This window comes from Streptomyces sp. NPDC046349 (assembly GCF_055587885.1).
Genome location: NZ_JBVJFK010000002.1, coordinates 169,678 through 225,538, shown reverse-complemented (window position 1 = coordinate 225,538; position 55,861 = coordinate 169,678). Strand labels below are relative to the sequence as shown.

Below are 55,861 nucleotides of genomic sequence, written 5' to 3'. Positions count from 1 at the left end.
CCGACAACCGCGTCAACCGCATCTACGGCGGCACCAGCGAGATCATGAAGTCGATCATCGCCAAGTCGATGGGCCTGTAAGTCCCCTTGAACGAGGCACTGACGGATCTCCTCGATCTGCTCGACCTGGAGCAGATCGAGGAGAACATCTTCCGCGGCACCAGCCGCACGTCCCTGGTACCGCGCGTGTTCGGCGGCCAGGTGGCCGCCCAGGCCCTGGTCGCGGCCGGGCGCACGGTGCCGGCGGACCGTCTGCCGCACTCGCTGCACTCGTACTTCCTGCGCACCGGGGACTCCGGCGCGCCGATCGTCTACTCCGTGGACCGGATCCGCGACGGGCGCTCCTTCACCACCCGGCGCGTGGTCGCCGTCCAGCACGGGCAGCCGATCTTCCACCTCTCCGCGTCCTTCCAGACGTACGAGGAGGGGCTGGAGCACCAGGTCCCGATGCCGGCCGCAGCGGACCCCGAGTCCCTGCCGACGGCCGCCGAGGCGCTGCCGCCGTACCGCGGGATCTTCCGCGACCCGGGCACCGTCGAGCGGCTGTTGGAGGCACGCGGCGCGGTGGACCTGCGGTACGCGACCACCCCGCCCTGGGGCACGGTCGGCGAGCCGTTGGAGCCGCGCTCGCAGGTCTGGTTCCGCACGCAGGGCAAGCTCGCGGACGACCCGCTGCTGCACACCTGCCTGGCGACCTACGTCTCCGACATGACCCTGCTCGACGCGGTCCTGCTCGCGCACGGACGCGGCGGCTGGGCAGTGGGCGACGTGGTCGGCGCCTCGCTGGACCACGCGATGTGGTTCCACCGGCCGTTCCGCGCGGACGAATGGCTGCTGTACGACCAGGAGTCCCCCTCGGCCCACGGCGGCCGGGGCCTCGGCCAGGCCCGCATCTACACCCAGGACGGCCGCCTGGCGATCACGGTCATCCAGGAGGGCGTGGTCCGCGTCCCGCGCGCCTGACGGTGCGGGGCGGACCGCTCAGTCCCACCAGAACGACCAGTGGCCGCTGCCGGTGACGGCCTCTTCGGTGTAGGCCCGGACGCTGCCGGAGCCCTGCCAGATGTTGTCGGGCGAGAAGGCGAAGTGCTCCGCCGCGACGGGCAGGGCCCGGGCGGTCGTGGGCGGCGGGTACGCGACCGACAGGTGGAGCTCGTCGAATCCGAGGGCGACGAGCCGGGCGCCGAAGCGGTCCTCCCAGGACCGGAGCACCGCACTGATCAGGGCGGTGTCGTTCTCGTAGTTGGCCGGCCCGCCCCAGCCCAGCGCGGTGGGCACGTCGGCCCCCCGGCGGGAGGGGACCAGCGCGAGCCGGGGGCCCGGCAGCCATCCGCGCTCGATGAGCTCGTCCGCCAGCGCGCAGGACGCGAAGTCCGGATCCGGCACGTCCGGGCCGACCGATGGGCCGGCCGTCGCGAGCCCGGGCCAGTCCCTGCCGAAGGGAGCGATGATCTCCTCGCCCTCCTCCCCCTCCTCGGGGTCGGGAACCACCCTGCTCCAGAACTCGCGCAGCACGGGCTCGACGTGGTGGTCGTCGGGGTCGGACATCCGCTCCGGCGCGAACTCCCTCTCCCGCCACCAGCGTTCCAGCCCGGGGCGGTCCTGCAGCAGCACCGCCTGCAGACCGGCGGCCGCGAGGTGCGGGCCGCGGTGCGCGGCGAGCGCGCCCATGCCCACCGCCTCGTCGGACACCCACACCAGCGGCTCGGGGACCTTCCCCCACCGGCGCCGCCCGGACCTGCGGACGACCCCGCCCGGCGGCAAGTCCAGTCCCAGGGAACGCCCTTGGGGATCATCAGCGAGTATGGACAGCGGATCGCGCCGCTTCGGAGGCTTCGCCATGCGGCGACCGTAACCGCGACCGCTGACAGCGGGTGGGGCCGTCCCGTGCGGGAGCCCGTGCCGACACCGAGTCCCGGTGAGGATGGAATGCACCCGTCGCGAGCGCCCCGGAGCGGCACGCTCGTCGAGTCGTGGCTGGAGTGGACGGTCCGCGACAACGGCGTCCGGACGTTCATGGTCCGCACAGGCACGGACCCCGCACCTGGAATGCGACGAATGCCTGTCCGGGCTCACGGTCATCTCCGGTGCAGCCCTGGACGGCCGCTTCCGGACCGACCAGACGACGGGGGAAGCCCGCCCGGCAAGCCCATCGGAGGTCCTGGCCGCCGGTCCGGCCTGGAGCGTCAGCGGCGGGGGGCACGGACCGGCAGCGGACGCCGTCGGGAGCGGGCGGCAGGACCCCGGCCCGGCGGATGCCGGCCAGGGCTCGCGGCCGTCTGCACGGCTGCGCCGTCAGCTCAGGCCAGCCGCGTGCAGCAGGTACGCCACCAGCGGGTCGTAGTAGCGCGGGTCGCGGACGTGGTCGTCCAGGGGGACCGCCACCTGGAGGGTGCCCTCGGCCTCGCCGAGGAAGAGCGCCGGGTCGTTGCAGTCGGCGTAGCCCACGGCGTCCAGGCCGCGCTGGGCCGCGCAGCCCGCCCAGCCGTGGTCGGCGACGACCAGGTCGGGCTGGGGGCGGCCCGAAGCCGTCAGGCCGTCCAGGATCGCGGCCATCGGCGCCGGCGAATGGGTGTGCCACAGCGTCGCGCCCCGCTCCAGGACCGCGACGTCCGCGAACTGCCACACCGAGCCCTCGTCCGCCACCAGGCCCTGCGGGATCACCACGATCTCGCAGCCCGCGGCGCGCAGGGCCGCCGCTGTGGCCCGGTGGACGTCCAGCAGGCCGCCCGGGTGGCCGGTGGCCAGCAGCACGCTCTGCCGGTCGGCCGCCGCCTTGCGCAGGCGCGCGGCCAGCCGGTCCAGGCCCGCCACCGTCAGCTCGGGGTCGATGGTGTCCTGGCCGTGGCGGAACTCCGGGTCGTCCACGACGCCGCAGCGCTCCGCCATCACCGCGAGGACGTCCTGCTCGTCGCTCCAGCGGTCGCCCAGTTCCAGGCCGAGCCAGTAGTGCCGGTCGCCGTTGGCGAGCTTGCGGTAGTGGGAGAGGTTGTTCTCGCGCGGCGTCGCGACCTGCCCCGCGATCCGCGTACGGACCAGATGGTCGATGAGTTCGGCGCGGTTCGGCGTTTCAATAGATCGGTCGGACGTCTCTATCGGCTTCGGCATGGGGGCCATTCTGCCGCCGCCGGGGCGGAGGCGGCGCGTCCATTCCGGTCGGCGGACGCCCCGGGTCATGCCGACAGCGCCCCGAAGGCGCCGTGCGCGAGCCTGCGCAGCAGCGACTCGACGGCCTCCCGGCCGAGGGCCGCCAGGTGCGGGGTGGAGTTGAGCAGGCCGAAGACCGCGTGCACGGCGACCCGTACCTCCGCCTCGTTCACCTCGGGGTGCAGCTCCCGTACGACCTCCACCCACAGCTCCACGTACTGGCGCTGCAGCTGCCGCACGAGCTTGCGGTCGGCCTCGCGCAGCCGGTCGAGCTCGCGGTCGTGCACGGTGATCAGCGCCCGGTCGTCGAGTGCGAAGTCGATGTGGCCGTCGATGAGGGAGGACAGGACGCGGCCCGGGTCGCCCGCCGCCTCCGCCACCCGGTGGCGGCCTCCGGTCAGCAGCCGCTCGCTGATGCCGACGAGCAGCTCGGCGAGCATGGCGTCCTTGCCCGCGAAGTGCCGGTACAGGCCGGGGCCGCTGATGCCCACGGCGGCCCCTATCTCGTCCACGCCGACGCCGTGGAACCCGCGCGCTGCGAAGAGGCGGGCGGCCTCGCTGAGGATCTGCTCGCGTCGGGTCGGGGCGGCCGCTCTGGTGCTCATGGGAAACCATTCTAGACAGGGCCGTTAGCGGTCGTTAACCTGAGCGGTAGATGCGTTAACGCTTATTAACAACGTGTACCGAGCAAGTGGAACGAGCAAGGGAGCTCGACCGATGCAGCAGGCACCAGTGCTGACGAGCGCCGCGGACCCGGCGTCCGAGGCCTGGCGGACCAACGAGGCCGCCCACCGCGAGCTGACCGAGGGCCTGCGCGCCCGGCTCGACACGGCCCGGCTCGGCGGCGGCGAGAAGGCCCGCGCCCGCCACACCGCCCGCGGAAAGCTCCTCCCGCGCGACCGCGTGGACACCCTCCTCGACCCGGGCTCCCCCTTCCTGGAGCTGGCGCCGCTGGCCGCCGAGGGCATGTACGGGGGCGCCGCCCCCGCCGCCGGGGTCATCGCGGGCATCGGCCGGGTCAGCGGCCGCGAGTGCGTGATCGTCGCGAACGACGCCACCGTCAAGGGCGGCACGTACTACCCGATGACCGTCAAGAAGCACCTGCGCGCCCAGGAAGTGGCTCTGGAGAATCGTCTCCCCTGCCTCTACCTGGTCGACTCGGGCGGCGCCTTCCTGCCGATGCAGGACGAGGTCTTCCCCGACCGGGAGCACTTCGGCCGCATCTTCTACAACCAGGCCCGCATGTCGGGCGCCGGCATCCCGCAGATCGCCGCCGTCCTCGGCTCCTGCACCGCGGGCGGGGCGTACGTACCGGCCATGAGCGACGAGGCCGTCATCGTCCGCAACCAGGGCACGATCTTCCTCGGCGGCCCGCCGCTGGTGAAGGCCGCGACCGGCGAGGTCGTCACGGCCGAGGAGCTCGGTGGCGGCGAGGTCCACTCCCGCGTCTCCGGCGTGACCGACCACCTCGCGGAGGACGACGCGCACGCGCTGCGGATCGTACGGAACATCGTGGCGACCCTGCCCGAGCGCGGGGCCCTGCCCTGGGCGGTCGAGGCCCCCGAGGAGCCGAAGGTGGATCCGGCCGGGCTGTACGGCGCGGTCCCCGTCGACTCGCGCACCCCCTACGACGCCCGCGAGATCATCGCGCGGATCACGGACGGCTCCCGCTTCCAGGAGTTCAAGTCCGAGTTCGGCCAGACGCTGGTCACCGGCTTCGCCCGGATCCACGGGCACCCGGTCGGGATCATCGCGAACAACGGCATCCTGTTCGCCGAATCCGCGCAGAAGGGCGCCCACTTCATCGAGCTGTGCGACCAGCGCGGCATCCCGCTCCTCTTCCTCCAGAACATCTCGGGCTTCATGGTCGGCCGCGACTACGAGGCGGGCGGCATCGCCAAGCACGGCGCCAAGATGGTCACGGCCGTGGCCTGCGCCCGGGTCCCGAAGCTGACCGTGGTCGTCGGCGGCTCGTACGGGGCCGGCAACTACTCGATGTGCGGGCGGGCGTACTCGCCGCGCTTCCTGTGGATGTGGCCCAACGCCAAGATCTCCGTCATGGGCGGCGAGCAGGCGGCCTCGGTCCTCGCGACGGTCAAGCGCGACCAGATCGAGGGCGCCGGCCAGGAGTGGCCGGCCGAGGACGAGGAGGCCTTCAAGGCCCCGGTCCGCGCCCAGTACGAGGAGCAGGGCAACGCCTACTACGCCACGGCGCGGCTGTGGGACGACGGGGTCATCGACCCCATGGAGACCCGGCAGGTGCTGGGGCTGGCCCTGACCGCGTGCGCGAACGCCCCGCTGGGCGACTCGGGCTTCGGCATCTTCCGTATGTGACGTGTGACGTGAGGACCTCACTGATGTTCAGCACTGTTCTGGTCGCCAACCGCGGCGAGATCGCGGTCCGGGTCATCCGCACCCTGCGGGAGCTCGGCATCCGCTCCGTGGCCGTCTTCAGCGACGCCGACGCGGACGCCCGGCACGTACGGGAGGCCGACACGGCCGTCCGGATCGGCCCGGCGGCGGCCGCCGAGAGCTACCTCTCGGTGGAGAAGCTCCTGGATGCCGCGAAGCGGACGGGCGCCGAGGCCGTCCACCCCGGCTACGGCTTCCTCGCCGAGAACGCGGCCTTCGCGCAGGCCTGCACGGACGCCGGCCTGGCCTTCATCGGGCCGCCCGCCTCCGCGATCTCCCTCATGGGCGACAAGATCCGCGCCAAGGAGACGGTGAAGGCGGCGGGCGTGCCCGTGGTCCCGGGCTCCTCGGGCAGCGGCCTGACCGACGCCGAACTCGTCGCGGCTGCCTCGGAGATCGGCATGCCGGTCCTGCTGAAGCCCTCGGCGGGCGGCGGCGGCAAGGGCATGCGCCTGGTCCGGGACGAGGCGGTGCTGGCCGAGGAGATCGCGGCCGCCCGCCGCGAGGCGCGCTCCTCCTTCGGAGACGACACCCTGCTGGTCGAGCGGTGGGTGGACCGGCCCCGGCACATCGAGATCCAGGTCCTGGCGGACTCCCACGGCAACGTGGTGCACCTGGGCGAGCGCGAGTGCTCGCTCCAGCGCCGGCACCAGAAGGTCATCGAGGAGGCCCCCTCGGTCCTGCTCGACGAGAAGACCCGCGCCGCGATGGGCGCGGCGGCGGTCGACGCGGCCCGCTCCTGCGGGTACGTCGGCGCGGGCACGGTGGAGTTCATCGTCCCGGGCGGCGACCCGGCCTCCTATTACTTCATGGAGATGAACACCCGTCTCCAGGTCGAGCATCCGGTGACGGAGCTGATCACCGGCCTGGACCTGGTGGAGCTCCAGCTGCAGGTCGCCGCCGGCGGGGCGCTGCCCGTCACCCAGGACGACATCCGGCTGACCGGGCACGCCATCGAGGCCCGCGTCTGCGCGGAGGACCCGGCGCGCGGCTTCCTGCCGTCCGGCGGTACGGTCCTGGCGCTGTCGGAGCCGTCGGGCGGTGCGGTCCGCACGGACTCCGGCCTGACGGCGGGCGTGCCGGTGGGCTCGACGTACGACCCGATGCTGTCGAAGGTCATCGTCCACGGCCCCGACCGCGCCACCGCACTGCGCCTGCTGCGCGGGGCCCTGGCCGACACGGTGATCCTGGGCGTCCAGACGAACGCCGGCTTCCTGCGGCGCCTGCTCGCCCACCCCGATGTGGTGTCGGGCGACCTGGACACCGGGCTGGTCGAGCGCGACCTCTCCGGTCTCCTCCCCGACGGCGTCCCGCTGGAGGTGTACGCCACCGCAGCCCTGCTGGCGCAGGGCCCCCAGGCTCTGCCCGGACCCGCGACTCAAACGCCGGCGAGGCCGGGTGGGTGGGTCGATCCGTTCGGCGCCGCCAACGGCTGGCGCCTGGGCGGCACCCCCGCCTGGACATTCCACCACTTCCGCCTCCCGGGCCAGGAGCCGGTGGAGGTCCGCACCCGCCCCCTGGGCGGGGACACCGAGGTCCTCGTTTCCGACCCCGCCGGGGCAGATTCAGCCTCGCCGGCGATTGAGGCGCGGGGTCCGGGGCAGGGCCCCGGCACACCGGCCCGCGGCCGGATCGTCACGTGCACCCAGGACACCGTCACCGTCGAACTCGACGGCGTCACGCACCGCTTCAGCCACGCCACCTCCCCGGAGGGGACCTGGCTCGGCCGTGACGGCGACTCCTGGCACGTGCAGCACCACGACCCGGTCGTCGCGAACCTCAGCGGCGCCGGCCGCTCCGGCGCCGACACCCTCGCGGCCCCCATGCCCGGCACCGTCACCGTCGTCAAGGTGGCCGTCGGCGACAAGGTGACGGCCGGTCAGAGCCTGCTGGTCGTCGAGGCGATGAAGATGGAGCACGTCATCTCCGCCCCGCACGCCGGCACGGTCACCGAGCTGGACGTCTCGCCCGGCACCACCGTGGCCATGGACCAGGTCCTGGCCGTCGTCACCGCGGACGAGGAGGAGGGCGCGTGATCGGGCTGCCCATGAGTGTCCCGGCCCCCGGCCTGCCGGCCCGGGTCCGCATCCACGAGGTCGGCGCCCGCGACGGCCTGCAGAACGAGAGGACGGCCGTCCCCACGGAGGTCAAGGCGGAGTTCGTGCGCCGCCTCGCCGCCTCGGGCCTGACCACCATCGAGGCCACCAGCTTCGTGCACCCCAAGTGGGTGCCCCAGCTGGCCGACGCCGAGCAGCTCTTCCCGCTGCTCGCCGACGTGGACGCCGACCTGCCCGTCCTCGTGCCGAACGAGCGCGGCCTGGACCGCGCGCTCGCGCTCGGGGCCACCCGTATCGCGGTGTTCGGCTCGGCCACGGAGACGTTCGCCTCCCGCAACCTCAACCGCACCGTCGCCGAGTCCCTCGCGATGTTCGAGCCGGTCGTGGCCCGCGCCAGGGAGGGCGGGGCGCACGTGCGCGGCTATCTGTCCATGTGCTTCGGCGACCCCTGGGAGGGCGCCGTCCCGGTCCACCAGGTCGTCTCCGTGGCCAAGGCCCTGCTCGACCTCGGCTGCGACGAACTGAGCCTCGGCGACACGATCGGCGTCGCCACCCCGGGCCATGTCCAGGCCCTGCTCTCCGCGCTGAACGAGGCCGGTGTCCCCACCGGCCGCATCGGCGTGCACTTCCACGACACCTACGGCCAGGCCCTGTCCAACACCCTCGCCGCGCTCCAGCACGGCGTGACCACCGTCGACGCCTCCGCGGGCGGCCTCGGCGGATGCCCGTACGCGAAGAGCGCCACGGGCAACCTCGCGACCGAGGACCTGGTGTGGATGCTCGACGGTCTCGGCATCGAGACCGGGGTCGATCTGGCCGCCCTCACCGCCACGAGCGTGTGGATGGCCGAACAGCTGGGGCGACCCAGCCCCTCCCGTACCGTCCGCGCCCTCTCCCACAAGGAGTAGTCACACCATGTCCCTCGACCACCGGCTCACCCCTGAGCACGAGGAACTCCGCCGCACCGTCGAGGCGTTCGCCCACGACGTCGTCGCCCCGAAGATCGGCGACCTGTACGAGCGGCACGAGTTCCCCTACGAGATCGTCGCCGAGATGGGACGCATGGGCCTGTTCGGCCTGCCCTTCCCGGAGGAGTACGGCGGCATGGGCGGGGACTACCTCGCTCTGGGCATCGCCCTGGAGGAGCTGGCCCGCGTCGACTCCTCGGTCGCCATCACCCTGGAGGCCGGTGTCTCCCTCGGCGCCATGCCCCTCTACCTCTTCGGCACCGAGGAGCAGAAGCGCCAGTGGCTGCCGAAGCTGTGCTCCGGCGAGGTGCTGGGCGCCTTCGGTCTGACGGAGCCCGGCGCGGGCTCGGACGCCGGCGGCACCCGCACGACCGCCGTCAAGGACGGCGACGAGTGGGTCATCAACGGCTCGAAGTGCTTCATCACCAACTCCGGTACGGACATCACCGGCCTGGTCACCGTCACAGCCGTGACGGGCCGCAGGGCGGACGGCCGCCCGGAGATCTCCTCGATCATCGTCCCGTCCGGCACCCCGGGCTTCACGGTGGCCGCCCCCTACTCCAAGGTGGGCTGGAACTCCTCCGACACCCGTGAGCTGTCCTTCGACGACGTCCGGGTCCCGCTCGCGAACCTGGTGGGCGAGGAGGGCCGCGGCTACGCCCAGTTCCTGCGGATCCTCGACGAGGGCCGGATCGCCATCTCCGCGCTCGCGACGGGCCTCGCGCAGGGCTGTGTGGACGAGTCGGTGAAGTACGCCAGGGAGCGCCACGCCTTCGGCAAGGCGATCGGCGACAACCAGGCCATCCAGTTCAAGTTGGCCGACATGGAGATGCGCGCGCACATGGCCCGTATCGGCTGGCGCGACGCGGCCTCCCGGCTGGTGGCCGGCGAGCCGTTCAAGAAGGAGGCGGCGATCGCGAAGCTGTACTCCTCGACGGTGGCCGTGGACAACGCCCGTGACGCGACGCAGATCCACGGCGGGTACGGATTCATGAACGAGTACCCGGTGGCGCGAATGTGGCGGGACTCCAAGATCCTGGAGATCGGCGAGGGCACCAGTGAGGTCCAGCGCATGCTGATCGCCCGCGAGCTGGGCTTCGCCGGCTAGCACCAACGCCCGTGCGAGTGCGGGTGAGGGGAGGGGGCCCGAAAAAAACTTAGGGCCCCCTTACCGTTTTCGGCCAAGGTTAGGCTAACCTTCCCCACGAACGGCACGCTGGTGGCCGCCCCGGTACGCACGAAAACGGACATCGATTATGCCCAAGTCCCGCAACATCTCCTTCACCCGTCGCGGCTTCATCGCCGCGGGCGGCGCCCTCGGTCTCGTCGCCACGCTCGCCGCGTGCGGCGGCACCGACACGGCGAAGGGTGACGGTGACAAGGGCAGCACCGCCGCCGCGTCCTCCGGTCCCTGGACCTTCAAGGACGACCTCGGCAAGGACGTCAGCACCAAGTCCACGCCGAAGAACATCGTGGCCTTCACCGGCACCGCCGCCGCGCTGTACGACTACGGCGTCTCGGTCAAGGGCGTCTTCGGCCCGACGAAGACCGCCGACGGCAAGCCCGACGTCCAGGCCGGCTCGATGGACATCTCCAAGGTCGAGATCCTCGGCAACGTCTACGACGAGTTCAACGTCGAGAAGTACGCCGCCCTCCAGCCCGACCTGCTCGTCACCAACACCTGGGACGGCTCGTACTGGTACGTGCCCGAGGCCTCCAAGGACAAGATCCTGAAGCTGGCCCCGGCCGCCGCGATCGGCGTCGGCGGCAACGTCTCGATGGACAAGGCCCTGGAGCGCACGGCGGACCTCGCCAAGGCGCTGGGTGCCGACATGAACGCCAAGGCCGCCGTCGACGGCAAGGCCCGCTTCGAGGCCGCGGCCGCCAAGGTCCGCGAGGCCACCAAGGCCAACCCGGGCATCAAGGTCCTGGTCGGCTCCGGCTCCGCCGACCTGTTCTACGCCTCCACCCCGGACACCTCTGCGGACCTGAAGTACTTCAAGTCCCTGGGCGTCGAGTTCATCACCCCGGAGAAGCTCGACGAGGGCGGCTTCTTCGAGAGCCTGAGCTGGGAGAACGCCGGCAAGTACAAGGCCGACCTCGTGCTCCTCGACAACCGCACCGGCACCCTGCAGCCGGAGGAGCTGAAGGCCAAGGCCACCTGGGCCGAGATGCCCGCCGTGAAGGCCGGCCAGGTCGCCCCGCGCACCACCGAGCCGATCTTCTCGTACGACAAGTGCGCGCAGATCCTCGAGGACCTCGCGAAGGCCGTCCAGAACGCCAAGAAGGTCGCCTGACCCACGCGCGGCGCCCGGTGACCCCGGGCGCCCCGCCTCCAGGGCGTGTCCACGCGGGCACGCCCTGGGCATGTCTCAGGCCGTACCGAATTCCAGGGGGACATCCGCATGACCGTCACCGCGTCCGACGCCCCGGCCGTGGCGCACTTCCGCTTCTTCACGCTCGAAGTGCTCCGCACGCGCCGCCTCGGCCACTCGTTCCTGCGGGTCACGTTCGGCGGCGAGTCCCTGGCGGACTTCCGTTCGGGCGGCTTCGACCAGAGCCTGTCGCTCTTCCTTCCCCCGTCCGACCAGGAGCACACCGTGCTCCCGTCCACGGACGAGGACACCTGGTTCGCCGCCTGGCGCGGCATGCCGGACGAGGAGCGGCCGGTGATGCGCTCCTACACCGTGCGCGAGCAGCGCCGCGACGAGGAGGGCGCCGTCGAGGTCGACATCGACTTCGTCCTGCACGGGGACGCCTCCCCCGCTTCCCGCTGGGCCGGGCGGGCGGCCGCCGGGCGCCGGATCCTGGCGATCGGCCCGGCCGTCGCCGAGAACAAGTCCGTGCGCTTCCAGGCCCCGGACGACGCGGACGCCGTCTGGATGTACGCGGACGAGACCGCCCTGCCGGCCGCGGCCGGGATCCTGGACCGGCTGCCGCCGGGCACCCGGGTCCGGGCCTGGTTCGAGGTCCCGCACGAGGACGACCGGCTCGAACTCGACACGCCCGCCGACGTGGACATCACGTGGATCGTGCGCGAGGGCGACGGCCGGGAGCGGACCGGACGGGTGCTGGACGCGCTCCGCTCGGCGCAGCCGTCGGACGCCGAAGCCCCGTACGTGTGGCTGGCCGGCGAGGCCGGCACCGTTCGCGCGGTGCGCCGCCACTTCGTGCAGGAACGATCCGTCGACCGCCGCTCGGTGCGCTTCACCGGCTACTGGCGGCTCGGCGCGAGCGAGGAGCAGCTCCTCGCGGAGGCGTACGCGGGCAAGGCCCCCAGCGAGGACCCGGCCTCCGAGCTGTAGGGGTGTCTCCCGGTCAGCTCCGCCTGGCTCCACGGCAGTTCGAGATGGGCCCTGGTCGAAACCGGGGCCCATCCTCATTTGGCCATTCCGTTTAGGTTAGGCTAACCTAAACACCACCCACCCCACCCTCCCCTTCTCCCCCCTGCCCGGAGGAAAGTTGATGCGCCAGCATCTGCTGAACGAGACGACCGCGGATATCTACCGCCGTTCTGTCACCGAGGGCGTCGACCGCGTCGCCGCCAAGCTCGCCACCACCGAACGGCCCCACACGGGCATATCCGTCGACGAACTCGCTCCGGTCATCGACGGGATCGACCTCGACACCCCGCTCGGCGACTCCTCCGCAGCGCTCGCCGAGCTGGAGGACGTCTACCTCCGCGACGCCGTCTACTTCCACCACCCGCGCTACCTGGGCCACCTCAACTGCCCGGTCGTCATCCCCGCGGTGGTCGGCGAGGCCGTCATGGCCGCCGTCAACTCCTCCCTCGACACCTGGGACCAGTCCATCGGCGGCACGCTCATCGAGCGCCGCCTCATCGACTGGACCACGCGCCGCATCGGCCTCGGGGAGAAGGCGGACGGCATCTTCACCTCCGGTGGCAGCCAGTCCAACTTCCACGCCCTGCTGCTGGCCCGCGACGAGGCCTGCCGCACCGTCATGAAGCGCGCCATGGACGCCGGGATCGGCCTGACCAAGGCCGAACTCCTGCCGAAGCTGCGCATCTTCACCTCCGAGGCCAGCCACTTCAGCGTGCAGAAGTCGGCCGCCATGCTCGGCCTGGGCTACGAGGCCGTCATCTCCGTCCCCGTGGACCGCAACCGGCGGATGGACACCTCCGTGCTCGCGCTGGAACTGGAGAACTGCGCCGCCGAGGGCCTCTTCCCCATGGCCGTCGTCGCCACCGCCGGCACCACGGACTTCGGGTCCATCGACCCGCTCCCCGAGATCGCCCGCCTGACCGCCGAGCACTCCGCGTGGATGCACGTGGACGCCGCCTACGGCTGCGGGCTGCTGGTCTCCCCCACCCGCCGGCACCTCCTCGAGGGCATCGAGCACGCCGACTCGGTCACGGTCGACTACCACAAGTCGTTCTTCCAGCCGGTGAGCTCCAGCGCGATGCTGGTCCGCGACCGCGACACCCTCAAGCACGCCACCTACCACGCGGACTACCTCAACCCGCGGCGCATGGCAGAGGAGCGGATCCCGAACCAGGTCGACAAGTCCATCCAGACCACGCGCCGCTTCGACGCCCTCAAGCTCTGGATGACGCTGCGCATCATGGGCGCGGACGGCGTCGGCTCCCTCTTCGACGAGGTCATCGACCTGGCCGCCGCCGGCTACGGCATCATCGCGGCGGACCCGCGCTTCGAGGTCGTCGTCGAGCCGCAGATCTCCACCCTCGTCTTCCGCTTCCTGCCCGGCGACGACGTTCCGGCGGAACTCCTCGACGAGGCCCAGCTCCACGCCCGCAAGGCGCTCTTCGCCTCCGGCGAGGCCGTCGTCGCCGGCACCAAGGTGGACGGGAAGCAGTACCTGAAGTTCACCCTCCTCAACCCGCAGACCACGACGGCCGACATCGCTGCCGTCCTCGACCTCCTCGCCGCACACGCCGAGCAGTTCCTGGGAGAATCCCTTGCCGTCCACCACTGAGCCCCACGACTTCATCGGCATCGGCCTCGGTCCCTTCAACCTGGGTCTGGCCTGCCTGACCGCGCCGATCGCCGAGCTGAGCGGCCTGTTCATCGAGTCGAAGCCGCACTTCGAGTGGCACGCGGGGATGTTCCTGGACGGCGCGCACCTGCAGACGCCCTTCATGTCGGACCTGGTCACCCTGGCCGACCCGACGTCGCCGTTCTCGTTCCTGAACTACCTGAAGGACCAGGACCGGCTGTACTCCTTCTACATCCGGGAGAACTTCTACCCGCTGCGCGCCGAGTACAACGACTACTGCCGCTGGGCCGCCGACCGCCTCGACAACGTCCTGTACTCGACGTCCGTCACCGAGGTCGCCTACGACGAGGCCGCCGGCCTCTACGAGGTCCGCACCGACAAGGGCGAGACCCACCGCGCCCGCCGCCTGGTCCTGGGCACCGGCACCACGCCGTACGTCCCGGAGGCCTGCGCCGGCCTCGGCGGCGACTTCCTGCACAACGCCGCCTACATGCCGAACAAGGCGGAGCTGCAGAAGAAGAAGTCCATCACGCTGGTCGGCTCCGGCCAGAGCGCCGCGGAGATCTACTACGACCTCCTCGCCGAGATCGACGTGTACGGCTACCAGCTCAACTGGGTCACGCGCTCCCCGCGCTTCTTCCCGCTGGAGTACACCAAGCTGACGCTGGAGATGACCTCCCCCGAGTACGTGGACTACTTCCACGCCCTCCCGGAGGACACCCGCTACCGGCTGGAGACCCAGCAGAAGAACCTCTTCAAGGGCATCGACGGCGACCTGATCAACGCCATCTTCGACCTGCTCTACCAGAAGAAGATCACCATGCCGGGCGCGGTGCCCACGACCCTGCTGACGAACACCTCGCTGAACGGCGCGGCGTACGACACCACCACGGGCACCTACACCCTGGGGCTGCGCCAGGAGGAGCAGGAGCGGGACTTCTCCCTCCGCACCGAGGGCCTGGTCCTGGCCACCGGCTACAAGTACCGGACGCCCGACTTCCTGAACCCGGTGCGCGACCGCCTCAACTTCGACGGCCGCGGGCGCCTGGACGCCGCCCGCAACTACAGCGTCGACACCGCGGGACGCGAGGTGTACCTCCAGAACGGCACCACCCACAACCACTCCCTGACCTCCCCCGACCTGGGCATGGCCGCGTACCGCAACGCGTACATCGTCGGTGAGCTGCTCGGCCGCGAGTACTACAAGGTCGAGAAGTCCATCGCGTTCCAGCAGTTCGCCGCCCCGGAAGGCACCCACGCATGAGCACCACCGACACCCTCTACTCCCGGACCGACTCCGTCCTCGGGGACTTCGCGATCCGCCCGCTGGACCCCTTCGCGGACGCGGAGCTGCTCCACGGCTGGGTCACGCACCCCAAGGCCTCGTTCTGGATGATGCAGGACGCCTCGCTGCCCGACGTCGAGCGCGAGTACATGCGCATCACGGCGCACGAGCACCACCAGGCCTACATCGGCCTGCACGAGGGCCGCCCGGCCTTCCTGATGGAGACCTACGACCCGAGCGAGCTGGAACTGGTCGGCCTGTACGACGCCCAGCCGGGCGACGTCGGCATGCACTTCCTCGTCGCGCCCAGCGACCGGCCGCTGCACGGCTTCACCCGCGCGGTCATCACGACCGTCATGGCCGCGATCTTCGCCGACCCGGCCACTGTGCGCGTCGTCGTCGAGCCGGACGTCGCCAACACCGCCGTGCACGCCCTGAACGCGGTCGTCGGCTTCGTGCCGGAGCGCCAGGTCACCAAGCCGGAGAAGGAAGCGCTGCTGAGCTTCTGCACCCGCGCGCAGTTCGAGGCCGCCACCGGCATCGTCCAGGGGGTGTCGATATGAGCCTCACCGACGCCGTCTCCCACCTCTCCCCCGAGCTGTGGGCCCGCGCCAACCGCGCCCTGGTCCGCAAGGCCCTCGCCGAGTTCGCGCACGAGCGCCTGCTGACCCCCGTGTCCCTCGGCGGCGACCGCTACTCGGTCGTCTCCGACGACGGCGCGGTGGAGTACCGCTTCGAAGCCACCCGCCAGGTCCTGGACCACTGGTCGGTGGACGAGGCCGCCATCACCCGGCTGCGGGACGGGCAGTCGCTGCCGCTGGACGCCCTCGACTTCCACATCGAGTTCCAGCAGACCCTGGGGCTGAGCGCGGAGGTCCTGCCGGTCTACCTGGAGGAGATCTCCTCCACCCTGGCGGGCTCGGCCTTCAAGTACACCAAGCCGCAGATCCCCGCCGGCGTGCTGGCCAAGTCCTCCTTCCAGGACATCGAGACCGGCATGACCGAGGGCCACCCCTGCTTCGTCGCCAACAACGGCCGGCTCGGCTTCGGCGTGCACGAGTACCACGCGTACGCCCCCGAGGCCGCGAACCCGGTGCACCTGATCTGGGCCGCCGCGCACAAGGACGTCGCCACCTTCACGGCGGGCGCCGGCCTGGAGCACGACAGCTTCATGCGCGCCGAGCTGGGCGACGCCGCGGTCGACCTGTTCGCGGCGAAACTGCGCACCCTGGACCTGGACCCGGCGGACTACCTGCTCTTCCCGGTCCACCCCTGGCAGTGGTGGAACAAGACCACGATCACCTTCGCCGCCGAGATCGCCAACCGCCGGCTGGTCCTGCTCGGCGAGGGCGAGGACGCCTACCTCCCGCAGCAGTCGATCCGTACGTTCTTCAACACCACCACCCCGACCAAGCACTACGTCAAGACGGCCATCTCCGTCCTGAACATGGGCTTCATGCGGGGCCTGTCGGCCGCCTACATGGAGGCCACCCCCGCCATCAACGACTGGCTGCACCAGCTGATCGAGTCCGACGAGGTCCTGAAGTCCGTCGACTTCTCGATCATCCGCGAGCGCGCGGCGATCGGCTACCGGCACCTGCAGTACGAGCGCGCCACCGACCGCTACTCGCCGTACCGCAAGATGCTGGCCGCCCTGTGGCGCGAGTCCCCGGTGAACTCCCTCCGGGACGGCGAGCGCCTGGCCACCATGGCCTCGCTCCTCCACGTGGACGCCGAGGGCAAGTCGTTCGTCGGCGCCCTGATCGAGGAGTCCGGCCTCACCCCGGCCGAGTGGCTGAAGCCCTACCTGCGCGCCTACCTGCTGCCGCTGGTGCACTGCTTCTACCAGTACGACCTCGCGTACATGCCGCACGGCGAGAACACCATCCTGGTCATCAAGGACGGCGTCGTTCAGCGTGCGATCTTCAAGGACATCGCCGAGGAGATCGTCATCATGGACGCGGACGCGGTGCTGCCGCCCGCGGTCGAGCGGATCCGGGCGGACGTCCCGGAGGACATGAAGCTGCTGTCGATCTTCACCGACGTCTTCGACTGCTTCTTCCGCTTCCTGTCCTCCATCCTCGTCACGGAGGGCATCTGCACCGAGGAGACCTTCTGGCAGGCCGTGGCCGACTGCGCCCACGACTACCAGGAGTCGATGCCGGCCCTCACGGAGAAGTTCGAGCGCTACGACTTCTTCGCGGAGGAGTTCCAGCTGTCCTGCCTCAACCGCCTCCAGCTGCGCAACAACAAGCAGATGGTCGACCTCTCCGACCCGTCCGCGGCGCTCCAGCTGGTCGGCAACCTCAAGAACCCCGTCGCGGCCTTCGCCCGGCGGTGAGACACGGGGCGGGGGAGGTGCCGATACGGTCCCTCGGCGCCTCCCCCGCACCGACCGTGTGACGGCGTGACCGCGAAGTCAGAAGGCCCTCTTCGCGGTCACGCCTTCGCCGTGTCCCGGCGACGGCATCGCGTTCACCGCGCCCACGGAACATCCGGGGCCCGGAAGAAGCCGATGTCCTGGGCGTCCAGGCGGGGTTCCTGTGCAGCGAGGCGGCGGCTGTACGCGGTCCAGTCGAGGGCGGCGGCCGGTGACCAGCCCAGCTCCGCCAGGCCCAGCACCCTCGGGAACGCCATCAGCTCCCATTCGGCCCGCGTGGCGACGTTCTCCGTCCACAGCGGGGCCTCCACCCCGAGCACCGCGGACTCCGGCACCCCGGCCAGGTAGGCCCCCGGGTTCCAGGAGTACGACCGCGCCACCGGGACATGGCCCGCCCAGGACAGCCCCGGCTTCGTCTCCGCCGCGTACTTCATGTCCAGGTACACCCGGTCCGCCGGCGAAAGGATCAGCGGGTGCCCGGCCTTCGCCGCCGACGCCACGGCCGACCGGTCCGCGGCCGAGGTCTTGTCGTGGCCCCAGTACTGCAGGACCGCGCCCGCCGCCGGCCGCGCCGACGCCAGCTGGTGCCAGGCCACCACCGTCTTGCCGTGGCGGCCCACCACCTCCTGCGCCCGGTCCATGAAGGCCGCGTAGTCCGCCGCCGGCGTCGCGTGCGCCTCGTCGCCTCCGATGTGCAGGTAGCGGCCGGGCGTCAGCTCCGCCAGTTCGCCGAGCACCTCGTCGACGAACTCGTACGTCCGCTCCTTCGCCACGCACAGCGAGCTGAAGCCGACCTTGATCCCGGTGTACCGGGGCGGCGCCTTCCCGTCGCAGTTCAGCTCGGCGTAGGAGGCGAGCGCCGCGTGGGTGTGCCCCGGCATGTCGATCTCGGGGACCACGTCCACGTACCGCTCGCCCGCGTAGGCCACCAGCTCGCGGTACTCCTCCTTCGTCCAGTGGCCGCCCGGCCCGCCGCCGACCTCGCCGGCACCCCCGTACTGCGCCAGCCGAGGCCAGGAGTCGATCGCCAGGCGCCACCCCTGGTCGTCGGTGAGGTGCACGTGGAGGGTGTTGATCTTGTACTGGGCGAGCTGGTCCACGTACCGCTTCACCTGTTCCACGGTGAAGAAGTGCCGCGCGATGTCGACCATGGCCCCCCGGTAGGCGAAGCGCGGCCGGTCGGTGACCGTGCCGCCCGGTACCGTCCCGGGCCCGGCCACGGGCACCAGCTGGCGCAGGGTCTGGCCCGCGCGGAAGAGTCCGGCCGGGGTCCGCGCGACGAGGTCGACCCCGCGCGGGCCGGACGTCAGCCGGTAGCCCTCCTCCCCGACCACCTCGGCCTCCGCGGCGATCCTGAGCCGGATCCCGTCCCCCCGGGCCCCCTCGACCACCGGCAGCGGCAGGCCGCTCGGGCCGCGCAGCTGCTCCGCGAGGAGCTCGCCGACCCGGCGGACCTCCTCTCCCGCGCCAGGCCCCGTACGTACGACCGTGCCGGGCCCGAAGGCGTAGCCGGGGCCCGAGGCCCGCGCGGAGACGGGCGCCGGCAGGAGCCGTTCGAAGGGGGCGAGGGCCGCGGGCGGGTCGTCACCGGCGCTCGCGTCGTCGCCGTGGGCGGCCGTGCAGGAGACGGCACCGAGGACGAGGAGGGTGCCGAGCGCGCGTCGCAGGACTCTCATGTGCCCAGGTATAGGCCAACTGGCCTGCCGTGCACGATGGGAGAATCGCCGAATGGCGGAAATCATCCAGAAGGACGGAACCTGGACGTTCGACGGCGACTCGGTGCGCATCGTGCCGGGGCGCGACAAGGGGGTGGGGCTGCTGCGGCAGACCCTGGGCGAGGTGGTCGTGCCGTTGCGCGCGCTCGCGGGGATCAGTTACGAGCCGGGCCGCAAGGCGGGGAGGCTGCGGCTGCGGCTGCGCGAGGGGGCCGACCCTCTGACGCAGGTGACGGGCGGACGGCTGCCGGAGGCCTCGGACCCCTACCGGCTGAGCGTGGAGCCGGACCGCACAGGGGTCGCGGAGTACTTCGTGGACGCGGTGCGCAACGCTCTGCTGCTGGAGCAGGTGGATCCGGGTCCTTCGCAGACGTACCTGCTGCCCGGCCCCGCCGTGCCGTTGGCGGTGGGCGCGGGCGACGGGACCGTCACCTTCGACGGCGACCGGGTCGCGCTGGAGTGGAACTGGACGACCGAGGAGGCCAAGCGGTCCGGCGGGCCGCGCGAATTCCGGGTCGCCGATCTGCGGACCGTGGAGTGGGCCCCGGCGAAGGGGTTGGAGAACGGCTGGCTCCGCTTCAGCCTGACCGGTGCCGCGCAGCCTGCCGCGCCCAAGTACGACCCGTACACGGTGGAGCTGTTCGGCTTCAAGAAGGACCCGCTGATGGCGCTGGTCGCCGCGGCGGTGGCGCTGCGGCTGCCCCACCCGGCCGCGCCGCCGCAGGATCGGGCCGTCGAGGACGCCCCGCCGAAGGAGCTCCCCGCGCCGGCCGCCGACGACGCGGAGGACCACGACGCCCTGCTGCGGCGATTGCGGGAGCTGGGAGAGCTGCACCAGACGGGAGTCCTCACCGCCGACGAGTTCGCCGCGGCAAAGCAGTCCGTTTTGCGCAGATTCTGACCGGATGCATCCATTCCGCTGGTCCAGACCAGGAGGATCCTGCCCGGAATCGGGCAGGATCTTTGCGTTGAGCGGCTCGAGACGTCAGTATCTACGGGTGCTCGACCGCCGCCCGTCCTATGACGATCTCGTCGAACACCTGGTGCGCAGCACCTCGCTGCAGCGGGGCGAAGCGGCCCGGGTGGTCCTCGACGTGCTCGCCTACTTCGACGAGACGACGGAGGACTTCGTGCGCCGCCGCCACCGCGAACTGCAGGCCGGCGGAGCCGTGAACGCGGAGATCTTCGAGCGGATCGCGGCCGAGCTGCCGCATCGCGCCGTGGCGCCTGCGGAGCTCTCGCTCCGGCAGCTGCGCCGCATCGTCTACGGCTGACCGGCCGCCGCCGGAGCGGCCGCGGGCGGGTGACGGGCACACGAACCGAACTTCAGGAGGGGCAGGACCGTATGTGCGGAATCGTCGGTTACATCGGAAAGCGTGACGTGGCACCGCTGCTGCTGGAGGGCCTGGCACGGCTGGAGTACCGCGGATACGACTCCGCGGGCATCGTCGTGAACAGCCCGAAGGCCGGCGCGCTCAAGATGGTCAAGGCCAAGGGCCGCGTCCGCGACCTGGAGGCCCGGGTCCCGAAGCGTTTCGCCGGCACGACCGGCATCGCCCACACCCGCTGGGCCACGCACGGCGCCCCGAGCGACCTCAACTCGCACCCGCACCTGGACCCGGAGAACAAGGTCGCCGTCGTCCACAACGGCATCGTCGACAACGCCGCCGAGCTCCGCGCCAAGCTGGAGGCCGAGGGCGTCGTCTTCGCCTCCGAGACCGACACCGAGGTCATCACCCACCTGATCGCCCGCTCCCAGGCCGACAGCCTGGAGGAGAAGGTCCGCGAGGCCCTCAAGGCGATCGAGGGCACGTACGGCATCGCCGTGATGCACGCCGACTTCACCGACCGCATCGTCGTCGCCCGCAACGGCTCGCCGGTCATCCTCGGCATCGGCGAGAAGGAGATGCTCGTCGCCTCCGACGTCGCCGCGCTGATCGCCCACACCCGCCAGGTCGTCACCCTGAACGACGGCGAGATGGCCACCCTCAAGGCCGACGACTTCCGCACGTACACCACGAGCGGCACGACGACGAACGCCACCCCGGAGACCGTGGAGTGGGAGGCCGCCTCCTACGACATGGGCGGTCACGACACCTACATGCACAAGGAGATCTCCGAGCAGCCCGACGCGGTCGACCGCGTGCTGCGCGGCCGGATCGACGACCGCTTCAACACGGTCCACCTGGGCGGCCTGAACCTGGACCCGCGCGAGGCGCGCGGCATCCGCCGGGTCAAGATCCTGGGCTGCGGCACCTCGTACCACGCGGGCCTGATCGGCGCCGGCCTCATCGAGGGCATGGCCCGCATCCCCGCGGACGCCGAGCCGGCGTCCGAGTTCCGCTACCGCAACCCCGTCGTGGACCCCGACACCCTCTACATCGCGGTCTCCCAGTCGGGTGAGACCTACGACGTGCTCGCGGCGGTGCAGGAGCTCAAGCGCAAGGGCGCCCGCGTCCTGGGCGTCGTCAACGTGGTCGGCTCCGCGATCGCCCGCGAGGCCGACGGCGGCGTCTACGTGCACGCCGGCCCCGAGGTCTGCGTCGTCTCCACCAAGTGCTTCACCAACACGGTCGTGGCCTTCGCGCTGCTCGCCGTGCACCTGGGCCGCATCCGGGACCTGTCGGTCACCGACGGCAAGCGGATCATCGAGGGCCTGCGCAAGCTGCCCGCGCAGATCCAGGAGATCCTCGACGGCGAAGAGGACATCAAGAAGCTCGCGGCCGAGTTCGCCGAGGCCAAGTCGATGATGTTCATCGGCCGGGTCCGCGGCTACCCGGTGGCACTGGAGGCCTCCCTCAAGCTGAAGGAGATCTCCTACATCCACGCCGAGGCCTACCCGGCCTCCGAGCTCAAGCACGGCCCGCTCGCCCTGATCGAGCCCTCGCTGCCGACGGTCGCGATCGTCCCGGACGACGACCTGCTGGAGAAGAACCGCGCGGCGCTGGAGGAGATCAAGGCCCGCAGCGGCCGGATCCTCGCGGTCGCCCACCGCGAGCAGGAGAAGGCGGACCACACCATCGTGGTCCCGAAGAACGAGGACGAGCTGGACCCGATCCTCATGGGCATCCCGCTCCAGCTGCTGGCGTACCACACGGCCCTGGCCATGGGCCGGGACATCGACAAGCCGCGCAACCTGGCGAAGTCGGTCACCGTCGAGTAGCAGCCCCGGGCTGTCACCGACGGACATGCGAGAGCCCCCGTGCGCCGAAGCTGCGCACGGGGGCTCTCGTACGTCGCGCTCAGCCCGCGGCCACCGCACCGCTGCGCCCGGCCCTGCCGAACGCCATCGGCCAGTGCGCCAGGGCCGCGGTGGCCCCGTACCAGGCCAGCAGTCCGCAGACGGCGGCGACCCAGCCGCCCGCCTTGGCCAGGGCGCCGTTGTCCACGAACGAGGCCACGGCGAGCAGGAGGAGGGAGAGGGTCAGCAGGGCGTAGACGCCCTGACTGAACAGACCGCTCGCGGCGGCGACCGTGAGGGTCAGCGCGAGCATCGCGAAGAGGACAAGAAACGTTCCGGCGGCCTCTTCGGAGGCCGAACCGCCCGCGCCCTTGGCCCACGTGAACCAGAAGATGCCGAGCCCCGCGAACGCGGTGCCGTTGAATCCGTTGCCGCCGCGGTACTCCAGGAGACCCAGGAGGAAGAGTGCGGCGCCGCCGACGTACATCGCGAGCGACACGGAGCCGGCAGCGGACACGCCGTCGATCACGCCGGTGTGGCCGATACCGAATGCGAGAAGGGTGAGACCCAGGGCGATGTTCCCGAGGGTCGAAGTCGAGGCCGTGCTTCCCGCAGAGACACCATTGTCCACGGCGGGCTCCCTTCGATCTGCAGTTGTTTGCTGCGTCCCAGCAGCATTTATCTACCCTTTACACGAGGGCACAACCGCACAATCGGCTTAACACCCGGTCACGGAATGACAACAACCGGTCGCTGCGCGCGCTTGGCGAGCCGACCGGCCACCGAGCCGAAGATCCGGCCCACGATCCCGTGCGTGGAGCCCACCACGATGGCGTCGGCCGAATACTCCCGGCCGACCTCCTCCAGCTCGTGGCAGATGTCACCGCCGCGCTCGACCAGGATCCACGGCACTTCGGCAAGGTAGTCGGCGCAGGCCAGCTCCAGACCCAGCACCTCGGTGCGATGGTCCGGCACGTCCACGAAGACCGGCGGCTCGCAGCCGGCCCACACGGTGGTGGGCAGCCGGTTGGCGACATGGACGATGATCAGCCCCGATCCGGAGCGGCGGGCCATACCGATCGCGTACGCGAGCGCGCGCTCACTGGACGTCGATCCGTCGAATCCCACAACGACGCCGTGCCGGAAGGCCGGGTCGCAGGACGAGCGTGTCTGTTCCACCGCGCGCGGCTCGGCGGCCGACGCGGGGTCGGCAAGCCGTTTGCGCTTGCGGTCCGCGGGTTCGGAGAATTCGTGACCGGCCATGGGTGTCTCGGCGAAGAGGTCCTTGGAGGAAGCAACAGGGGCGATATCGGCGACGCATTGTGACGGAGCTCTGTCCGGGAAGCATCTTCCCGAGCCCATACCCACCAGGGTACGGCGACACTCCTGTCCTGCACAGGGCTTGCCGCACTTGGAGAGCGCCCCTGGGAGGATGCCGGAGTGAACGCCCCTTGGCAATGTCCGCTGTCCCCTACAGCCAGTGACGAGTCGGGGAGTTGCCACCCGTGCGCGCAGTGACCGAGCCCCGCCGGGCGGCGTTGGACATGCGTCCGACAGTTCAGGAAGAGCCCGCAGGGAGTACGCCGTGCCCGGCCATCCGGTTCACCCCGTCCAGCCAGCTCAGCCGACCCGGTCCGTCCACTCCCCCGAGCCGAGCCGGCATTTCAACGCCCCTCCCCGTCAGCCTCTCCACCCGTCCGTTCAGCCCTCCGGGCGCCCCCACGACGACCCCGCGGGTGACGTCGTGCGCTGGGCCGCCTTCAGCTGCCTGCTCGTCCCGGTGGTCCTCGTCGTCTACGGAACCTCCCTCGGCGGGGCGGCAGTCGCCACGCTCGGCCTGTTCGTCGTCACGGCCGCCTGCCTGGTCCTGCTGCGGCAGTCGGAGCGGACCGCGGCCCGGGTCGGGGCGGAGGAGCGGATCCCGTCGGCGCACCGCCGCCGGCACTCGCGCGGCGGCCCCGCGGGCCGCCGGGGCTGTGGCGCCTCCGAGTCCACGCCCCCGCACGACTGACTCATTCGCACACCCACACCCGCCCATTTTCAGCCAACTTCCCGGCAGGTTGCCCCCCTTGCCGGAATGTCCCCCCGACCCGCCCACCACCAGCGACGACATTCGCCGGGGGGCGTTTTGGCCCTACTGGTACTAGCCACAGCCGCGATGCACGCTTCCCACCCGGGTAGCGGAGTGGAACCCTTCCTGATCGAATGCTTTTCGCCAAGTTGAGAAGTCGACATAGCGCTGCGTGCTGAACTTGTCACGCCGACACCACGGGACGCAGTAGATTCGATCATGTATTTACGGCGGGGGATCCACGTGCAAGGCCGAGGGGAAACGTGCAGGTGCGACCAGACCAAGGAGTCGCGACACCCAAGGGGGGCTTAGCGCCATGAGCCAGGATTCCACCGCCGTCGTCGCAGACGCCGGCAGGAAGCTCGCGGGGCGTCGCCGCAGGGAGATTGTCGCGGTGCTGCTCTTCAGCGGCGGACCGATCTTCGAGAGCTCCATTCCACTATCCGTGTTCGGCATTGACCGGCAGGACGCGGGAGTTCCACGCTACCGACTGCTCGTGTGCGCCGGTGAGGACGGTCCGCTCAGGACCACCGGCGGACTCGAACTGACCGCGCCGTACGGGTTGGAGGCGATCGCCCGGGCAGGCACGGTCGTCGTTCCCGCCTGGCGCTCCATCACTTCACCGCCGCCTCCGGAGGCGCTCGACGCACTGCGTCTGGCGCACGAGGAAGGGGCCCGGATCGTCGGACTGTGCACCGGGGCCTTCGTGCTCGCGGCCGCCGGTCTGCTGGACGGCCGGCCCGCGACGACGCACTGGATGTACGCGCCGACGCTGGCCAAGCGCTACCCGTCCGTCCACGTCGATCCGCGCGAACTGTTCGTCGACGACGGCGATGTGCTCACGTCCGCGGGCACGGCGGCCGGAATCGACCTCTGCCTGCACATCGTGCGCACCGACCACGGCAGCGAGGCGGCCGGGGCCCTGGCCCGCAGGCTCGTCGTGCCGCCGCGCCGCACGGGCGGCCAGGAGCGCTACCTCGACCGGTCGCTGCCGGAGGAGATCGGCGCCGACCCGCTGGCCGAGGTCGTCGCCTGGGCGCTGGAACACCTCCACGAGCAGTTCGACGTGGAGACGCTGGCCGCCCGCGCCTACATGAGCCGGCGCACCTTCGACCGGCGGTTCCGCTCGCTCACCGGCAGCGCTCCGCTCCAGTGGCTGATCACGCAGCGGGTGCTGCAGGCCCAGCGGCTGCTGGAGACCTCCGACTACTCGGTCGACGAGGTCGCCGGACGCTGCGGGTTCCGTTCGCCGGTCGCCCTGCGCGGTCACTTCCGGCGGCAGCTGGGGTCCTCCCCGGCGGCGTACCGCTCCGCCTACCGGGCACGCCGGCCGCAGGCCGACGTCGCGCAGGTGGCGGAGATCCCGACGGGACCGGTGCCGCACCAGCGCACTCCGCAGCCCCACCGGGCGGCGGCGGCCCTGGCCGCCGCGGGCCCCACGGTCACGGAGCTGTACGCGCCGAACCGGGTCCTGCGGGAACACGCGTAACCCCCACAACGGGTACGACAGCGAAGGTCCTCCATCGGTCACCGCCGACGGAGGACCTTCGGCATATGCGGTCCGCTCCGCAGGGGACCGCATAAGGTGGGACACATGAACGATCGCATGGTGTGGATCGACTGCGAGATGACCGGGCTCTCGTTGACGGACGACGCACTTATCGAGGTGGCCGCGCTGGTCACCGACTCGGAGCTCAACGTGCTCGGCGAGGGCGTGGACATCGTGATCCGCCCGCCGGACCGCGCCCTGGAGACCATGCCCGACGTGGTCCGCGAGATGCACACCGCCTCCGGACTGCTCGACGAGCTGGCCGGCGGGACCACCCTCGCGGACGCCGAGGCGCAGGTCCTGGCGTACGTGCGGGAGCACGTGAAGGAGCCGCGCAAGGCGCCGCTCTGCGGGAACTCGGTCGGCACCGACCGCGGCTTCCTGCTGCGCGACATGGCCGCGCTGGAGAGCTACCTGCACTACCGGATCGTGGACGTGTCCTCGGTCAAGGAGCTGGCGCGCCGCTGGTACCCGCGGGCGTACTTCAACAGCCCCCCGAAGAACGGCAACCACCGGGCGCTGGCGGACATCAAGGACTCCATCACCGAGCTGCGCTACTACCGCGAGGCGGTGTTCGTGCCGCAGCCCGGGCCCGACTCGGACACGGCCCGCAGCATCGCGGCCAAGCACGCCGCGCCGGGCGCGTAGCACCCCTGCCCGATCCCTCCGGAGAGGGGCGCGGGAAAACGGTGGAGCGAGCACCCTCCCGGACCCTGTACCCTTTTCTTCGGCCGGTCGGTTTCCGACCGGACATGGTGGGTGTAGCTCAGTTGGTAGAGCACCTGGTTGTGGTCCAGGTGGCCGCGGGTTCAAGTCCCGTCACTCACCCTGCGGGAAGGCCCCGGTACGCGGAAGCGGACCGGGGCCTTCTGCATGTCCCCGTACGTCCTCCCTCTGATCCGGAGCTCCGAAGCGATCAGGACGACTCCCGGACCACCAGTCTGTTCGGCAGGACGACCGCCGGCCCGTCCTCTGCCCCGGCGCTCCCCCGCCGTCCCGAGACCCGCTCCAGCAGCATCATCGCCATGGTCCGGCCCATCTCCTCGATGGGCTGCCGGACGCTGGTCAGCGGCGGGTCCATGTGCCGGGCGACCACCGAGTCGTCGAAGCCGACCAGTGCCACGTCGTGCGGGATCGTGCGGCCGGCCCCACGCAGCTCCCGCCGGGCGCCCGCCGCCATGACGTCGGAGGAGGCGAAGACGGCGTCGAGCGAGGGGCTGCGCTCGAGCAGCTCGCGCATGGCCCGTCGACCGCCCTCCTCGGTGAAGTCGGCGACCGCGACCAGCCGCTCGTCGACGGGGCGTCCGGCGGCGGCGAGGGCCTGCCGGTAGCCGTCGAGCCGGCAGTGGGCTCCGTACACGTCCAGCGGGCCGGTGATCGTCGCGATCGTACGGCGGCCCCGGTCGAGCAGGTGGCGCACCGCTTCTGCGGCGCCTGCCAGGTTGTCGGAGTCCACGCAGGGCAGCGTCTCGGCCGCGGAGCGCCGACCGCTGATCACCGTCGGGATGCCGAGTTCGGCCAGCAGCTCCGGGAGCGGGTCGCCCGCGTGGACGGAGACCAGCAGCACGCCGTCGACGCGGTGCCCGGACAGGTACTGCGCGAGGCGGCGGCGCTCGCGGTCGCTGCCGGCCAGGGTGAGGACGAGCTGGATGTCGGTCTCGGCGAGGGCGGCGCCGACCCCCCGGACCACTTCGGAGAAGTACGGCTCGGCGAAGAACCTGGCCTCGGGCTCGGGGATCACGAGGGCGATGGCGTCGTTGCGGTTGGCCGCGAGGGCGCGGGCCGCGCGGTTCGGCACGTACCCCAGCTCGGTCACGGCCGCCTCGACGGCGGCCTTGGTCTGCTCGCTGACCTTGGACGACCCGTTGATCACCCGGGACACGGTGCCGCGCCCGACACCGGCGCGTACCGCGACCTCTTCCAGGGTCGGCCGTCCCCCGCTGCGCCCGTTCCCGTTCATGGCTTCCTCCCGGTTGTGAATCTACCCCTTGACTACTGTGGGAGCGCTCCCACACTGTGTCACACGACACCCCCACGCTGTCGCCCCACCCTTCAGGGAGGAACCCATGCGAGCCCAATCCCCGGTTCGAGCACGAGCCCGAAGAACCCTCGCCACGGCGGTCGCCACGATGGGCGCCGCCGCGCTGCTGCTCGGGGGGTGCGCACAGGACCCCGAGTCGGAGCCGAAGTCGGGCCCCTCCGCCGGCGGGAAGGGGCAGACCACCCTGACCGTGGGCGTCTTCGGGGCCTTCGGCCTCCAGGAGGCCGGGCTCTACGACGAGTACATGGCGCAGAACCCGGGGATCCGCATCGAGCAGACCTCCATCGAGCGCAACGAGAACTACTACCCCCAGCTCCTCACGCACCTGGGGACGGGCAGCGGGCTCGCCGACATCCAGGCCGTCGAGGTCAACAACATCGCGGAGATCACCGCGACCCAGGCCGACAAGCTGGTGGACCTGGGCAAGGTCTCAGGCGTGGACAAGGCCGCCTACCTGCCGTGGAAGTGGGCGCAGGGAACGGCGCCGGCGGCGAAGGGCGGGGCCACGGTCGGCCTCGGCACCGACATAGGCCCGCAGGGCATCTGCTACCGCAAGGACCTGTTCGAGGCGGCCGGGCTGCCCTCGGACCGGGAGGCGGTCGGCGCGCTGTGGGCGGGCGACTGGAACAAGTATCTCGAGGCGGGGAAGGCGTACAAGGCGAAGGCCGGCGACGGCAAGGCCTTCGTGGACTCGGCGTCGGGGGTCATGGCCGCGGTGACGGGCAGCAGCGCCCAGCGGTACTACGACGAGCAGGGCAAGGTCGTCTACAAGACCAACCCGGCGGTGCGCGGGGCCTTCGACCTGGCGGCGTCCTTCGCCACCGAGGGGCTCAGCGCCAAGCTGCAGCAGTTCACACCGGGCTGGGACCAGGGCTTCGCCAACGGCGCCTTCGCGACGGTCTCCTGCCCGGCCTGGATGCTCGGCTACATCCAGGACAAGGCCGGTCCGTCGGGCAAGGACAAGTGGGACGTGGCGCAGGCGCCGAAGCCCAGCAACTGGGGCGGTTCCTTCCTGGTGGTCCCCAAGGCGGGCAAGAACGCCGAGGCGGCGGCGAAGCTGGCGGCCTGGCTGACGGCCCCCGAGCAGCAGGCGAAGCTCTTCGAGAAGCGGGGCAGCTTCCCGAGCGCGAGCGCCGCGTACAAGCTGCCGGCGGTGTCGGGGGCGAAGCACGAGTACTTCGGCGGCGCGCCGATCGGTGAGATCTTCTCGAAGGCGGCCCAGGGAGTGCCGGTGACGGTGGTCGGCCCGAAGGACCTGGTGATCGCCCAGAACCTGGCGGACATCGGGATGCTCCAGGTCGACCAGAAGGGCCGCAGCCCGCAGGAGGGCTGGGAAGCCGCTGTGAAGGCCATCGACAACGCCCTGGACCAGTGAGGCGCCGGTGACGGACGAGACGGCTGTCCTGTCCCCCTCCGCCGCCGCCCCGGAGCGGGCGGCGGCGGAGGGGGGCGGCCGGGGCCGGCCGGGCCAGGTGTGGCGCTCGCGCCGCTATCGCTGGGACCTGCGCTGGAGCCCGTACGCCTTCGTGGCGCCCTTCTTCCTGTTCTTCGCCGCCTTCGGGCTGTTCCCGCTGCTCTACACGGGCTGGGCGGCGCTGCACCAGGTGGAGCTGACCGACCCCGACAGCATGACGTGGGTGGGCCTGCGGAACTTCACCCGGCTGTGGGACGACGAGTTCTTTTGGAACGCCCTGCGCAACACGGTCACCATCGGGCTGCTCTCCACGGTGCCGCAGCTGGCGATCGCGCTGGGCGTGGCCCATCTGCTCAACTACCGGCTGCGTGGCTCCGCGTTCTTCCGGGTCGCCGTGCTCACCCCGTATGCGACCTCGGTGGCGGCGGCCACGCTTGTCTTCGTACTGCTCTTCGGCCGCGACTACGGGATGATCAACTGGGCCCTCTCGGCGGTCGGTTTCGGGGCGGTGGACTGGCAGAACGGCACCTTCGCCTCGCAGTTGGCGGTCTCCACCATCGTGATCTGGCGGTGGACCGGCTACAACGCGCTGATCTACCTGGCGGCCATGCAGGCCGTGCCGGGCGAGCTGTACGAGTCGGCCGCGCTGGACGGGGCCTCTCGCTGGCAGCAGTTCCTGCACGTCACCGTGCCCTCGCTGCGTCCGACGATCCTCTTCACCTGCGTGGTGTCGACGATCGGGGCGACCCAGCTGTTCGGGGAACCGCTGCTGTTCAACGGCGGGGCGGGCGCGACGGGCGGCTCGGACCACCAGTTCCAGACGCTCGGGCTGTACCTGTACGAGCAGGGCTGGGTGAACCTGCACCTGGGGCGGGCCTCGGCGATCGCCTGGGCGATGTTCCTGATCCTGCTGCTGATCGCCGGGGCGGCGCGGCTGCTGCGCGGACGGGGGGACTCGCGATGAGATCGCTGCGCGCGGGCCGGCTCACCTATGTGGTGCTCGGCCTCTTCACCGCCGGTTCGCTCTTCCCGCTGGTGTGGACGGCGATCGCGGCCTCCCGCACCAACACGCGCCTCGCGCAGACCCCGCCGCCGTTCTGGTTCGGCGGGAACCTGGGACGGAACCTGCAGATCGCCTGGACCGACGCCAACATGGGCACGGCCCTGCTGAACACGGTGATCGTGGCGGGCACCGTCACCGTCGGGACGGTCCTCTTCTCCACCCTGGCGGGCTTCGCCTTCGCCAAACTGCGTTTCCGCGGTCGCCGGATGCTGATGGCGATGGTGGTCGGCACGATGCTGATCCCGCCGCAGCTGAGCGTGGTGCCGCTGTACATGCTGATTGCGAAGCTGTCGTGGACCGACCGGCTCCAGGCGGTTGTCCTGCCGTCCCTGGTGTGCGCCTTCGGCGTGTTCTTCATGCGGCAGTTCCTGGTGCACGCGCTGCCCACGGAACTGGTGGAGGCGGCCCGCACGGACGGGGCCAGCTCCCTGCGGGTGATGTGGCACGTGGTCTTCCCGGCGGCCCGGCCGGCGATGGCGGTGCTGGGGATGCTGACCTTCGTCATGTCCTGGAACGACTTCTTCTGGCCGATCGTCGCGCTGACCCAGAACGGCAGCCCGACGGTCCAGGTGGCCCTGACCGGTCTGGGCCGGGGGTACATCCCCGACCAGTCCGTGATCATGGCGGGTGCGCTGCTGGGCACGCTCCCGCTGCTGCTGGTGTTCCTCGTCTTCGGCCGCCAGATCGTCGGCGGCATCATGCAGGGAGCGGTAAAGGGATGACTGACACCCCGACGCACACGACTCGCCCGTCGAAGGCGACGGATCCGGGCGGGGAGCTCCGCTTCCCCGACGGGTTCCTGTGGGGCACGGCCACGGCGGCCTTCCAGATCGAGGGCGCGGCCGCACTGCGCGGACCCTCCATCTGGGACACCTTCTGCCGCACCCCGGGCAAGGTGTACGACGGCCACACCGGCGACGTCGCGGCCGACCACCACCGGCTGTGGCGCGAGGACGTCGCGCTCATGGCCGAACTGGGGCTGGGCTCCTACCGGTTCTCGGTGTCCTGGCCGCGCGTCCTCGCCGGCGGGATCGGCTTCTACGACCAGCTCGTCGACGAGCTGCTCTCCCACGGCATCCAACCCTGCGTGACCCTCTACCACTGGGACCTCCCGCAGGAGCTGGAGGACGCCGGCGGCTGGCCCGAGCGGGAGACCGCCTACGCCTTCGCCCAGTACGCGGAGCAGGTCGCGGACGTGCTCGCCGACCGTGTGGAGCTCTGGACCACCCTCAACGAGCCCTGGTGCAGCGCCTTCCTCGGCTACGCCTCGGGGGTGCACGCCCCCGGCCGCACCTCCCCCGCCGACTCGCTGCGCGCCGCTCACCATCTCAACCTGGCCCACGGCCTGGCCGCGGCGGCCCTGCCGGCCCGCACCCGGGTCGGTATCGCGCTCAACCCCAGCGCGGTGCGGCCGCTGACCGGCTCGGCGGCCGACCTGGACGCCGCCCGCCGTATCGACGCACTGGCCAACCGGATCTTCACCGGACCGCTGCTGCACGGCGCCTACCCGCAGGACCTCCTCGCCGACACCGCCGCCCTCACGGACTGGTCGTTCGTGCGCACCGGCGACGAAGCGCTGATCCGCCAGCCGCTGGACTTCCTCGGAGTGAACTACTACACGCCGGCGGTGGTGTCCGCCGCGCCGGACGGGAACGGCCCGCGCGCCGACGGCCACGGCGCCGCGTCCCACTCCCCCTGGCCCGCCGCGGACACGGTGGCCTTCCACCAGCCCCCGGGCGAACAGACCGACATGGGCTGGTCGATCGACCCGAGCGGCCTGTACGACCTGCTGATGCGCTTCGCCCGCGAGGCACCCGGCCTGCCTCTGCTGGTCACCGAGAACGGTGCGGCCTACGCCCCGGACCTGGACGACCCGCAGCGCATCGCCTATCTCGAGGCCCACCTCACCGCCGTCCACCGCGCGCTGGCGGACGGCGCCCCGGTGGGGGGCTACTTCCTCTGGTCGCTGCTGGACAACTTCGAGTGGTCCTACGGATACAGCAAGCGCTTCGGCATCGTGCACGTCGACAACGACACCCAGATCCGCACGCCGCGCTCCAGCGCCCACTGGTACGCCCGCCTGGCCCGGAAGGGGGTTATGTAACCGCCCCCCGCCGCCCGTGGCCCGCGGCGGCGGGTGTCCGGTCCGAGGTCACGCGAAGACGTCTGCGTGATCCTCGGCCCAGGTCCTGAAGGTGCGGGCCGGGTGGCCGGTGAGCTGCTCGACGCCGCCGGTGATCTCGACCGGGAGGCCGTCGGTGGAGGCCCAGTACTCCAGCAGCGCATCGGCATAGGGGCCGGGTATGTAGCCGTCGGCCTCGGCCCTCCACTGCTCGGCCGAGACTGCCTCGACGGATATGGAGCGGCCGAGGACTTCGCCCAGTATCGAGAGCTGGGCGGCGAAGGTCAGCGACTGCGGGCCGGTCAGCGTGTACGCGCTGCCGGCCAGGGCCGGATCGGTGAGGACCGCGAGGGCCGCCTCGGCGAGGTCGGCCTCGTGCACGGGATCGCAGTAGGCGCCGGGGTAGGGCAGTCGGACCGGCAGGCCCGACTTCAGCGGCCGGGCCCAGCCCCGGGCATTGCCCGCGAAGGATCCCGGCCGCAGCAGGGTGGTGTGCAGCGGGGAGGCCGAAAGGGCCTGCTCGACCGCGAGGTGGGAGGCCGACAGCGGGCTGTCTGCGGCGCCGGGGGCGAGCACCGAGGAGGAGGACAGGAGCACGACGTGCTCCACTCCGGCGGCGACGGCCTCCTTGACGAAGGCTTCGACGCCGGACGCCTCCGCGTAGAGGAACACGGAGCGGATCCCGGCAAGGGCGCGGGGAAACGTCGCCGGATCGGTGAGATCGCAGTGGACCGCATCGGGGGTGTCCCGCTCGCGGGAGCCCAGCCGGTGCGGGACGCCGCGGGCGGCGAGGAGGCCGGCGAGACCGCGGGCGACGGCACCGCGGCCGCCGGTCACGAGAATGGACATGACTGGTCCTCTTCCTGAAATCGTGCGAACAGACGCTAGGATGGATACGCGACACAGATTCTGCACCACACATCCTCTGCGTCACACAGATAAATTTGAAGCACGGAGAATCCGATGTCAACCGATTCCCCCCGCACGGGTGACGAGTGGAGCCGCGCCGAGCTGCTCGCGCGCATCGTCATCGAGAGTCAGCGGCACTACGCCGACTACTCCCTCTTCAACCAGGCCATGGCCGACTCGGTCGGCCTGCACCCGACCGACATGCAGTGCGTGGCCCTCCTCGACATGGAGCCCGGCCCCGTCAGCACCGGCGACATCGCCCGCCTCACCGGCCTGACCTCCGGCTCGGCCACCCGCCTCGTCGACCGGATGGTCAAGGCGGGCATCGTCGAACGGCACGCCGACCCCCACGACCGCCGCCGCTCCCTCGTCTCCCTCTCCCCCGAGGCACGCAAGCGCATCGGTGCGGCGTGGGACACCCCGGGCCGCGCCTTCGGCGCCGTACTGGAGAGCTACTCCGACTCCGAACTCGCCGTCATCGCCGACTACCTGCACCGCGCCGCCGAGGTGGGGCGGACCCAGGCCAAGCGGCTGACCTCCGGCGAGCCCGGCTGACGGACCGCGGAACGGACACAGAACGGACCGCGGGGCGGACCGCGGGGCGGACCGGGGGCGGATCGGGGACCCGACTGCGGGACGACCGGGACTGCCGGAGGGCTTGCACAGGGCTTCCACAGGGGCCGATCCCGCACTACGGTCCGGGGCAACGGGCAACGGCGCGCGCCGGAGAAACGGGAGGGTCGGCGCGCGGTTGGAGGTTGTCCGTGTCCCCGCCCACACCCTCGCCCGCACCCTCGTCCATTCCTGCGGCCGTTCCTGCGCCCTCACCCGCCTCCACGCCCCCGCCGGCGACTCCCTCACCCGGCGGCCTGCGCGCGGTGTTCGCCCTCGGCGGCAGCGCCCTTCCCCTCCACGCGTTCCTCGCGCGGCTTCCCGCAGCGCTGTGCCCCATCGGAACGCTCGTGCTCATCACCGAACGCGACGGCATCGGCGCCGCGGGCCCCGTCGCCGCCGCGCTCTGGCTCGGCCAGGCCCTCGGCGGCCCCGTCATCGGCCGGCTCGCCGACCTGCGCGGCCACCGCACCGTCCTGCTCCTCGCCTGCGCCGCGAACGCCGCCGTCCTGCTCTCCCTCGTCGCGGCCGTCCTCGGCGGCCTGCCGCCGGCCGCCCTGCTGTCGCTGGCCGCCGCAGCCGGTCTCACCGTCCCGCAGGTCGGCCCGCTGGCCAGGGCCCGCTGGGCACGGTTGGCCGGCGGGGACCAGCGGCTACTCGGATCGGCCCTGTCCTTCGACACCACCCTGGACGAGGTCGGCTTCATGGTCGGCCCCGCGCTGGCCGGCATCCTTGCCGTGACCGTTCACCCCGCCTCGGGACTCGTCCTCGCGGCCGGGCTGATCCTGGTGTTCGGCACCCTGTTCGCCGTGCACCCGACCGTTCCGGGCCCGGCCGCCGACTCCACGACCGCCGACTCCCCGGCCGCCGACTCCCCGGCCGCCGACTCCCCGGCCGCCGACTCCCCGGCCGCCGGCTCCCCGGGCGCGCGGGCCGGCGTACGGCTGTGGTCGCCCGGGCTGGTCCTGCTGTTCACGACGGCCGTACTGCAGGGAGCGGCGTGGAGCGGAGCGAACACAGGCGTCAACGCGCTCGCCGCGTCACTGGGCGCGGCCGGCGCGGCCGGGCCCGTGTGGGCCGCCATGGCCGTGACCAGCTCTGTCGCCGGCTTCGCCACGGTCGCCCGGCCCGGCTCGGCGGACCTGGCCGCACGGCTGCGGTGGACGATCGTCCTCCAGGCCCTGCTCACTCTGCCGCTGCTCGCGGTGTCCGGACTGTGGGCGGCCGCCTTCGCCGTCGCGGGCATCGGCCTGGCCGTGGCCCCGCACCTGATCGCACTGTTCGGGCTGGTGGAACGGACCGTCCCGGCGCAGCGGATGGGCGAGGCCATGACCGTGATCGGCAGCGGCCTGATCCTCGGCCAGGCCCTGGCCGCCGCCGTCGCGGGCCCCCTGGCGGCCACCCACGGCCACCGGGCCGCCTTCGCCGTCTCCTGCACCGCGGTCACCGCCTCCGCGGCCCTCGCCCTGGCCTCGACCCTGACGGCACGTACGAAGAGCCGCTTCGGCGCCCCGTGACGAGCCGACCAGCACACCGCGTCAGGCGCCCTGGATGTGGAAGTTGAAGTCCGTGTGGCCGAGCGCGCCCATCAGGCGGAGCCAGATCGGCAGGAGCATCTCCGGGCCCCGGGCCGTCTCGATGCCGCCGAGGTCCAGGACGCTCGTCTGCGGCCACCCGAAGGAGTGCAGCAGTTCGCGCACGGTCTTCTTGGCGTCCGCGTCCTCGCCCGAGACGAAGACGTGGTGCTCGCCCGCGACCCGAGCCGGGTCCACCATGATCTGGCAGTTCATCGTGTTCAGCGTCTTGACCACCCGCAGCCCCGGGAACGTCCGCTGGATCAGCTCGCCCAGGCTGTCGTCGTCCACCGGGTCCAGGCCGGGCGGGAAGCCGACCGAGAAGTCCAGCGGGTTCGCGATGTCGATCAGGATCTTGCCCTCCAGGTGGGCGGCGTCCGCCTGCGCCAGTGCGGCGACACTGACCCGCCCGCCGGTGGCGTTGACCAGCACCTCGCCGTCCCGGGCGGCTTCCGCGAACCCGGCCAGCCCCACCCCCGGGTGGACCTCCTGCCAGTCCGAGTACTCGGCCCGGCCGAGGGTCGCCCCGGGATCCCTGGTCCCGATGACGACCTGGTGGCCCAGGGAGTCGAGTCGGGCGGCCACCGTGCGGCCGACGATCCCGGTGCCGAGGACTGCGTAGCGCATCTCTGCTTCCTTCCGGTCCGAGGGACCCGCCGCTCTAGCCAAGGATCCCGATGTCGGAGAAGAACCGGTACCGCTTCGGGGCATCCGGCAGGAACCAGTGGAAGCCCTCCTCCAGGAAGACGGCCACCATGCTCACGATGATGACCGCGCCCAGGAGCCACAGCGCGAACAGTCCCGCCGTCCGCAGCAGTCCCGGCCCGGTCGCCGGAACTCCGTGCTCGGCCGTGGTGTGCGCGGTGGCCAGGGCGATCCCGACGACGACCACCGACACCTGGAAGAGGATCAGCGCCCACACGTACAGGTGCAGGCCGAACATCTCGCCCCCGTACCCCTTGGCGCCCGGCAGGATGTGCAGCGTCGTCTGCCGCCAGGACGCGAAGGAGCCCCCCATGAGCGCGATCAGCGTCAGGCCCCAGCCCGCCATGTAGTGGCGGCCCGTCACCGATCCGCGCAGCAGCGCCGTGCGGATGATGTACGCCGCTCCCAGCGCCGCCAGCAGCATGTACATCCGCTGTACGACGCACAGCGGGCACGGGTACTCGCGCGCCGCGAACTGGTAGAAGAGGCTGCCGCCCACCACGCCCGTCCAGCCGATGGCGAAGAAGCAGGCGAACCAGTACTGGACCTTGCCCGGCTGGGTGGCCTCGGGGGTGCTCTCCGGGATGAGGCTCTCGATCGTCGCCATCGTCACCAGCTCAGCGTCAGGGCCAGGCTGCCGGTGATGTGGTGTGCCATCAGCAGGGTGACCGCGATGAGCATGACCCACCACGCCCCGAGCACGACCATCCGGGACGTCTCCCGGTACATGGCGATCAGCGTGGCGAGGAGCCCGCCGAAGATGAGGGTGTCCATGCCGCGGACCGTACCGAGACGAGGACATCCCGCCTGCTAGGCGCGCCCCCGGTCACGGCGTGGCGCGCCCCCGGTTACGTCGGTTGCCGCGTCGGCCGCGGCCGGACCGCCCCGCGCCCGGGCCGCCCGTGCTCCGGCCGTCCAGGCCGATCCACACGCGGACCTCGGTGCCGCCGAGTACCGAACGCCCCAGCCGGACGTCACCGCCGGTCGACTCCGCGACCCGGCGCACGATGTCCAGGCCGAGGCCCGTGGAGCCGTCCCGGCCGCCGTCGTTGCCGCGGCGCAGGGCGGCGTCCGGGTCGGAGATGCCGGGGCCCGCGTCCGAGACGAGCACGATCACCGCGTCGCCCGCGTCGTGGACGTCCACCGCGAAGGGGGTGCCCTCGGGGGTGTGCCGGAAGACGTTGCCGAGCATGGCGTCGAGGGCGGCGGCGAGTTCGGGCCGTGCCACGGGGATCCGTACCGTACGGTCCACCCCCGCGAGCCGCACCTCGCGGCCCTCGTCCTCCGCGAGCGCCGACCAGAAGGCCATCCGGTCGCGAATCACCTCGGAGGCGTCGCAGCCCGCTCCGGCCCCGACCAGGCCGGTGGCCGGGCGCTGTTCCCGGGCGGTGCGGATGATCGTGTCGACCTCGCGCTCCAGCTGCTCCACCGCCGCCCGGGTCTGCTCGGCGGCGGGGCCGTCCCCGAGCGAGGCGGTGTTGAGCCGGAGCACCGTCAGGGGGGTGCGCAGCCGGTGCGAGAGGTCCGCGGCCAGTTCCCGCTCGTTGGCGAGGAGCTCGACCACCTGGTCCGCCATCGAGTTGAACGCGACGGCCGCCGAGCGCAGCTCCTTCGGGCCCGCCTCCGGTACGCGCGCACCGAGCCGCCCCTCGCCCAGCTGGTGCGCGGCGTCCGCGAGCCGTTCGGCCGGCCGGACCAGCCGGGCGCCGAGCCGGTCGGCTACCGCTACCGATCCCACGATCAGGGCCAGTCCGACGCCCGCCAGCACCAGCCAGGCGGTCGCGACGCCGTTGCTGACCTCGCTCTCCGGTACGAAGATCTCCACCACGGCGATGTCCCCGGACCCGAGGGCGGTCGGCTGCAGCAGCGCCGAGCCTCCGCCGGACAGCTTGGCCGTCGTGGCGCGCCCCATCCGCCGGGTCTCGGCGACGGCGCGCTCTCCGGCACGGCCCTCGCCGATGCTCACCGGCCGGCTGTCCCCGATGGCGGGCACGTGGACGGCCATCCGCCGGGCGGCGCCCATCTGCGTGGACTCCACCGCCTTGCTCAGCTGCGTCGGGTCGGTGGTGATCGACAGCGTCGGCCCGATGGTGGCGGCCTGCCGCTCGGCGTTGGAGAAGGCCCGGTCGCGGGCCATCTCCTGGACGACGAGCCCGAGCGGTACGGCGAAGGCCACGACCACCATGGCCGTGACCGCGAGGCACACCTTGACCAGGGCCCATCTCATCGCGGCATCACTGCGGTGGCTCCAGCTTCACGCCGACACCGCGCAGGGTGTGCAGGTACCGCGGCCGGGCGGCGGTCTCGCCGAGTTTGCGGCGCAGCCAGGACAGGTGGACGTCGATGGTCTGGTCGTCGCCGTACGACTGCTGCCAGACCTCGGCGAGCAGTTCGCGGCGGGCCACGACCACTCCGGGCCTGCCGGCGAGGAAGGCCAGCAGGTCGAACTCCCGCCGCGTGAGGTCCAGTACGGCACCGTCGAGCTCGGCCTGGCGGCGCAGCGGGTCGATGGCGAGGCCGCCGACGCGCAGGACGCGCGAGGGCGGTTCGGAGCCTGCGGCGGCGCGGGCGCGGCGCAGGACGGCGGCCATGCGGGCGGAGAGGTGCTCGACGGAGAAGGGTTTGGTCAGGTAGTCGTCGGCGCCGTCGTTGAGCAGCCGGACGATCTCGGCCTCGTCGTCGCGCGCGGTGGCGATGATCACGGGCACGTCGGTGATGCCGCGCAGCATCTTGAGCGCCTCGGAGCCGTCCAGGTCGGGCAGGCCGAGGTCGAGGATGACCACGTCGAAGCTGTGGTGCGCGACCTCGCGCAGGGCCTCGAGGGCCGTGCCGACGCTCCGCACCGTGTGCGAGGCCTCGGTCAGGTGCCGGATGAGGGCGGAACGTACGAACTGGTCGTCCTCGACCACGAGCACACTTGCCATGGGCCGCACCGTAGTCCATCCGGGCGACTCCACGGGGTGTCGGGCCACTCTTGTGGCGCGTGGTGCAGTATGTGCCCTGATGCGAAGAGGACTTGTGCATGCCATGGCGTGGATGCTCGCGACCGGGGCGGCGGTGACGCTGTGCTGGTGGGGTGTCCACACCGTCATGTCGGGCACGGCCTACGATCGGCCGCTCGCGGTGCCGCTGACCGGGCAGCCGCTGTCCTCCTCGACCCAGCGCGCACAGCCCCAGGGGTCCCCCTCGCAGTCCCCGTCCGCCTCGCCCTCGCAGTCGCCGGACCCGACGTCGTCGCCGACGGCAGGGGCCTCGCCCGACAGGCCGTCGCAGAAACCCGCGGTCACCCCGGACGGCGGGCAGCAGCCAAGCGGCCAGGGCGCGGGGAAGGTGCAGGCCTATCCGGTCTCCGGCGGCCGTGTCACCTTCTCCCTGGGCGCCTCCTCGGCCGAGCTGGTCTCGGCGACGCCGGCGGCCGGCTGGCGGATGCAGGTGTGGAAGCAGGACTTCTGGATCCGGGTCACCTTCACCCGGGACGGCCGTGAGGTGTCGGTGTTCTGCACCTGGCACGACCACCCGCCGCTGGTGGAAATCGTCGACCCCTGAGGTGCGGCATGCGGACGCCGTGCAGGGCCGGATCCCGGCACAGGCCGGACCCCGGAGGGGGCCGGACCTTTGGGGATCAGGCCGGCACGGTGCCCACCAGCACGAACTCGTTGTACGGGAAGACCCTGCCCGCAGGACGGGGGAAGGGGAAGGAGTACGTCCGCCGGACCGCCACCCCGGCCTTGGCTGCGTGGCGGCGCAGCTCCTCGAAGCCTACCCATCGGATGTGGGTGGCGTCGGAGCGGAAGCCGACCTCCTGCGGGGTGATCATGACGGCCGATCCGCCCGGCCTGACCAGCGGCAGGTACTGCTCCAGCAGCGTCGCCGCCGTCCCCTCCTCGACGTGCTCCAGAACGTGCGCGAGGAGCAGGCTGTCGAAGGAGCCGGGACCGCAGTCCGGGGCCTCGGCCAGCCGGTCGGGCGTGTACGCGTTCAGCCCGCGCTCCCGGCAGGTCCGCACCGAGTGCGGGTTGTGGTCGACGCCGACACTGTCGGGTCCGCAGTTGACCAGGTTGCGTCCCAACCCGCAGCCCACGTCGAGCACCCGGCCCAGCCGGAGTCGCCGCAGGTGCCACCGGTAGGGGGCCTGCGTGGGCAGCAGCCGCTTGAGCCCGGACCGCTCGAGGCGGGCGAGCCGGCGCGTGTAGTCGGAGGTGGCGGTACTGGGCGTGCTCGGGGTCGGAGCACCGGATGAAGCGGGGAGATCGGACATCGTCGGCCGTTTCCTGAACGCGTCACAAAGAGGTTGACCCGGTGGGGAGTTCACAGCCTGCACAGCGAGAACGCCCATCGGGAGCGGAATCCCGATCTTCTTCCAGGAGTCCGGCCTGCACAAGAGGCCGACCCGCTTCCCTACCGGAAAACGGAGGGCGGCGGCTGCGGCGAGGCCACCGCGGAGGCGTCGGCGACCGGGGCCGCGCCGCCCGCGAAGTCCGCGAGCGCCCGGCCGTGCTCGACCCGGCCCGGATGCGGGTCGCTCGCGACCCGGCGGGTGAATTCCGCGACGGGCAGCTCCCGGTCGGCCGCCACCAGCACGGCATTGCCGAACCGTTTCCCCCGCCACACCACCGGGTCCGCGGCCAGCGCCAGCTCCGTGAACCGGGACGCCGCCGTCGCGATCTGGCCGCGCAGGTGGGTCAGCGGCGGCCCGTCCGCGAGGTTCGCCACGTACCACCCGGTGGGCGCCAGGGCCCGGCGTACGTCGTCCAGGAACTCGGTGCTCGTCAGGTGCGCCGGGGTGCGCGCCCCGCTGAACACGTCCGCGATCACCAGGTCCGCCCAGCCGTCCGGCACCTTGGCCAGGCCGGCCCGCGCGTCCACCGCCCGGACCCGGACACGCGCCTGCGGGTCCAGCGGCAGGTGCTCCCGCACGAAGGCCACGAGGGCGGCGTCGATCTCCACGACCTGCTGGGTGGAACGGGGACGGGACGCCGCGGTGTAGCGGGCGAGGGTGAAGGCGCCGCCGCCCAGGTGCAGCACGTTCAGCGGCTGGCGGGCGGGCGCGGCGAGATCGATGAGGTGGCCGATCCGCCGCTGGTAGGAGAAGTCCAGGTACGCGGGATCGTCCAGGTCGACGTGCGACTGGGGGGCGCCGTCGATCAGCAGGGTCCAGGCGCCGGCGCGCTCACGGTCCGGCTCCAGCTCCGCCCGGCCGCCGTCCACCTGCCCCGCGACCGCCTCGGCGCCGCCTCGCCCGCGCTGCCTGCCCCTGTTCCTGTCCTTGCCTGCCACCACCCCATTGTGCGGGTCGGCCGGCCGGGAGCGGTCAGCGGCAGTTGTCCGCGGCCTCGATCAGCCGGGCCGCCTCGCCGAGCGCCGCGCGCAGCACCTCGGGGTCGGTGACCGGTCCGACCGCCTCCGGCGGGAGCAGCCAGCCCGTGGCACCCGCGGTGGGCGAGACGGCGTCGCCGAAGCGCATCCCCCGCCCGTTGGTCTGCATGCACGCGCTCCCGGGGAGGTCCCAGGCATCGGCGGTGCCGGGCGGGACGAGGAAACCGAGGGTGTCGCCGGACCCGTCGTGCAGGACGGGCCCCACCGGGCCGGACCGGCCGGCGGAGCGGCGGATGATGTCCACCGCTTCCAGTCCCTGCCGCGCGGGCACGGTCACCAGGTCCAGGTCCAGGTCCGGGGCCGCGCCGGGCCCGGGCGCGGTGTTCGTTCCAGTGCTCTCCATGCCGGCCTCCACCAAGGGGAACCCCTCCTCGATCCGTATCCGCATGGGTTCAACGCACGGGAACGTCAACGGGTGCGGCACCAAGACGCCGCAAAGGATGGCAGTTCATGGCGGATCGCGGGTGAGATATCCGTTTTGTAGCTAAACATCGCGTGAACACCCCGTCGCTGGGGGTACGTTCATGCGCGCCGGTCCCCACTGCACCAGCCACCGCACCGGCGCTGCGTTCCTTGCCAGAGAGGTCACGTCCATGGCGGCGTTCCCCCACTCACCCAACTCCACGTTCCGGCGGCTGCGCGGACAGCACTCCCCCGCCGAATTCGCGGCCCTGGTGCGACGGGCGGCGAAGGAGATCGGAGAAACGGTTTCCTGCGACGCGCGCTACATCGGCCGGGTCGAGTCCGGCGAGATCCGCTGCCCCAACTACGCCTACGAGCGGGTCTTCCTCCACATGTTCCCCGGCCACACCCTGGCCGACCTGGGCTTCTCCCCCCGAGAGAGCGTCCGCGGGCGCGCCGCGCAACGCGGCCCGGGCCCCGCCTGCATCCCCCCTTCCCCTTCCAGTGCCAAGGAGAGCGACGTGCTGCGTCGCGCGTTCATGGCGGGCGGCTCCGCGACCGTGGCGGCCGCGACGCTCGGCCTCACCCTGCTCGGCGACGCCCGCCGGCTGCCCGCGCGCGCCGGGGAGTCCGAGGCCGCCGCCGTCGAGGACGCCGTACGCCGGATCCGGCTGCTGGACGACCGGCACGGGGCGGACGCCCTGTACCGCAAGGCGTCCGAACCCCTGCGCACCGCCTACGCCCTGCTCGACGCCGGGGCGACGCGGCAGTCCACCGAGGACAGGCTGCACTCGGGCGCCGGCGAACTGGCCGTCTCGGTCGGCTGGCTGGCCCACGACTCCGGCCGCTTCGACGACGCCCGCTCCCACTACGCGGAGGCTCTGGCCACGGCCCGGGTGGCGCGGGACGGGGGTCTGGAGGCGCATGCCTTCAGCAACATGTCCTTCCTGGCCCGGGACACCGGTCGGGCCCGCGAGGCGGTACGCGCGGCCCAGGCGGGCCGGCGCGCCGCGTCCTCCCTCGGCTCACTCCGGCTGCTGTCGCTGCTGGCGCTGCGGGAGGCGGGCGGCTGGGCGGGGCTCGACGACCGCAAGGCCTGCGAGGAGTCGCTGGCGCGGGCCCACCGGGAGTTCTCCCGGGGGCCGGCGGAGGCCGACCCCGAGTGGATGTCCTTCTTCGGAGAGGCGGAGCTGGAGTCGCTGGAGGCGCGGTGCTGGTCGGCGCTCGGGGAACACGCCCGCGCGGCCCGGCACGCACGGCGGGCGGCCGACCTCCAGGATCCGCACTTCGCCCGGAACGTGGCCCTCTACACCGCCGAGCTGGCCGGTGACCTGGCGCGGGCGGACGCCCCCGACGAGGCCGCGTGGGCGGGCGGACGCGTACTGGACCTCCTGGCCGAGGTCCAGTCGACGCGGGTCCGCTCGATGCTCGCGGAAACGGCCACGGCTCTCGTCCCCCACCAACGCTCCCCCCGCGTGGGCGCCTTCCTGACCCGGCACGCCTCTGCGTGACGCTCGGCCCCGGCCGCTGCCCTGTGGCTCCGCCCGGCCCGGGCAGTACCGCTGCGGCTGCGGCTGCGGCTGCGGCTGCTCGGTGCGTACGGGGCTCCGCCCGGCCCCGGCGGTTGGGCTGCGGCTGGTCGGTGGGTAGCGGGGCTCCGCCCGAACCCGGCGGTCGGCTGCGGCTGGTCGGTGGGTAGCGGGGCTCCGCCCCGGGCCCCGCGCCTCAATCGCCGGCGGGGCTGGATTGCCGGGGCACTGCGCGGCCCGGCGGCGGACCGGCGGGGCCGGTGGGCCGGTTACCGCGGGACGGGGTGGCACGGGTGGGGCGGTGCCCCGCCGGAGCGTCTCCTCGGCTCGGCGCGTGCGGCTACGGCTCGGCCAGACGGCCCGGCCGCGCACTCGTCCTGCGGGGACACTCCGCCGTGTCCCCACCCCAGCCGCCCCGCGCTCGGGCCCCCGGCCCGCCAATCGTTTCCGGAGCCTGCCCGGCGCGTGGGAAGCGGGGACGGGGGGCGCCCCCGCAGGACAAGCACACAGCCGAGAGGTGCCCGCCCGGCGCGAGCCGCCCAGACACCCTCCGCCGTGCAACGCCACGGCCCGGCCCCGCCCGCCCCGGAGCCCCGGCCGCGGGGAGCGGCAAGGGGGGACGGGGGCCGGCGGCCCCGCGGGACGAGCGCGCAGCCACCCGCACAGCCGAGAAGGCGCGCCGGGACCCCGATCCGAGCCGGGCTCGGGGGCCGGGCCCCGGAACTGCTGGCTTCGCGCGGGCGAAGCCGACCCGATCCGCCGAGCCGGCGCTACGCGTCCAGGTGGCCCGTGTCGTTCCAGCGTTCCAGCGCCGGCGCCCCGTACGCCCAGCCCAGGACCGAGAGGGACGTCGGCTCCAGGCGGATCCGCGCGCCGAAGGAGGCTTCGAAGCCCAGCCAGCGCGCGGCCAGGGTGCGCAGGATGTGCCCGTGGGCGAAGACGAGCACGTCCCGCTGCGCCGAGCGCGCCCACGCCACCACCTCGTCGGCGCGTGCCGAGACGTCGGCGACGGACTCGCCGCCCGGGACGCCGTCGCGCCAGATCAGCCAGCCCGGCCGGACCGCCTGGATCTCGGCCGGGGTCATGCCCTCGTAATCGCCGTAGTCCCACTCCATCAGCGCGTCCCACGGCTCGGCCCGGGCGCCGAAGCCCGCCAGGTCGCAGCTCTCGCTGGCGCGGACCAGCGGGCTGGTGCGCACCTCCAGGCCGGGCAGGCCCTGCCACGGATGACGGGCCAGGCGGTCGCCGAGCAGTTTCGCGCCCTGCCTGCCCTCCTCCAGCAGCGGCACGTCCGTGCGTCCGGTGTGCTTGCCGAGCTGGGACCACGCCGTCTGGCCGTGACGGGCCAGCAGGATGCGGGGGGCCATGCGAATCTCCCGATCGGTGCGAGATTGTGCGTTTTTACGATGGTTTCCTCGTGCGTCCATCATCCATCACGCCCCCGTCCGGCCCTCCCACCGGCCCGTTTCCGCACTCCGCACACGATTGTCAGTGGCGGATGGGACACTTCCGCGGGTGAGCTCTTACCCGCCCAGCAGCCCCGCACAGCCGACCACGCTGCGGCAGCGGCTCGCCGGCCTGCGAGGCCCCGCCGTGCCGCCCCGCCCGCTCGACGCCCGGGCGCTCGCGGCCCTCGCCGCCAACCCCGGCTGCGGCAGACGCGCGCTGCTCGACGGCGCCGGTGTGGACAAGAACGCCCTCGCCACGGCCCTCGGCTCACCCGCCGCCTTCGGCCAGTCGCAGTTCGCCATCGTCCGCGGGAACTCCTTCGAGGCGAAGGTCAAGGGCGACGGCGGAGCCGAGCTGCTGCGGCTCGTGCACGCGCACCTCGACGCCGCCGCGGAGCCGCCCGGCGCCGGCGCCCTCGTCCCCGACCTGACGGCCGCCGGGCCCGAGGGCCGCGCCGCCCGGACCGCCCTGGCCCTGCGCGAGGCCACCTCGGCGGAGGACTGGACCCTGCTGGACCACCCGATGCTGGCCCTGGAGGTGGCCGGCACCCCGGCGTATCTGGAGCCGGACGCCGTCGTCGTGCACCCCGACGGCCGCTGGACCGTGGTGGAGATCAAGTCGTTCCCCATGATCGACGCGGCCGCGGACGCCGCGAAGGTGGGCGCCGCGGCCCGTCAGGCCGCCGTCTACGTCCTGGCCCTGGAGCGGATCGCCGGGAAGCTGGCCGGCGCGGAGGTCGGGCACAGCGTGCTGCTGGTCTGCCCGAAGGACTTCTCCAACCTGCCGACCGCCGCTCCCGTCGACATCCGCCGCGAGCGCTCGGTGACCCGCCGCCAGCTGGACCGGCTGACCCGGGTCGAGGAGCTGGCCGCGGCGCTGCCCGAGGGGCTCAGCTTCGACCCGGAGCGGCCCGCCGCGGAGCTGGCCGAGGCGGTGTCCGCGGTGGACGCCGCCTACGCCCCCGAGTGCCTCGCCGCCTGCGAGCTGGCCTTCCACTGCCGGGAGCGGGCCCGCGCCGCCGACGAGGTGACGGCCCTTGGCCGGTCCGTACGGGGCGAGTTGGGTGCGTTGACCACCGTGGAGGAGGCCCTCGCCGCGGCCGCCGGCGCCGGCTGCGCCGAGGACCCCACCGCCGCCGCCCTGCACCGCGCGGCCCGGCTGCGCGCCGAGGCGCTGGAACTGGCCGCCGCCCTGCCCCGCCCGCACGTCCCGGAGACTCCTGAATGCCCCTGCTGAGCACCCTGGCCCGGCTGGAGGCCGTCCGCGACGGCCGCGCCCAGCCGCTCGCGACGGTGCGCCACCGCCACCTGAGCGACAACCCGCTGGTCTTCGTGCCGCTGACCACGGCCGGTGAGGCCGGAGCCCCGCTGGGCGCGCTGGTGGGCACCGATCGGAACGAGCCGCGGGTCTTCGTGATACCCCAGCCCCGCGACCGGGACCTGCGCTGGGCGTTCCTCGCGGACCTCGCGGTCCACGTGCTGGCGCACATCGACGCCTACGCCGACGACGTGGAGCCGGCCGAGCGCAGCGAGACCGACCCGGAGACAGGCAAACGGGTCAAGGTCGAGACCGAGCTGTGCGTGGACGCCCCGCAGCTGATCGTGCCGAGCCGGGCGGGCATCGAGTACGTGCGGCTGCTGGGGCGGTCGATGCGGTTCAGACGCACCGCGGAGGAGGATCCGGACAATCCTTATCCGGCGCCGTCGAGGGTGCCTCTGCTGGGCCGCTGGTTCACGCACCTCGGCGAGCGGGCGCGGGTTCCGGGCTCCTCGATGCTGCTGTCCGCGACGGATCTGCTGTCCCGGCACTGGGCGACGGGCCAGAGCAATCTGGAGGACCAGCACCTGGGCGCGCTCCTGGCCTGGATCGCCCCGCCCGCGGACGGGGCGGGTGCCGCGGCGGCCCTTTGCGCCGAGCTCGGCCGTGACGAGCACGGCCAGTTGCTCTGCCCGCCGGCCGGCCCGGCGACCGATCCGGCCTTCGACAACAAGCTGCTGGCGCCGGCCATCGCCCGCTACGACGCGGCGCGCGCGGCCCTGACGGCCGGGCCCGGCGACGACGACCGCGAGGTGCGCGCGGCCGAGCGTGCGGTGCGTCGGCTGGTCGCGGACCAGATGTCGAGCACCTGGTGGGCGACCTGGCAGGCGATCGACCTGGTCCGCGCGCTGCCGCCGGGCGAGCGGGCGGAGGAGCGCTGGACGCGCGACCGCTGGTCGTACACCGGCCACCGGGACCGGGTACGGGCGGGCGAGCCGCCGCAGCCGCGCCGCGACGACGCGGTGACGGCGGCGCAGAAGCTGGCCACGCGGGAGACGGAGCAGGTGCGCCTCGACGCGCAGGAGGCGCTGGACGACCCGCTGGTCATGGCGGGCCGGCGGCTGGCGGGCGAGGCGTTCGCGGGCGAGGTCACCGAGGTCGTGATGGAGTGGACGGAGTCGAAGCGGCCGAGTCCGCGGCCGCTGGTGACGGTGTCCACGGAGGACCGGCCGCAGCTCGCGGACAGCGGCGGCACGAAGGTGTACCGCTCGCTGGACGGGCGGCCGCAGAGCGCGCAGTTCGTTCGTTTCGAGGAGGACGGGCAGGTGGTATTGAGACTCCTCGACAAGATGGGGCGCGGCCGGGACCCGGAGCCGGGTTCCGTGCCGGAGAAGGGCGACCGCGTGTGCTGGACGCTTTTCGAGCACGACGCGCGCGGCGGCCCGAAGCTCCCGGACCCGGAGCAGACGCCGTGGACCCATGGCGGCCCGCCGGGGTCCCGGGCAGCCGTCCACCTTCCCGACGCCGTCACCGACGAGGACATCCTGTGACTCCTGTGTCCGCGCCCGCCGCCTTCGACCCGGGGGCCGCGGCCGCCCGGGCGACCGCCGCGATCCTGCACGACACCCTGCACGGCACCGAGCGGGGCGTCGTCGTCGACTCCCCGCCGGGGGCCGGCAAGTCCACGCTCGTCGTCCGTGCGTCCCGGGAGCTGGCAGCGGCGGGACGCCGGCTGATGGTGGTGGCGCAGACGAACGCGCAGGTCGACGATCTGGTGCTGCGGCTCGCCGACAAGGATCCGGAGCTCAAGGTGGGCCGGCTGCACAGCAGCGAGGGGGACTCCTACGACCCGGCGCTGCGGGAGCTGCCGTCGGTGACCCTCTCGGCGAAGCCGGGGGACCTCGCGGAGCTGCCGATCACCATCTCCACGGCGGCGAAGTGGGCCTTCGTGAAGGACGTCGAGCCGTGGCAGCACGCCATCGTCGACGAGGCCTACCAGATGCGCTCGGACGCGCTGCTGGCCGTGGCCGGGCTGTTCGAGCGGGCGCTGTTCGTGGGCGACCCGGGGCAGCTGGACCCGTTCAGCGTGGTGGGCGCGGAGCAGTGGGCGGGGCTGTCCTACGACCCGTCCGCGTCGGCGGTGAGCACGCTGCTCGCGCACAACCCGCAGCTGCCGCAGCACCGGCTGCCGGTGTCCTGGCGGCTGCCCGCGACGGCGGCGCCGCTGGTCTCCCGGGCGTTCTACCCGTACACGCAGTTCCGCAGCGGTACGGGGCCCGGCGACCGGAAGCTCTCGTACGGGGTGCCCTCGGACGGGTCGGGTCCGGACCGGGTGCTGGACGAGGCCGCCGAGGCCGGCTGGGGCCTGCTGGAGCTGCCGGCGCGGCACACGCCGCGCACCGACCCGGAGGCGGTCGGAGCCGTGGCCCGGGTGGTGCGCCGGGCTCTGGACCGCGGGGCGGTGACCTCCGACGAGCAGTCCTCGGGGCCGGTGGCGCTGACGGCCGACCGGATCGCGGTCGGTACGGCCCACCGCGACCAGGCGGCCGCGGTCCGCGCGGCGCTGGCCTCGCTCGGGGTCGGCGGGGTCACGGTGGACACGGCGAACCGGCTGCAGGGCCGCGAGTACGACCTCACGGTGGTGCTGCACCCGCTGTCGGGCCGCCCGGACGCGACGGCCTTCCACCTGGAGACGGGCCGGCTGTGCGTGCTGGCCTCTCGGCACCGGCACGCCTGCGTGGTGGTGGCCAGGGCGGGCATAGCGGAGCTGCTGGACGACCATCCGTCGACCGAGCCGGTGCAGCTGGGCGTGACGGTGAAGTTCCCGGACGGCTGGGAGGCGAACCACTCCGTCCTGGCCCACCTGGCGGAGCACCGGGTCTCCTGGCGGCCGTAGGAGGCGCCGGCGCCGTTCAGTCCCTGCCCTTGCGGGGAGCGCCGAAGCGGTGGCGGAGCACCTCGCCGACCTCGGCCAGGACCTGGAGCTGCTGCGGGGTCAGGACGTCGATCAGGTGGCGGCGTACCGACTCGACGTGGAGCGGAGCGGCGTCGGTGATCGCGGCCACCCCGGCCCCGGTGAGGACCACCTCGGCGCCCCGGCCGTCGGTCGCGACCTCCTCGCGGCGGACGATGCCGCGCTGTTCCATGCGCGTGAGCTGGTGGGACAGCCTGCTGCGCGACCAGTGCATCAGCTCGGCCAGTGCGCTGATCCGCATGCGGTGGCCGTCCGCGGAGCCGAGCACGGACAGTACGTCGTAGTCGGCTTCCGAGAGCCCGCTGTCCTGGCTCAGGTCGCGCGCGATGTCCGCGTTGACCAGCGGGAACATCCGCCGCCACGCGTACCAGGCGTCCTGCTCGGCCTCGGTGAGCCAGCGGGGCTCGGATGCGGGGGTCATGGCTTCCACTTTAGCCAAATCGGTGACACATCATCTACCTTGTTGACACGTCACTCACATAACGCTTTGATAGATGACACATCAACAACCGCACCGACCGGGAGTCGCTCCATGACCCGTCTGCACGTCGTCTCCGCCGCCACCCGCCCCACCTCCTCCGGCCGCCCCCTCGCCCAGTGGGTCACCGGACAGGCCCGCGAACACGGGGGCTTCGAGGTCACCCCCGTCGACCTCGCCGAGATCGCACTGCCCTTCCTGGACGAGCCGGAGTACGCCTCCACCGGGAACTACGCCCACCAGCACACCCGCGACTGGAGCGCCCTGGTCGACTCCGCCGACGCCTTCCTCTTCGTCCTGCCGATGTACAACGGCGGCTTCACCGCGCCCTTCAAGAACGCCATCGACTTCCTCTACAACGAGTGGAAGGGCAAGCCGGTCGGCATCGTCAGCTACAGCGCCGGCCCCACCGGCGGCGCCCCGGCCGCCGAGATGCTGCTCCCGATCCTGACCCGGCTCGGCATGCTGCCCGCCGAGCACTCCGTCGCGATCCCCGGCATCCCGAAGCTGATCGGCGCCGAGGGCTTCGAAGCCCCCGCGGCCCTCTCCGGCGAGCTGGCCGCCGTACTGGCCGACGTGGCCGAGCTCGCGGCCAAGCGCCGGGCGGAGCTCGCGGCGGCGGAGGCCGTCACCGTCTGAACGAGCCCTCCGGCGAGGCGGTCGCAGGCGACGCACGGCTGACGGCCGATCACCTGAGCGACTCCCTCGCCACTCGCCCCTCCCGCCCGCTCGTGCACCCCACCGGCCGTACAGGCGTTCAACCCGTCGGGGCGCGCTCTTGCGCGGCGCTGGACAATGGACGGTGGCCGGGATGGATTTCGCACGCGCAGCAGGAGGACAGGGATGGCAGAGCCCGAGCGGACCGAGCGGCGGCTGCGGCCGGCGCCGCTGCTCTTCGAGCCCTCGGAGGCCGTGGCGGATCCGGAGCACTTCTTCGACCTGGAGTCGATCGAGGACCCGCGCGAGCTGCTGGCCCGTGCGACCGAGCTGACGCTGGCCTTCCGGGCGGCACAGGAGCGGGCGGTGGAGTTCCAGGCCCTCGCCGCGGCGCAGCTGGCGGACCCGCGGCGTTTCGACCGGCTCACCCCGCGGGCGATCGCCGAACAGGCGGAGTGGACCGAGGACTACGCCCTCAAAATGATCGAATTCGGCGAGACCCTCCAGCGCGGCCGCGCCGACCTGGCGTAGCGGCCGACCGGCCCGCCGCCCTCGCCGAAGCAGCCGCCCGGCAGGCATATGCGGGGGCAATGTACTCCGGACCTACTCACCCTGTCCCGGTTTTCGGTGACTCCGGGAGTTCGGATCGCTACGGCGGGTAGACCTTGGCATATGACGACGCTGACGACGGCCCACGGATGCACCGCCCTCCACGCGCCCGGCGAGCGCACGCGCACCGCGCCCGCCACGCACGTCACCCCGCAGGGAGCCGCCTGGCTCTCCTCGGCCTCCGCACATCCCCGCCGCACCCTCGCGCTGTGGCAGGCCCGGCCCGGTTCGCCGGCCACGCTGCCCTGCGGGAGCGCCTTCGACGTCGTCAACGTCCCGCTGGTCCTCGGGCGCCGCGTCCTGGACCTGCTCTGGGCCGAGGGCCCCGGCTCCGGCCCGGTCGGCGTGCACCGCGGCCGGATGCTGCTCTTCGCCGCCCCCGGCACCGCGCACCGACTGCCCGTCCTGCTGGCGTGGGAGGAGTGGGGGGCCTCCCGCAGCGCCCCGGCACCCCTGTGCCACGGCCGGGGCGACGCCGTCACCGTGCCGCCGCTGGCCGCCGACGGCCCCGGCCCCTCGCGGTGGCTCGTGGCTCCCGACGTCCGGGAGCCCTGGCTGCCCGGGCCCGAGGCCCTGCTCTGGGCCTTCGTGCGGGCATCCCGCACCGCCGCACCGACGGGACCTGGGGATATCGATTTTTCGTTCCGCCGATCCTCCTGCTAATGTCTTCCTCGTCAGCAAGCGCCGCTAGCTCAGTTGGTTAGAGCAGCTGACTCTTAATCAGCGGGTCCGGGGTTCGAGTCCCTGGCGGCGCACAGACGGAAGAAGGCCCCCCACGCGAGTGGGGGGCCTTCTTCGTGTGGCGCCGTGCCGTCACCGCGTCATGTCGTGATCTTCACCGTGTACGCGCCGGACCTGGTGCGGTCGGCGACTTCGATGGTGATCCGCTCCCCCGGCACCGTGTACGTCTCGCCCACCTCCAGCGGCGCGTCCGCCAGCGGCGGGTACACCGAGCGGTCCCAGCAGGCCTCCGTCTGCGGGTGCGCGTCGAGCACCTCGATGGGGCCGCCGCCCGACGCCGCCTCGTTGCGCACCCGGTAGACGAGGACCCCCTCGGTGCAGGTGTCGCCGTCGTTGCCGGCCGAGCCCCGCGCCTCGACGGCGATGGCGCTGCCGGGTCCCGTACGGACGACCGCGAGCCGGGTGCCGCCCGTGCCGCCGCTCGGCGGGGCCTGCCCCAGCGGTTGCAGGGTGTGCAGCGAGGAGCCCGACTGCACGCAGTCCACCTGGGAGGCGTCCAGCCACCCCAGCTTCCACTTGTGCCAGGCGAAGAGGTCCGGGGACATCCCGAACTGGCTGCCCATGACGTCCCAGTCCCCGACGTAGGTGTCCCAGTCGCCCTTGCCGTCCGTGGGCCGGTGGTAGAGGTCCGGCAGGTCGAAGACGTGGCCGGTCTCGTGCGCCAGTACGTGGCGGTCCGGCGGGTGGCGCTCGAAGACGGTGACGATCCGCCGCAGTTCCGCGCCGTCCGCGACGATCGGGCGGTCGAAGTTCACGACCTTCGTGGCGTCGGAGTCCACCCCGGGCGCGTCCGGGTCGGCGACGAAGTAGACGATGTCGTACTTGCCGAAGTCCACCCGGGCGTCGGCGGCGGCGACCGCGTCGCGCAGGTAGGCGGCCCGGTCGCCGGGGGCCCAGTCGCGCTTTATCCCGTACGCGGTGGACGGCCTGGGCATCTGGATCCACTGCTTCTGCGGGTGCGGGACCAGGCGGAACCGCCCGTACGAGGCCTGCTCGAAGAAGTCGCTGGTGGCGGGGAAGTAGTCGCGGGTGAGCAGTTCCGGGGTCAGGGTGCCCCGGTGGTCGGGGAAGGAGAGGAAGACCATCACCGCGTCGAGCGTGCGTTCGGGCTTGGGGTAGGAGCCGTTCCAGGTGTCCAGGCCGAGGGAGTGGTGGGCCCCCGTGCGGGTCAGCGCGCAGGGCCCGGCGCCGGAGTCGGCCACCGCGGGACCCGCGACGAGCGACATGGCGGCGAGCGCCGTCAAGGAAGTGAGCGCCGCGGCGGTACTTCGGACGCGAGAGCGGTCCACTCCCCCGGGTGTCTGCTGTCGCGTCACATCGACCTCCGGTGGTGGATTAGTACCTGTTTAGCCACCTTGAGGCGATTGTCTTACTAATGCCCTGTTCCGCTGCCCCACAAGAGTGAGCAGTGAGGCAAGCCGGTGACCCCCCGACTTCACGCGCCCGCCTACAGAACGTCACGACCGATCACCCGGGATCAGCAGGGGCCCCGTCCCGCTCATTGCCGCGCAGAAACGATCACGCGATCTTGGTCCGCCGATCCGTCATCACGCCGAACTCCCGCGTCCCAACCGGTGACGCCGCTGGATAGGGCCTCCCGGCAGCCTCTATGATCGGCACACTTTCCTGCACGGACACTCACGAACACTGCGGGGCCAACGGTGAGCGGAACCTCAGAAGGAACCGGTTCGGCGGCCGACAGCATCCGATCGGCCATTACGGAGCGTCACCCGGCAGTGCCGGCAGTGCCGTCGGCGTCCCATCGCGCCGAGTCCGAGCTGCGCGACTACCGGGCCGCCTTCAACGCGGCGCACCTCGCCATGGCGGTCGTGGACCGCGAGGGCTACGTGGTGACGGCCAATCAGGCCTTCGCCGGGCTGCTGGGCAGCGAGCCGCACCTGCTGGTCCACCGCTGCGCCGCCGACCTGGTGGACCTGGCCGCGGAGGCCCGCACCTGGGCCGCCTACCAGGAGGTGCTGCGCGGCCGGCAGGCCCGGCTGCGCTGCACCCGCCGCCTCAAGCACCCCGACGGGCACTCGCTGTGGACCGAGGTCACCCTGGGGCCCGTCCCGGGCACGGGCAACGTCCTGCTGTCCGTCTCCGACATCAGCGACCGCCGTGACCTCCAGGCCCGGCTGCGGCACCTCCAGATGCACGACCCGGTCACACGACTGCCCAACCGGGCGCTGTTCTTCGAGCGGCTCTCCGCCGCTCTGGAGGCGTCCTCGTACGACCACGGCGGCGGCACCGGCCGGATCGGCCTGTGCTACCTGGACCTCGACGGCTTCAAGGCCGTCAACGACACCCTGGGCCACCGGGTGGGGGACCGGCTGCTGACGGCCGTCGCCTCCCGGCTGACCCAGTGCGCCGACCAGTCCGGTTACGGGCGCACGGGCGGGCACCTGGTCGCACGGCTCGGCGGCGACGAGTTCGCCCTGCTCGTGGAGGACTCCACCGGCACCGAGCAGCTCGCGGACCTGGCGCGCAGCGTACTGGCGGCCGTGCAGGAGCCGTTCGACCTGGCCGGGCAGCGGCTGTCGGTCTCCGCGTCCATCGGCGTGGTGGAGCGGGCCGCGGACGGGACCTCGGCGACGGGGCTGATGCAGGCCGCCGACACGACCCTGTACTGGGCCAAGGCGGACGGCAAGGCCCGCTGGACCCTCTTCGATCCGGAGCGCAACGCGCACCGCATGACCCGGCAGGCGCTGTCGTCGACACTGCGGCCGGCCGTGGAGCGGGGCGAATTCGCCCTGGAGTACCAGCCGCTGGTGGACCTGGAGAGCGGTGCGCTGCGCGGTGTCGAGGCCCTGGTGCGCTGGAGGCATCCACAGTTCGGCACGCTGACGCCGAATCGGTTCATCGGCATCGCCGAAGAGGACGGGTCCATCGTCCAGCTGGGGCAGTGGGTCCTGCGCACCGCGTGCCGGCAGGCGCGCCGCTGGCAGATCGAGCAGCCCAGCGACACCCCGGTCTTCGTGTCCGTCAACGTCGCCGTGCGGCAGGTGTGGGACTCGGACCTGGTGGGCGACGTCGCGGAGATCCTCGCCGAGACGGGCCTGGCGCCGCAGCTGCTCCAGCTGGAGCTGACCGAGTCCGCGGTCATGGGCTCGGCCGGACGGCCGCTCCAGGCCCTCCAGGCACTGAGCGACATGGGCGTCCGCATCGCCATCGACGACTTCGGCACCGGCTACTCGAACCTGGCCTACCTCAGCCGGCTGCCGGTCTCGGTGCTGAAACTGGACGGCTCGTTCGTGCGGGGGTTCCGCTACGACGAGGGCGCGCACCCGAACCCGGCCGACGAGACCATCGTCGAGGCCTTGGTCCAGCTCGCGCACCGGCTGGGCCTCACGGTGACCGCGGAATGCGTGGAGACCGCGGGTCAGGCGGCCCGGCTGCGGCGGGTCGGCTGTGACACGGGCCAGGGCTGGCTGTACTCCCGGGCGGTGGCCCCGGACGTGATCGCCCGCATGATCGGACGCCGGGTGGAGGGGGCGCCCCCCGCCCAGTCCGACGAGCCGGCCCAGCACCCCCTGGTCTGACCGGATGTGAGATTGACCGGGAGGTGGAACCGAGCGGCCTGGTCCAGTGGTCAGTTGTCCCGGCCTGAGCCCTCTTGTGAAGATCGCCTGGCTGTTGCGACCAGAACAGCCATTCGCACGAGGGGGAACCATGAAACTGACCCGGACCGCGCTCGCCCTGACCGCCGGGGCGCTGGCCCCGGCCCTGCTGCTCGCCACCCCGTCCCTCGCCTCCGCCGCGCCGGCGACGGCGCCGGCGTCGGCGTCGGCCCCGGCGAGCGAGGCGGTGGACTCCGACGAGGAGAACCGCGTCGCCATCGCCAGGATTCTCGCCGACCCGGCGAGCGGCAGGGGCGTCATCCGCGAGGCGAACAAGGCCCTCGACGGCACCCCGGCCGACCGCGTGGCCTTCCTGACCACGGGCTACGCCAAGGCCCAGGACGAGGACAACAAGGTCGCCATCCTCAGGATCCTGCACACCACCCCGGCCACCGGCAAGGGCGTCAAGCGCGAGGCCAACAAGGCACTCAACGGCACCCCGGCCGACCGGACCGCCTTCCTCAAGAGCGGGTTGCGCCTGGCCCAGGCCGAGGACGACCGTGTCGACGTCGCCCGCATCCTGGCCCGTTCGGACATCAGCGACGCGCTGCGGGCGGCGGCCGAGAAGGCGATGGAGGGCACCCCGGAGGA

At 72.3% G+C, this 55,861-nt stretch carries 52 protein-coding genes, 2 tRNA genes and 1 pseudogene (2 of these 55 running past the window's edge); 36 read left to right on the top strand and 19 right to left on the bottom strand.

Translation table 11 applies throughout. From position 1 onward, the window contains the following. Together ACZ6JS_RS04725 and tesB are read left to right on the top strand one after the other, a co-directional pair. Positions 1–80 carry the 3' portion of an acyl-CoA dehydrogenase family protein gene (locus ACZ6JS_RS04725; protein ID WP_030655469.1) on the top strand. It extends 1,078 nt beyond the left edge of the window, so only the last 80 of its 1,158 coding nucleotides appear in the window; its start codon lies beyond the left edge, outside the window; the stop codon is at positions 78–80. A 6-nt stretch (positions 81–86) separates the two neighbouring features. Next, complete coding sequence (gene tesB, locus ACZ6JS_RS04720; protein WP_469295766.1) at positions 87–962, top strand: acyl-CoA thioesterase II; 876 nt, start codon at positions 87–89, stop codon at positions 960–962. An 18-nt stretch (positions 963–980) separates the two neighbouring features. Here tesB and ACZ6JS_RS04715 read toward each other — a convergent pair whose 3' ends face one another. The 3 genes from ACZ6JS_RS04715 to ACZ6JS_RS04705 form a co-directional block, all read right to left on the bottom strand. Further along, complete coding sequence (locus ACZ6JS_RS04715) at positions 981–1,841, bottom strand: DUF4253 domain-containing protein (protein ID WP_469295765.1); 861 nt, start codon at positions 1,839–1,841, stop codon at positions 981–983. A 453-nt stretch (positions 1,842–2,294) separates the two neighbouring features. Continuing rightward, positions 2,295–3,074, bottom strand: a complete 780-nt coding sequence (locus ACZ6JS_RS04710; protein ID WP_469296400.1) for a phosphatase — start codon at positions 3,072–3,074, stop codon at positions 2,295–2,297. Between the two features lie 98 nt (positions 3,075–3,172). Then, a complete protein-coding gene (locus tag ACZ6JS_RS04705) occupies positions 3,173–3,751 on the bottom strand; it encodes an SACE_7040 family transcriptional regulator (protein WP_469295763.1) in 579 nt (192 codons plus the stop codon). A gap of 112 nt (positions 3,752–3,863) precedes the next feature. On the opposite strand from ACZ6JS_RS04705, the gene ACZ6JS_RS04700 reads away from it, so the two are divergent. The 10 genes from ACZ6JS_RS04700 (at position 3,864) to ACZ6JS_RS04655 (ending at position 17,186) form a co-directional block, all read left to right on the top strand. Continuing rightward, a complete protein-coding gene (locus ACZ6JS_RS04700) occupies positions 3,864–5,480 on the top strand; it encodes a carboxyl transferase domain-containing protein (RefSeq protein ID WP_469295762.1) in 1,617 nt (538 codons plus the stop codon). A gap of 23 nt (positions 5,481–5,503) precedes the next feature. Further along, positions 5,504–7,594 (top strand): acetyl/propionyl/methylcrotonyl-CoA carboxylase subunit alpha, encoded by a 2,091-nt coding sequence (locus tag ACZ6JS_RS04695; protein WP_469295761.1) that lies wholly within the window; start codon positions 5,504–5,506, stop codon positions 7,592–7,594. Between the two features lie 11 nt (positions 7,595–7,605). Then, on the top strand, positions 7,606–8,523 hold the full coding sequence (locus ACZ6JS_RS04690; protein ID WP_469296398.1) for a hydroxymethylglutaryl-CoA lyase: 918 nt from the start codon (positions 7,606–7,608) through the stop codon (positions 8,521–8,523). A 7-nt stretch (positions 8,524–8,530) separates the two neighbouring features. Further along, on the top strand, positions 8,531–9,691 hold the full coding sequence (locus ACZ6JS_RS04685; protein ID WP_469295760.1) for an acyl-CoA dehydrogenase family protein: 1,161 nt from the start codon (positions 8,531–8,533) through the stop codon (positions 9,689–9,691). Positions 9,692–9,839: 148 nt separating this feature from the next. After that, positions 9,840–10,880 carry an ABC transporter substrate-binding protein gene (locus ACZ6JS_RS04680; protein WP_469295759.1) on the top strand — a complete coding sequence of 347 codons (1,041 nt, stop codon included), beginning with the start codon at positions 9,840–9,842 and terminating at the stop codon, positions 10,878–10,880. 108 nt (positions 10,881–10,988) lie between these two features. Further along, positions 10,989–11,888, top strand: coding sequence for a siderophore-interacting protein (locus ACZ6JS_RS04675; RefSeq protein WP_469295758.1), 900 nt, complete (start codon positions 10,989–10,991; stop codon positions 11,886–11,888). Positions 11,889–12,048: 160 nt separating this feature from the next. Next, positions 12,049–13,539, top strand: coding sequence for a pyridoxal phosphate-dependent decarboxylase family protein (locus ACZ6JS_RS04670; RefSeq protein WP_469295757.1), 1,491 nt, complete (start codon positions 12,049–12,051; stop codon positions 13,537–13,539). Further along, positions 13,523–14,824, top strand: coding sequence for a lysine N(6)-hydroxylase/L-ornithine N(5)-oxygenase family protein (locus tag ACZ6JS_RS04665; protein WP_469295755.1), 1,302 nt, complete (start codon positions 13,523–13,525; stop codon positions 14,822–14,824). The genes ACZ6JS_RS04670 and ACZ6JS_RS04665 overlap by 17 nt, the downstream gene beginning before the upstream one ends. Beyond that, complete coding sequence (locus ACZ6JS_RS04660; RefSeq protein ID WP_469295754.1) at positions 14,821–15,408, top strand: GNAT family N-acetyltransferase; 588 nt, start codon at positions 14,821–14,823, stop codon at positions 15,406–15,408. The genes ACZ6JS_RS04665 and ACZ6JS_RS04660 overlap by 4 nt, the downstream gene beginning before the upstream one ends. Further along, a complete protein-coding gene (locus ACZ6JS_RS04655; RefSeq protein ID WP_469295752.1) occupies positions 15,405–17,186 on the top strand; it encodes an IucA/IucC family protein in 1,782 nt (593 codons plus the stop codon). The genes ACZ6JS_RS04660 and ACZ6JS_RS04655 overlap by 4 nt, the downstream gene beginning before the upstream one ends. A gap of 134 nt (positions 17,187–17,320) precedes the next feature. Here the strand turns inward: ACZ6JS_RS04655 and ACZ6JS_RS04650 are convergent, their stop codons facing one another. Next, entirely contained in the window at positions 17,321–18,901 is a 1,581-nt protein-coding gene (locus tag ACZ6JS_RS04650) for a beta-N-acetylhexosaminidase (RefSeq protein ID WP_469295751.1), read from the bottom strand. 52 nt (positions 18,902–18,953) lie between these two features. On the opposite strand from ACZ6JS_RS04650, the gene ACZ6JS_RS04645 reads away from it, so the two are divergent. From ACZ6JS_RS04645 to glmS, 3 genes are all read left to right on the top strand, one after another. Next, positions 18,954–19,841, top strand: coding sequence for a DUF4429 domain-containing protein (locus tag ACZ6JS_RS04645; protein ID WP_469295750.1), 888 nt, complete (start codon positions 18,954–18,956; stop codon positions 19,839–19,841). A 97-nt stretch (positions 19,842–19,938) separates the two neighbouring features. After that, complete coding sequence (locus tag ACZ6JS_RS04640) at positions 19,939–20,214, top strand: hypothetical protein (protein ID WP_359118032.1); 276 nt, start codon at positions 19,939–19,941, stop codon at positions 20,212–20,214. Positions 20,215–20,285: 71 nt separating this feature from the next. Continuing rightward, on the top strand, positions 20,286–22,103 hold the full coding sequence (gene glmS / locus ACZ6JS_RS04635; RefSeq protein ID WP_469295747.1) for a glutamine--fructose-6-phosphate transaminase (isomerizing): 1,818 nt from the start codon (positions 20,286–20,288) through the stop codon (positions 22,101–22,103). Positions 22,104–22,182: 79 nt separating this feature from the next. Here glmS and ACZ6JS_RS04630 read toward each other — a convergent pair whose 3' ends face one another. Together ACZ6JS_RS04630 and ACZ6JS_RS04625 are read right to left on the bottom strand one after the other, a co-directional pair. After that, a complete protein-coding gene (locus ACZ6JS_RS04630; protein WP_469295746.1) occupies positions 22,183–22,752 on the bottom strand; it encodes an acetate uptake transporter in 570 nt (189 codons plus the stop codon). Positions 22,753–22,850: 98 nt separating this feature from the next. Further along, positions 22,851–23,384 carry a universal stress protein gene (locus ACZ6JS_RS04625; RefSeq protein ID WP_469296396.1) on the bottom strand — a complete coding sequence of 178 codons (534 nt, stop codon included), beginning with the start codon at positions 23,382–23,384 and terminating at the stop codon, positions 22,851–22,853. A gap of 481 nt (positions 23,385–23,865) precedes the next feature. Here ACZ6JS_RS04625 and ACZ6JS_RS04620 point away from each other — a divergent pair, with 481 nt between their 5' ends. The 4 genes from ACZ6JS_RS04620 (at position 23,866) to ACZ6JS_RS04605 (ending at position 26,569) form a co-directional block, all read left to right on the top strand. Further along, on the top strand, positions 23,866–24,132 hold the full coding sequence (locus tag ACZ6JS_RS04620) for a hypothetical protein (protein WP_469295744.1): 267 nt from the start codon (positions 23,866–23,868) through the stop codon (positions 24,130–24,132). 376 nt (positions 24,133–24,508) lie between these two features. Then, positions 24,509–25,681 (top strand): helix-turn-helix domain-containing protein, encoded by a 1,173-nt coding sequence (locus ACZ6JS_RS04615; protein WP_469295743.1) that lies wholly within the window; start codon positions 24,509–24,511, stop codon positions 25,679–25,681. A 105-nt stretch (positions 25,682–25,786) separates the two neighbouring features. Beyond that, complete coding sequence (orn, locus tag ACZ6JS_RS04610; protein ID WP_469295741.1) at positions 25,787–26,389, top strand: oligoribonuclease; 603 nt, start codon at positions 25,787–25,789, stop codon at positions 26,387–26,389. A 107-nt stretch (positions 26,390–26,496) separates the two neighbouring features. Next, positions 26,497–26,569, top strand: a tRNA-His gene (locus ACZ6JS_RS04605). A gap of 88 nt (positions 26,570–26,657) precedes the next feature. Here ACZ6JS_RS04605 and ACZ6JS_RS04600 read toward each other — a convergent pair. Continuing rightward, entirely contained in the window at positions 26,658–27,701 is a 1,044-nt protein-coding gene (locus ACZ6JS_RS04600; RefSeq protein ID WP_469295740.1) for a LacI family DNA-binding transcriptional regulator, read from the bottom strand. Between the two features lie 106 nt (positions 27,702–27,807). Between ACZ6JS_RS04600 and ACZ6JS_RS04595 the strand changes: the two genes are divergently transcribed. The 4 genes from ACZ6JS_RS04595 to ACZ6JS_RS04580 are packed head-to-tail and all read left to right on the top strand — an operon-like array spanning position 27,808 to position 32,363. After that, positions 27,808–29,157, top strand: a complete 1,350-nt coding sequence (locus ACZ6JS_RS04595) for an ABC transporter substrate-binding protein (RefSeq protein WP_469295739.1) — start codon at positions 27,808–27,810, stop codon at positions 29,155–29,157. A gap of 7 nt (positions 29,158–29,164) precedes the next feature. Continuing rightward, positions 29,165–30,160, top strand: a complete 996-nt coding sequence (locus tag ACZ6JS_RS04590; RefSeq protein WP_400959104.1) for a carbohydrate ABC transporter permease — start codon at positions 29,165–29,167, stop codon at positions 30,158–30,160. After that, on the top strand, positions 30,157–30,981 hold the full coding sequence (locus tag ACZ6JS_RS04585) for a carbohydrate ABC transporter permease (RefSeq protein ID WP_381787837.1): 825 nt from the start codon (positions 30,157–30,159) through the stop codon (positions 30,979–30,981). Before ACZ6JS_RS04590 ends, ACZ6JS_RS04585 begins: the two co-directional genes overlap by 4 nt. Beyond that, the gene (locus tag ACZ6JS_RS04580) at positions 30,978–32,363 is read left to right on the top strand and encodes a GH1 family beta-glucosidase (RefSeq protein ID WP_469295738.1); all 1,386 of its coding nucleotides are present in this window, start codon (positions 30,978–30,980) and stop codon (positions 32,361–32,363) included. The genes ACZ6JS_RS04585 and ACZ6JS_RS04580 overlap by 4 nt, the downstream gene beginning before the upstream one ends. 48 nt (positions 32,364–32,411) lie before the next feature. Here the strand turns inward: ACZ6JS_RS04580 and ACZ6JS_RS04575 are convergent, their stop codons facing one another. Beyond that, positions 32,412–33,230 (bottom strand): NAD(P)H-binding protein, encoded by an 819-nt coding sequence (locus ACZ6JS_RS04575; RefSeq protein WP_469295737.1) that lies wholly within the window; start codon positions 33,228–33,230, stop codon positions 32,412–32,414. A gap of 114 nt (positions 33,231–33,344) precedes the next feature. Between ACZ6JS_RS04575 and ACZ6JS_RS04570 the strand changes: the two genes are divergently transcribed. Both ACZ6JS_RS04570 and ACZ6JS_RS04565 read left to right on the top strand, forming a co-directional pair. After that, positions 33,345–33,845: a MarR family winged helix-turn-helix transcriptional regulator gene (locus tag ACZ6JS_RS04570; RefSeq protein ID WP_469295736.1), complete on the top strand. Its 501-nt coding sequence runs from the start codon at positions 33,345–33,347 to the stop codon at positions 33,843–33,845. A 407-nt stretch (positions 33,846–34,252) separates the two neighbouring features. Further along, on the top strand, positions 34,253–35,419 hold the full coding sequence (locus ACZ6JS_RS04565) for an MFS transporter (RefSeq protein ID WP_469295735.1): 1,167 nt from the start codon (positions 34,253–34,255) through the stop codon (positions 35,417–35,419). A 21-nt stretch (positions 35,420–35,440) separates the two neighbouring features. Here the strand turns inward: ACZ6JS_RS04565 and ACZ6JS_RS04560 are convergent, their stop codons facing one another. From ACZ6JS_RS04560 to ACZ6JS_RS04540, 5 genes are read right to left on the bottom strand one after another with little or no spacing between them, the layout of a single operon-like run. Next, positions 35,441–36,103, bottom strand: coding sequence for an NADPH-dependent F420 reductase (locus ACZ6JS_RS04560; protein ID WP_469295734.1), 663 nt, complete (start codon positions 36,101–36,103; stop codon positions 35,441–35,443). 34 nt (positions 36,104–36,137) lie between these two features. Further along, the gene (locus ACZ6JS_RS04555; RefSeq protein ID WP_469296394.1) at positions 36,138–36,788 is read right to left on the bottom strand and encodes a disulfide bond formation protein B; all 651 of its coding nucleotides are present in this window, start codon (positions 36,786–36,788) and stop codon (positions 36,138–36,140) included. A 2-nt stretch (positions 36,789–36,790) separates the two neighbouring features. Further along, on the bottom strand, positions 36,791–36,955 hold the full coding sequence (locus tag ACZ6JS_RS04550; RefSeq protein ID WP_167389262.1) for a DUF5993 family protein: 165 nt from the start codon (positions 36,953–36,955) through the stop codon (positions 36,791–36,793). A 52-nt stretch (positions 36,956–37,007) separates the two neighbouring features. Then, on the bottom strand, positions 37,008–38,408 hold the full coding sequence (locus ACZ6JS_RS04545) for a sensor histidine kinase (protein WP_469295732.1): 1,401 nt from the start codon (positions 38,406–38,408) through the stop codon (positions 37,008–37,010). A gap of 7 nt (positions 38,409–38,415) precedes the next feature. After that, on the bottom strand, positions 38,416–39,105 hold the full coding sequence (locus ACZ6JS_RS04540; protein WP_469295731.1) for a response regulator transcription factor: 690 nt from the start codon (positions 39,103–39,105) through the stop codon (positions 38,416–38,418). A 79-nt stretch (positions 39,106–39,184) separates the two neighbouring features. Here ACZ6JS_RS04540 and ACZ6JS_RS04535 point away from each other — a divergent pair, with 79 nt between their 5' ends. After that, positions 39,185–39,727: a hypothetical protein gene (locus tag ACZ6JS_RS04535; protein WP_469295730.1), complete on the top strand. Its 543-nt coding sequence runs from the start codon at positions 39,185–39,187 to the stop codon at positions 39,725–39,727. Between the two features lie 76 nt (positions 39,728–39,803). Here ACZ6JS_RS04535 and ACZ6JS_RS04530 read toward each other — a convergent pair whose 3' ends face one another. The 3 genes from ACZ6JS_RS04530 to ACZ6JS_RS04520 form a co-directional block, all read right to left on the bottom strand. Then, on the bottom strand, positions 39,804–40,439 hold the full coding sequence (locus ACZ6JS_RS04530) for a class I SAM-dependent methyltransferase (protein ID WP_469295728.1): 636 nt from the start codon (positions 40,437–40,439) through the stop codon (positions 39,804–39,806). Between the two features lie 140 nt (positions 40,440–40,579). After that, positions 40,580–41,458 (bottom strand): spermidine synthase, encoded by an 879-nt coding sequence (locus tag ACZ6JS_RS04525; RefSeq protein WP_469295727.1) that lies wholly within the window; start codon positions 41,456–41,458, stop codon positions 40,580–40,582. A gap of 34 nt (positions 41,459–41,492) precedes the next feature. After that, a complete protein-coding gene (locus ACZ6JS_RS04520; protein ID WP_469295726.1) occupies positions 41,493–41,900 on the bottom strand; it encodes a hypothetical protein in 408 nt (135 codons plus the stop codon). A 250-nt stretch (positions 41,901–42,150) separates the two neighbouring features. Between ACZ6JS_RS04520 and ACZ6JS_RS04515 the strand changes: the two genes are divergently transcribed. Further along, positions 42,151–43,470 (top strand): tetratricopeptide repeat protein, encoded by a 1,320-nt coding sequence (locus tag ACZ6JS_RS04515; protein ID WP_469295725.1) that lies wholly within the window; start codon positions 42,151–42,153, stop codon positions 43,468–43,470. A gap of 788 nt (positions 43,471–44,258) precedes the next feature. On the opposite strand, the gene ACZ6JS_RS04510 is transcribed toward ACZ6JS_RS04515, so the two are convergent. Next, complete coding sequence (locus ACZ6JS_RS04510; protein WP_469295724.1) at positions 44,259–44,855, bottom strand: histidine phosphatase family protein; 597 nt, start codon at positions 44,853–44,855, stop codon at positions 44,259–44,261. Between the two features lie 148 nt (positions 44,856–45,003). Here ACZ6JS_RS04510 and ACZ6JS_RS04505 point away from each other — a divergent pair, with 148 nt between their 5' ends. Genes ACZ6JS_RS04505 through ACZ6JS_RS04495 form a run of 3 tightly spaced genes read left to right on the top strand, consistent with a single transcriptional unit; the run spans position 45,004 to position 49,090 of the window. After that, on the top strand, positions 45,004–46,173 hold the full coding sequence (locus ACZ6JS_RS04505) for a hypothetical protein (protein ID WP_469295723.1): 1,170 nt from the start codon (positions 45,004–45,006) through the stop codon (positions 46,171–46,173). Further along, positions 46,161–47,744: a hypothetical protein gene (locus ACZ6JS_RS04500; RefSeq protein ID WP_469295722.1), complete on the top strand. Its 1,584-nt coding sequence runs from the start codon at positions 46,161–46,163 to the stop codon at positions 47,742–47,744. The genes ACZ6JS_RS04505 and ACZ6JS_RS04500 overlap by 13 nt, the downstream gene beginning before the upstream one ends. Continuing rightward, a complete protein-coding gene (locus ACZ6JS_RS04495; RefSeq protein ID WP_469295721.1) occupies positions 47,741–49,090 on the top strand; it encodes an AAA domain-containing protein in 1,350 nt (449 codons plus the stop codon). The genes ACZ6JS_RS04500 and ACZ6JS_RS04495 overlap by 4 nt, the downstream gene beginning before the upstream one ends. Positions 49,091–49,106: 16 nt before the next feature. On the opposite strand, the gene ACZ6JS_RS04490 is transcribed toward ACZ6JS_RS04495, so the two are convergent. Further along, positions 49,107–49,589, bottom strand: coding sequence for a MarR family winged helix-turn-helix transcriptional regulator (locus ACZ6JS_RS04490; protein ID WP_469295720.1), 483 nt, complete (start codon positions 49,587–49,589; stop codon positions 49,107–49,109). Positions 49,590–49,700: 111 nt separating this feature from the next. On the opposite strand from ACZ6JS_RS04490, the gene ACZ6JS_RS04485 reads away from it, so the two are divergent. The 4 genes and pseudogenes from ACZ6JS_RS04485 (at position 49,701) to ACZ6JS_RS04470 (ending at position 51,667) form a co-directional block, all read left to right on the top strand. Then, complete coding sequence (locus ACZ6JS_RS04485) at positions 49,701–50,285, top strand: NADPH-dependent FMN reductase (RefSeq protein WP_469295718.1); 585 nt, start codon at positions 49,701–49,703, stop codon at positions 50,283–50,285. A 204-nt stretch (positions 50,286–50,489) separates the two neighbouring features. After that, entirely contained in the window at positions 50,490–50,834 is a 345-nt protein-coding gene (locus tag ACZ6JS_RS04480) for a hypothetical protein (RefSeq protein WP_469295717.1), read from the top strand. Positions 50,835–50,975: 141 nt separating this feature from the next. Then, positions 50,976–51,603, top strand: a pseudogene (locus ACZ6JS_RS04475) (bifunctional DNA primase/polymerase). Continuing rightward, positions 51,594–51,667, top strand: a tRNA-Lys gene (locus tag ACZ6JS_RS04470). The pseudogene ACZ6JS_RS04475 and the gene ACZ6JS_RS04470 overlap by 10 nt, the downstream one beginning before the upstream one ends. A gap of 66 nt (positions 51,668–51,733) precedes the next feature. Here the strand turns inward: ACZ6JS_RS04470 and ACZ6JS_RS04465 are convergent. Continuing rightward, entirely contained in the window at positions 51,734–52,969 is a 1,236-nt protein-coding gene (locus tag ACZ6JS_RS04465) for a M6 family metalloprotease domain-containing protein (RefSeq protein ID WP_469295716.1), read from the bottom strand. 345 nt (positions 52,970–53,314) lie between these two features. Here ACZ6JS_RS04465 and ACZ6JS_RS04460 point away from each other — a divergent pair, with 345 nt between their 5' ends. Continuing rightward, on the top strand, positions 53,315–55,192 hold the full coding sequence (locus ACZ6JS_RS04460) for a putative bifunctional diguanylate cyclase/phosphodiesterase (RefSeq protein ID WP_469295715.1): 1,878 nt from the start codon (positions 53,315–53,317) through the stop codon (positions 55,190–55,192). A gap of 130 nt (positions 55,193–55,322) precedes the next feature. Then, positions 55,323–55,861, top strand: partial view of an ALF repeat-containing protein gene (locus ACZ6JS_RS04455; protein WP_469295713.1) — the 5' portion only. The gene runs 40 nt beyond the window's last position; 539 of the gene's 579 nt are visible here — the first part of the coding sequence; the start codon lies at positions 55,323–55,325; its stop codon lies off the right edge, out of view.

Coding starts and splice junctions, on each gene's coding strand:
- ACZ6JS_RS04705 (WP_469295763.1), bottom strand. CDS start 3,751: ATGAGCACCAGAGCGGCCGCCCCGACCCGACGCGAGCAGATCCTCAGC.
- ACZ6JS_RS04550 (WP_167389262.1), bottom strand. CDS start 36,955: ATGGACACCCTCATCTTCGGCGGGCTCCTCGCCACGCTGATCGCCATG.
- ACZ6JS_RS04490 (WP_469295720.1), bottom strand. CDS start 49,589: ATGACCCCCGCATCCGAGCCCCGCTGGCTCACCGAGGCCGAGCAGGAC.
- ACZ6JS_RS04685 (WP_469295760.1), top strand. CDS start 8,531: ATGTCCCTCGACCACCGGCTCACCCCTGAGCACGAGGAACTCCGCCGC.
- ACZ6JS_RS04540 (WP_469295731.1), bottom strand. CDS start 39,105: ATGGCAAGTGTGCTCGTGGTCGAGGACGACCAGTTCGTACGTTCCGCC.
- ACZ6JS_RS04500 (WP_469295722.1), top strand. CDS start 46,161: ATGCCCCTGCTGAGCACCCTGGCCCGGCTGGAGGCCGTCCGCGACGGC.
- ACZ6JS_RS04715 (WP_469295765.1), bottom strand. CDS start 1,841: ATGGCGAAGCCTCCGAAGCGGCGCGATCCGCTGTCCATACTCGCTGAT.
- ACZ6JS_RS04650 (WP_469295751.1), bottom strand. CDS start 18,901: ATGAGAGTCCTGCGACGCGCGCTCGGCACCCTCCTCGTCCTCGGTGCC.
- orn (WP_469295741.1), top strand. CDS start 25,787: ATGAACGATCGCATGGTGTGGATCGACTGCGAGATGACCGGGCTCTCG.
- ACZ6JS_RS04645 (WP_469295750.1), top strand. CDS start 18,954: ATGGCGGAAATCATCCAGAAGGACGGAACCTGGACGTTCGACGGCGAC.
- ACZ6JS_RS04520 (WP_469295726.1), bottom strand. CDS start 41,900: ATGGAGAGCACTGGAACGAACACCGCGCCCGGGCCCGGCGCGGCCCCG.
- ACZ6JS_RS04585 (WP_381787837.1), top strand. CDS start 30,157: ATGAGATCGCTGCGCGCGGGCCGGCTCACCTATGTGGTGCTCGGCCTC.
- ACZ6JS_RS04600 (WP_469295740.1), bottom strand. CDS start 27,701: ATGAACGGGAACGGGCGCAGCGGGGGACGGCCGACCCTGGAAGAGGTC.
- ACZ6JS_RS04680 (WP_469295759.1), top strand. CDS start 9,840: ATGCCCAAGTCCCGCAACATCTCCTTCACCCGTCGCGGCTTCATCGCC.
- ACZ6JS_RS04690 (WP_469296398.1), top strand. CDS start 7,606: ATGAGTGTCCCGGCCCCCGGCCTGCCGGCCCGGGTCCGCATCCACGAG.
- ACZ6JS_RS04625 (WP_469296396.1), bottom strand. CDS start 23,384: ATGGCCGGTCACGAATTCTCCGAACCCGCGGACCGCAAGCGCAAACGG.
- ACZ6JS_RS04670 (WP_469295757.1), top strand. CDS start 12,049: ATGCGCCAGCATCTGCTGAACGAGACGACCGCGGATATCTACCGCCGT.
- glmS (WP_469295747.1), top strand. CDS start 20,286: ATGTGCGGAATCGTCGGTTACATCGGAAAGCGTGACGTGGCACCGCTG.
- ACZ6JS_RS04570 (WP_469295736.1), top strand. CDS start 33,345: ATGTCAACCGATTCCCCCCGCACGGGTGACGAGTGGAGCCGCGCCGAG.
- ACZ6JS_RS04480 (WP_469295717.1), top strand. CDS start 50,490: ATGGCAGAGCCCGAGCGGACCGAGCGGCGGCTGCGGCCGGCGCCGCTG.
- ACZ6JS_RS04695 (WP_469295761.1), top strand. CDS start 5,504: ATGTTCAGCACTGTTCTGGTCGCCAACCGCGGCGAGATCGCGGTCCGG.
- ACZ6JS_RS04615 (WP_469295743.1), top strand. CDS start 24,509: ATGAGCCAGGATTCCACCGCCGTCGTCGCAGACGCCGGCAGGAAGCTC.
- ACZ6JS_RS04535 (WP_469295730.1), top strand. CDS start 39,185: ATGCGAAGAGGACTTGTGCATGCCATGGCGTGGATGCTCGCGACCGGG.
- ACZ6JS_RS04485 (WP_469295718.1), top strand. CDS start 49,701: ATGACCCGTCTGCACGTCGTCTCCGCCGCCACCCGCCCCACCTCCTCC.
- ACZ6JS_RS04555 (WP_469296394.1), bottom strand. CDS start 36,788: ATGGCGACGATCGAGAGCCTCATCCCGGAGAGCACCCCCGAGGCCACC.
- ACZ6JS_RS04700 (WP_469295762.1), top strand. CDS start 3,864: ATGCAGCAGGCACCAGTGCTGACGAGCGCCGCGGACCCGGCGTCCGAG.
- ACZ6JS_RS04560 (WP_469295734.1), bottom strand. CDS start 36,103: ATGCGCTACGCAGTCCTCGGCACCGGGATCGTCGGCCGCACGGTGGCC.
- ACZ6JS_RS04675 (WP_469295758.1), top strand. CDS start 10,989: ATGACCGTCACCGCGTCCGACGCCCCGGCCGTGGCGCACTTCCGCTTC.
- ACZ6JS_RS04510 (WP_469295724.1), bottom strand. CDS start 44,855: ATGGCCCCCCGCATCCTGCTGGCCCGTCACGGCCAGACGGCGTGGTCC.
- ACZ6JS_RS04655 (WP_469295752.1), top strand. CDS start 15,405: ATGAGCCTCACCGACGCCGTCTCCCACCTCTCCCCCGAGCTGTGGGCC.
- ACZ6JS_RS04660 (WP_469295754.1), top strand. CDS start 14,821: ATGAGCACCACCGACACCCTCTACTCCCGGACCGACTCCGTCCTCGGG.
- ACZ6JS_RS04580 (WP_469295738.1), top strand. CDS start 30,978: ATGACTGACACCCCGACGCACACGACTCGCCCGTCGAAGGCGACGGAT.
- ACZ6JS_RS04530 (WP_469295728.1), bottom strand. CDS start 40,439: ATGTCCGATCTCCCCGCTTCATCCGGTGCTCCGACCCCGAGCACGCCC.
- ACZ6JS_RS04515 (WP_469295725.1), top strand. CDS start 42,151: ATGGCGGCGTTCCCCCACTCACCCAACTCCACGTTCCGGCGGCTGCGC.
- ACZ6JS_RS04595 (WP_469295739.1), top strand. CDS start 27,808: ATGCGAGCCCAATCCCCGGTTCGAGCACGAGCCCGAAGAACCCTCGCC.
- ACZ6JS_RS04575 (WP_469295737.1), bottom strand. CDS start 33,230: ATGTCCATTCTCGTGACCGGCGGCCGCGGTGCCGTCGCCCGCGGTCTC.
- ACZ6JS_RS04545 (WP_469295732.1), bottom strand. CDS start 38,408: ATGAGATGGGCCCTGGTCAAGGTGTGCCTCGCGGTCACGGCCATGGTG.